The sequence below is a fragment of the Subsaxibacter sp. CAU 1640 genome, assembly GCF_023156585.1.
GTDB lineage: Bacteria > Bacteroidota > Bacteroidia > Flavobacteriales > Flavobacteriaceae > JBPOFM01.
Window position 1 is genome coordinate 262,753 of the sequence record NZ_JALNMI010000004.1, and the last position, 57,671, is coordinate 320,423.

The following is a 57,671-nucleotide window of genomic DNA, read 5'->3' on the forward strand; positions in this document are numbered from 1 at the left end:
GCGGGGCAACGGGTTCTGCTACGGTGACCTTCACAGCTACCGACGAGTGCGGGAACACGGCAACGTCAACCGCGACATTCACCATCGAGGACACGACCCCTCCTGTACTGGATGTTGAAGCCAGTGATCTTACCGTAGAGTGCGACGGCAACGGGAACACGGACGACCTGAACAGCTGGTTGGCTGCACAGGGCGGTGCCATGGCTTCCGATGCGTGTTCGAACGTGGTGTGGACCAATAACTTCACAGAACTTACGATTATATGTGGAAATACTGGAAGTGCTACAGTAACCTTTACTGCAACTGACGAATGTGGAAACGCAATATCAACGGTAGCAATGTTTACCATTGAGGATACAACTGCCCCGGTTATTGTTGGAAATTTTGAACCAGTAATTAATGTAAATTGTGATGATATACCAGGTATCCCTGAAATTGGATTTGAGGATGCATGTTCAACATCAATGACAGTTACTGGTCCCGATGAAACCATTATTGGTGATGTTAATCAAAACTATCAAATCATTAGAGAATGGGTAGTTGACGATGCATGCAATAGCTATACATATACACAAACCATTAATGTAACAGTTCAAACAGCAACTTTGACCTTTAATGCTGATACCATTTGTACCGAAGATCTACCAATCGATTTATTTGATATTATTGGAGACGTAGATACAACTGGAACATGGTCAGTAACTTCTGGAAATGCAATATTAAATGGTAGTATTTTTGATCCGGGATCTGTTTCCGAGCTAGGTGACTACGTATTTACTTATTCCGTAACAGCTAATGGTCAATGCCCAACTGATTATGAAGTCTCCATAACTGTAGATGATGATTGTGTAGTATTACCTTGCGGTGAAGAAGATGTAATCATTTCTACAACTCTTACTCCAAATGGTGATAGTTATAATGAATTCTTCACAGTAACAGGTATTGAAGATTGTGGGTTTACAATTGAACTACAGATATTCAATCGTTGGGGAGCCAAAATATATGAAAATTTTAATTACCAAAATGATTGGAATGGATTCGCATCAAAAGCTTCCATTGGAAGCTCTGATAAAGTGCCAACAGGGACCTATTATTACATTATAAACCTAAAAGATAGTGGATTAAAACCTTTTGCAGGACCAATCTACGTAGCAACCAAATAAATTTTAACCTATGAAGTTCATTAAGTTTAACATAATCGCTTTGATCCTGTTTTGCAGTTCGGTGGGCGTTGCACAGCAATTACCCCAATTCACACAGTATATGTACAACACGATTTCTATTAATCCAGCTTACGCAGGTAGTAGAGAAACCTTAAGTATAGTTGGTTTACACAGAAGTCAATGGGTTGGTCTCGAAGGAGCTCCAACAACCCAGACACTGTCTATTCATTCACCTCTTCGGAATGAAAAGGTAGGATTAGGACTTTCATTTATTAATGATGAATTAGGCTATGAGAATTTTTCATACTTGTATGGTGACTTCTCCTATAACATCAATACAAATGAAAATACCAAACTATATTTCGGTATTAAAGGAGGTTTTACCAGCTACAGTTTAGATCCGGAATATAGAGCAAGCCAATCCAACGACCCGGCAATTTATGGTATTGAAGACCGCTGGAGCCCAAATCTTGGAGCAGGAGTTTACTGGACGTCCGAAAGATGGTACCTAGGACTATCGGCACCCCGTATTCTTAAGACCAATCAAAACAAGGAAGAAGGTTTTGAAGCATTAGAGCGTGTCAGTTACTATTTTACAGGCGGATATGTTTTTGACTTGAGCGAGAGTGTGAAGTTTAAACCTGCAACGCTTTTGAAGGCTACAAATGGCGCACCACTTTCATTCGATTTAACAGCTAACTTTCTTTTCAATGAAAAGCTTTGGTTAGGTGCTGGCTATAGATTTGATGAACGTGCAGGTGAGTTTGCAGGTCTTGCAGATTTTCAGGTATCAAAGCAATTACGTATTGGTTATTCTTACGGATACCCTATATCTGACTTAAGACCATATACAAGCGGAACCCATGAAGTGCTTTTAATGTTTGAAATATTTAAAAGCAAACGTATAAAATCACCTAGATACTTCTAAAATTATCACTATGAAGACAAAAATTATACTTTTTATATTTGCATTGACCAGTACCTACATGATGGGGCAACGCAAACTAGCAGATAAATTTTTTGAAAATTACTCATATATCAAAGCAATAGAGCTTTATGAAGAAGCTGTTAAAAAAGGTGACAGCAGTGAACATGTACTGACTCGTTTGGGAGATTGCTATTATAACAATTCTAAGACCAAGGAGGCTGCCATGTGGTATGGAGCGGCATTGAAAAAGTACGATGATGTCAATCCTGAATACATTTACAAATATATTCAAACACAGCGAAGCCTGGACAATTATGTCGAAGCCAATAAATGGTTAGAAAAATTCAAGGAAATTCAAAGTGGAGACAGCAGAGGAAAAGAGTATAACAAGAACAATATCGACATTTATAAAGAACTTGAAGAGTCTGAAGGTGATGTCATAGTTGAAATTGAAAATTTACCAATTAATACAAAGTATTCCGATTTTGGAAGTTTTGTTTACAATGGTGAACTTTATTTTGCATCAGCCAGAAACACCGATGAAAAGAAAAAATATGGCTGGAATGATGAACCATTCTTGGATATATATCAAGTCAATGTAAAAATTACTGATGGAAAGAGAGAATTTGGCACTTCAGATTTTATCAAAGCTGAAAAAATCAATACCGAGTATCATGAAGCATCCGTAGCTATCACAACTGATGGTAAAACCATTTATTTTACACGTGACAATGTAGACAAGAGAAACAAATTAGGTTACGACAAAAAAGGGACCTCTCACTTAAAGCTATATAAAGCAGATTTGGTAGGAGAACAATGGGAAAATATCGTAGAATTACCATTTAACGATAATTACTACTCAACTGGTCATCCTGCTTTGAGTGCCGATAACAAAAAACTATATTTCGTATCTGACAGAGAGGGCGGAATTGGACAAACAGACATTTATGAAGTTGATATTCTTGGAGACAATAACTACAGTGAGCCACGAAATTTAGGAGAAAAAATAAATACGGAGGGACGCGAAATGTTTCCTTTCGTGAGCAAAGACAGTATTTTTTACTTTTCTTCAGATGGCTATTTAGGTTTAGGGTTACTTGATATTTATAAATCGAACATTATTACTGACGAAGAGGCGGAACCAGTGAATATGGGAGCGCCTTACAATAGTGGATATGATGATTTTGCATACTTCAATAATGGAGATAAAAAAACTGGTTACTTTTCTTCTGACAGAGAAGGTGGACAGGGGAATGACGATATTTACGGTTTCAAAGCTGAAAAGTGCAAACAAATTATCGAAGGTATTGCAAGAGACAAAAAAACCAATGAGATTTTGGCTGGTGTTGAAGTAAAACTCATAAACAAAACTGGAAAAATTGTAGAGACTATTACAACATCGTCAGACGGTGCTTTCAAATTTGAAGCAGATTGCAACAAATCCTATACAGTTTTGGGTAGCAGAGAAGATTATAAAGATGATAAAGTTGAAGTAAATACAGACAACGTCAATGAAAAAGTACATAATGCTGATCTTTATCTGCAACCGCTTATTGACAATGATCAGATTGTTATAAATCCTATTTTCTTTGACTTTGATAAATGGAATATCAGAACAGATGCTGAATACGAATTGGAAAATATCGTTGATGTGATGAGAGAGCACCCGCAGATGATCATCAAGATCGAATCGCATACAGATAGTCGAGGAAGTGACAGTTACAATTTAAAACTATCGGACAGACGTGCAAAATCAACCAGAGATTATTTGATTTCTCGTGGAATTTCTCCTGAAAGAATTGAAAGTGCTATAGGTTATGGTGAAACACAATTGTTGAATAAATGCTCAAATAAAGTAAAATGTACTGAAGAGGAGCATCAATTGAACAGACGTTCTTACTTCTATATTTTGAAAGATTAAATTCCCGCTTAAATAACAATTAGGAAAGCAGGCTCATTTCGAGTCTGTTTTTTTTTCTTTACACCTTCCTATCATCTAATTTTTGACGTACTTTATACTCGTTGTATTTCGATTAAATAAATCCACCAAAAGCCCCATAATAAAGTTCTCGTATCTATAAAACTAAGCAATATTGAAGCTTGTTTGACAAACAATAATTAGTTTTAAACACCTTAATGTTGAACAGTCTCAAGAACACAAATCAGACAATTATTTAAATCTTATCATTACTATCCTTGTTTCAAATTTAATTCTGATAACAAGGGTTTTAAGAAAAGATACTATAAAATATGATTCAAAAGTCCTGGCAATATTAAATAAAAAAGCCACAGCAAAAGCTGTGGCCCAATAACTAACACGAATAACTAATATTACTAACTATTATTTCTTAATAAATATGTTTGTGTAGAACCATCTCCCTTCATTATTCTGTTCCGCTGATATATCAAAATCAGTGAAATCCCCTTCTAGATTCGCTCTGTGACTATCACTGTTAAGCCACGCGTTGACCACAGATTGAGCCGAACTATATCCATAGGCTACGTTTTCAGAAACTTTGGCAGCTCCTGCATTTTGTATAAGGCTATTCTTTCTTTGAAAAAAATTGTCATGATTCACCTGGTTGATTTCAACCATATAATCTGTATGTGTAAATGCTACAGACTTAATGATGCTTAAATTATTTAACGGGTTTAGACCTATTTCAATTCTATGATTGTTGATTAATTCTAATATCTCAATTTCTATGGTTTTTGTTTCAGGAGTTGATGCCAAAATATTAGTATCTATAGTTTCATCAGGCATTTCTTCAGTTGAACATGAGAAGGATAGCACAGCAATTAATGCCATTGCTGACAGCAGCTTAATAGTTTTCATAAGAGGGTTATTTAGATTTGGTGAGTCTAAAATAGAATCTTATGAAAGTTTAATATGTTAAAGAAATGTTAAAATCGATAAAAAACATTCATTTTATCGAAAATTAATGTAAATCATCGATGAAATGCATATATATAATTCTAATTTATGTATTTCATCATTCGAATAACGCATTTCATCGATAAAACATCCTGCTTGATTACGGCGAAAGTCTCTTTATATCCCAATTGCAGTTTTCTAATAATTGATAGCGAATTCTGTCATGAAGACGATTGGCCCTGCCTTGCCAAAACTCCATTTCAATAGGTTTTACAATATAACCACCCCAATAAGTGGGTCTAGGAATATCTTTTCCCTCATATTTAGCCTCGAGCTGTCTTAACTCCATCTCTAACACATCTCTATTTTCAATTATGCTGCTCTGATGAGACGCCAATGCTCCGAGTTGACTACCACGCGGTCTTGATTCAAAATAGCCATCACTCATGTTTTCTGGCACTTTTTCGGCCTTGCCTTTTATGATGACCTGACGTTCTGCCTGATGCCAAAAAAAAGACAGGCACACATGTGGGTTTTCTTTAATAGCTTTTCCTTTTTCACTTTCATAATTTGTATAAAAAATAAAACCTTCAAAAGTGATTTTTTTAAGCAGCACTACCCTACCTTTTGGGTAGCCGTCCGAACCAATAGTGGAAATGGTCATGGCATTGGTTTCTCCTTCATTAAAATTTGAATCTACCTCATGAAACCACTTTTGGAACAATTCCATAGGGTTATCACTAATAGTGCTTTCGAGCAATTCTTTCTTTTCGTAAGACTTTCTATAATTACTTAAATCAGATTCCATAAAATGAGCGTTTAATTAATGAAGACTAATCAAATTTAAAGGTTTTGCCGTCGCCAGCCAATTTCACTTGCTCAAAAATGGTTTGTGCTTCTGCCTTGAATTCATTTAAGTGATTATATCTTGTGGAAAAATGACCTAGAATTAATGTACCGACATTTGCTTTTTTAGCAATCATTGCAGCTTCCTTTGCAGTAGAATGTTTGGTCTGCGGCGCCAATTTTGCATGTTTATCCAAAAAAGTAGATTCGTGATAAAGTACATTTACATCTTGTATGATTGGAATAACCGATTCATTATAAGCTGTATCGCTGCAATACGCATAACTTTTAACAGGTTTAGGGGGGCTAGTGACCTTTTTATGGTCAATCATTACACCTTCCCTATTCTTAACGTCAAATCCTTGTTTTAACTTTCTGTAATATGCAACGTCTACATTGGCCTCAACCACGGCATTCAAATCTAAATGTCTCTCACCTTCTTTCTCCTTAAATAAAAATCCATTGGTGTAAATTCGGTGATCCAAAGGGATTGTATACACTTCAACCTTATCATCTTCATAAATCAATTCAGAAGTTTTTGAGGTCAATTCATGAAAAATTAAAGGATAATTGGTCCATGAATCAGACAATTTCATTTGAAGTGTGATAATATCTTTCAGCCCTTTTGGACCATAAATATGCAATTCTGTTTCTCTTGTAAGTAGTCTAAATGTTGAAACCAATCCTACCAGCCCAAAAAAATGGTCACCATGTAGGTGAGAAATAAAGATGTGCTTAATACGATTGAACTTTATCTTGTTGCGCCTTAATTCCACCTGTGTACCTTCACCGCAATCAATCAAAAACAAATGATTGTTGATTTCCAGGACTTGTGATGTGGGATTGGTGTCAGTACGTGGTGTTGCGCTATAACAACCAAGAATGGTAAGTTTCATCTACCTTTTTTTAAAGAGATTAGAAGCCCAAATCACGTTCCATTTCTTCCATTTCAATGATATCATAAGCTTCTTTAAGTGTAGGGACCACGACCAATTCGTCAGGCATTTCATCCAAATTGACCTTATCTGTTACTATCACAAACGAACGCTTTGAATGCCGATGTTGATTAGAAATATCCAAAAATTCAATGATGTCCTGTAAACTGACAGTATTCATAACAGAAAGATTGACAATAACATTATCATTTTTGAATTTAGGATAGGTTGCTTGCATCTTTTTCACCAACTCAATGATGGTACTCTTTTCCTGTATGATGATGGTTATATTATCATCTTTATCAAATATCATAATCTTAATGTTTAATTTTTGAAGCTAATAAATAAATGACAGCCATCCTAATAGCTACACCATTTTGAACTTGATCCAAAATAATGGCTTGTTTGGAATCAGCTACGTCACTTGTAATTTCAACACCTCTATTAATTGGACCTGGATGCATTATCGTGATTTCCTTCTTCAAAGAATCGAGCAATGCTTTATTGACGCCATATTGCTGCGTATATTCTCTTGTGGATGGAAAATAATTGATATCCATACGTTCATTTTGAACGCGCAACATATTGGCAACATCACACCACTCAAGCGCTTTTCGCAAATTGGTTTCAACTTTTACACCAAGTTTGTCAATATATTTTGGCAAAAGCGTTTTAGGACCGCAAACCATCACATTTGCACCCTGAAGCTGTAAGGCAAAAATGTTTGACAATGCGACTCTACTATGTAAAATATCACCAACAATCACTACGTTTTTACCTTTCACAACTCCCAAACGTTCTCTAATGGAATAACTATCAAGCAATGCCTGTGTAGGATGCTCATGAGCTCCATCTCCAGCATTGATGATACTTGCATTAACGTGTTGAGATAAAAAGACACTTGCTCCTGGATTGGGATGGCGCATCACAACCATATCAACCTTCATTGATAAGATATTGTTGACAGTATCGATAAGCGTTTCACCTTTTTTTACAGAAGATTGTGAAGCGGAAAAATTAATAACATCGGCCGATAGTCTTTTTTCCGCAAGTTCAAAAGATAATTTTGTACGAGTAGAATTCTCAAAAAAGAGATTGGCAATCGTAATGTCACGAAGTGAAGGCACTTTTTTGATTGGCCTATTGATGACCTCCTTAAAATGGTCAGCCGTTTCAAAAATCAATTGGATATCTTGCGAGTTGAGATATTTTATTCCCAGTAAGTGATTGACACTTAATTCGCTCATAATTTAATTATTTATTAAGTAAACCGAATCTTCGCCTTCGTTTTCTTTCCAGTTAACTTTTACTTTTTCTTTATTAATGGCATCTACTTGGCGACCTCTATAGTCGGGTTGAATCGGTAAATGTCTGCTAAATCGTCTATCAATCAAGGTCAAAAGCTCGATTTCATTAGGTCTCCCAAACGATTGAATAGCTGTCAGAGCCGCCCGAATACTTCTACCTGTATATAACACATCATCAATAAACACAATGTTTTTATCTTCAACCAAAAAGTTGATCTCTGTAGTATTAGCTTCTAAAGTTTTATCTCCTCTTCGGAAATCATCCCGAAAAAAAGTGATGTCCAAATGTCCTAACTGAATATCTTTTATTTTGTATTCATCCTTCAGCATTTGAGCCAAGCGGTTGGCTAGAAATTTACCTCGCGGTTGAATGCCTATAAGAACTGTATCGGTAAAATCTTTATGATTTTCAATTAATTGACAAGCCAATCGATGAAGAATGATGTTTACCTCTTTTGCGTTAAGTAAAACTTTTTGGCTCATATGGTTTCCAAACGTGTTTGGTTTACAAAGTTAATGTAAAAAAACTGTGTTCACAATGTAAAAAATCCAAAATAGAAAAAGCCTTTCATTACTGAAAGGCTTTGATTTATCAATGTTAGAAAAAATTATTTTTTTCCGTCCATTTTATCTTTAAGAGCTTGTAACGCATCATTTGCATCCCCTAGAGTAGGTTTTGCTTCAGCTTGAGAAGCTTCTGCTTTAGCAACAGCTGCTTTTACGTTCTCAATCTCTTCTTCTTTAAAGATAGCTGTATGAGAGGCTACGACACGCTTGAATTCTTTGTTGAACTCAATAATTTTGAATTCAGCAGTTTCACCTTTCTTCAATTTTTTACCATCTTCTTTTTCCAAGTGACGTTGTGGTACAAAAGCAACAAGATCCTCGTTAAACTCTACTGTAGCACCTTTATCTACCATTTCGGAGATTTCTGCTGTGTGAACAGTTCCTAGAGCAAATTCAGATTCGTATTTGTCCCAAGGGTTTTCAGTTGTTTGTTTGTGACCTAAACTTAATTTACGTCCTTCAACATCCAACTCTAATACAACAACTTCTAATTTATCTCCAACATTGCAGAACTCACTTGGATGCTTGATTTTCTTCGTCCAAGACAAGTCAGAAATGTAGATCAATCCGTCGATGCCTTCTTCCAATTCTACGAACACACCAAAATTTGTAAAGTTTCTTACAATACCTGTGTGTTTAGAGCCTACTGGATATTTTTTAGTGATATCAGTCCATGGATCTGGAGTCAATTGTTTGATACCAAGAGACATTTTACGATCTTCTCTATCGAGCGTTAAGATAACTGCTTCGATCTCATCACCAACATTTACGAAATCTTGAGCAGAACGCAAGTGTGTTGACCAAGACATTTCACTTACGTGAACCAATCCTTCTACACCTTCTTCTACTTCGATAAACGCTCCGTAATCAGCAATCACAACAACTTTACCTTTAACTTTGTCACCAACTTTTACATCGTCAGCCAACGCTTCCCAAGGATGTTTGCTCAATTGTTTCAAACCTAATTGGATTCTTGATTTATCTTCATCAAAATCAAGAATTACAACGTTCAGTTTTTCATCCAATTCAACAATTTCATTTGGATGGTTGATACGTGACCAAGAAAGGTCAGTAATGTGAATCAATCCGTCAACACCACCAAGGTCGATAAATACACCGTAAGAAGTGATGTTTTTAACAACACCTTCCAATACTTGACCTTTTTCAAGTTGACCAATGATTTCTTTTTTCTGCTCTTCAATATCAGCTTCGATAAGCGCTTTATGAGAAACAACGATATTTTTGAATTCGTGGTTGATTTTAACAACTTTGAATTCCATAGTTTTATTAACGTACTGATCGTAATCCCTAATAGGCTTCACATCAATTTGAGAACCTGGTAAGAACGCTTCGATACCGAATACGTCAACGATCATACCACCTTTTGTTCTACATTTAACGAAACCATTAACGATTTCACCAGTATCGTGAGCATTGTTAACACGATCCCAAGCTTTGATTACTCTAGCTTTTCTGTGAGACAATACCAATTGACCTGTAGCGTCTTCACGCACGTCAATCAACACCTCAACTTTGTCACCAACTTTAAGGTTTGGATTGTAACGGAACTCGTTAAGAGAAATTACACCTTCTGATTTTGCGTTGATATCAATGATAGCATCGCGATCTGTCAAGTGAATTACTTCACCTTCTACCACTTCATCATCTAATGTATCAACAAAATTTTCTGATACTAATTTTTCAAATTCTTGAAGTTTTTTGTCATCAACTTGCTCAATTCCTTCTTCGTAATTGTGCCAATTGAACTCTTTTAAGAATTTTTCTGGATTTGCTTGAGCTTCCGATTTTTTAGGAGCTTCGGCTGTTGCAGTTGCAGTTTCAACTACTTGTTCTTGTGCTTCAGTAGCTTCTACTTCTGCAGGGTTTGTTTCTTTTTCAGACATATGCTGAATTATTAATTTGTATTCTGTATGCTCTAGAAAGAATTAAGCGAATAACACACAGAAGTGTTATTGTTTTGTTTTATTGATTCCTCTTGTCTTTCAAGGCTCGCCAAAAGGAGCGCAAAAATACAATATTTATCTTTGATTACCAAACAAATAAACCCTTCATTTATACACTAGTGAAAATTTACCGATTTGTTAAAAACTTGGGTAGGGAAAATTTATGCTTTTGGTGTTAAAATTGGTATCTTTAAGGAAGAATTAATTTTTAACTTAAAACTTCAAATAATTATGGTAAAATCTAAATATCAACCCGTTTTGGATCTAGGAGAAAAACTAAATGTTCAAAATGGTGACGTTCAAGAAGAGAATGGTGTTTTGAAAATAAAAGGCACAACTAAAACACAATATGAAAAAAATCTTCTTTGGGATAAAATAAAGGAAATTGGCGGCGACAATCCTAGTGATTTAAAGGCTGACATTAAAGTGGAAGATACATCAGTTTATCACAGACACACCGTTAAAAGTGGTGAAAGCTTAAGTAAAATTGCCAAACATTATTATGGTGATGCGTCTAAATATCAGAAGATTTTTGCTGCTAACACTGATAAACTTAAAGATCCAAACTTGATCTATCCGGATCAAGAGTTAGTAATTCCTAACGAATAAAAAATAATTTGATTTTTATGAAAGCGACCTAAACCGGTCGCTTTTTTATTTGGAATGTTCAACTATCGCTCTTTTTGCCAAACCATATAATGTGTTGAATTGTTCTTCAACCGTTAAATCAGAATTATCGAATTCTATAGCATCTTTGGCTTTTCGCAATGGTGAATCTTCTCGATTGGAATCGATACCATCACGTAGAACAACATTATGAAGTACATCATCATACTGAACATCTTCTCCTCTATCGAGCAACTCGTGGTAACGACGTTTAGCTCTTGTTTCTGCTGATGCATTCATAAAAATCTTAAGTTCGGCATCTGGGAAAACGATGGTTCCTATATCTCTCCCATCCATCACAACACCTTTGTCCTTTCCCATTTGTTGCTGTTGCTTCACAAGCATTTTTCTCACTTCTGAAGTTTCTGCAACAGGACTCACAAAATTCGAGACTTCCAAAGTTCGAATATCTTTCTCTACATTCTTTCCATTCAGATAAACTTCAGCAAAACCTAATTCATCATTGAATTTAAAAGAGATTTTGATGTTTTTTAAATCATCTATCAATTTTTGAATATGAAAATGATCATCATTTATGTAATCATTTTGCATAGAATAAAGCGTCACCGCTCGATACATAGCGCCAGAATCAACATACACATACCCCAAAGCTTTGGCCAGTTGTTTAGCAACTGTACTTTTGCCTGTTGAAGAGAATCCGTCGATGGCTATGGTAATTTTTTGCATTATCTCAAATCAATTTGAAGGCCAAAAAAGTTAGTGTTGGAAGCACTGTTGTATCTTGCGTGGGAATAACTAAAACGCATTTTATTCAGTTTAAACCCAACTCCAAATGACAATCCGGAAAAGTTGCGCTGGTCTACAATCCTCAACTCTTCGGCTCTTCTAAAATTATATCCCAAACGAAGGCTGAAACCTCTATCAGGAAACAATTCTGCTCCCAAAATGGTATGTCTCAAAACTTCATTAAAAAAGCCAACCTTTTCTTGTGTTTGATTTCCATCCAAATCAGTTGTGGCACGAGCAGGATTTGACACACCAATTGGCCATTTTTGTAAATTTTCAAATGTCACGTGCCAACGTATTGGGACATTCTGTAGGGTTTGAGACAATCCCAAATCGACCTCCATAGGTAATTTTTCGGGAGTACCTGCGTAAGTAGTGAACTGTGTTCCAAGATTTCTCACAACCAATGCTGCGTGGAACTCCAACTTTTCATTGATATACATTGCCGCCAAATCAACGGCACCTCCCAATGAATTATATTGCTCGAGTTGTGAGGTTATAAATTTGACATTGGCTCCCAAGTAGAAATCAGAATAAGGTATTTTATAGCCGTACCCAAAGGATAAAGCAGCCTCGTTTCCAGTAAAAGTTCCTGTTGAAACACCATTGACATCATAACCATCGAACGTACCGTAATTTATATAGGACATTCCAACGTGAAGTGTATTGACGTGTCTATCCCAAGTATAAGCATAGGCAGCTGTTCCGTAACTAATGCCTCCCAAATAGCTCGCGTAATTCAATGCCAATTGATTATCCATTTCTACATTGATAGCAGCTGGATTGAACAGACCGCCAACCACATCGTAGTCGAAATTGGTAAGGACTTTCCCTCCTAAAGCGGCTTGTCGAGGTGAAGAAACCAAATTAAGGAACTGATATGTAGATTCACCACCAAGTTGGGCAAACATAGGCAATGTGAACATTGCACAGATCAAAGCGGTAATCCTCTTTAGCATAGGCTTGCAAAAGTAATATTTCTTACTTAAACGGTTGCAAGTATAAATTATTTTTGGATCAAAAAAAAACCTCAACTTTCGTTGAGGCTTTCGACTATAATGTTTTGGGATTCTTCACTTTCTGATTGGTCAATGCTTTTTTCAAAACATCGCTCATATCTGTTACATAGTGAAATGTCAATCCCTTTAAATACTCTTGTTTGATTTCCTCAATATCTCTTTTATTGTCTTCACAAAGAAGAACATCAGTAATTCTTGCTCTTTTGGCTGCCAAAATTTTCTCTTTGATGCCGCCAACAGGCAATACTTTTCCTCTTAATGTGATTTCGCCCGTCATCGCCAAGTTCTTCTTCACTTTACGCTGCGTAAACAATGACACCAAGGACGTTAACATCGTAACACCAGCGCTTGGTCCGTCTTTAGGCGTTGCACCTTCAGGAACGTGAATATGAACATTGTACTTTTCAAAAACATCAGGATTGATTCCGAATTCATCTGCATTCGCCTTAATATATTCCATAGCAATGGTGGCAGATTCTTTCATCACATTTCCAAGATTTCCTGTAATGGTAAGGTTTCCTTTTCCTTTAGATAAAATGGATTCAATGAATAAAATGTCACCTCCTACTTTTGTCCAAGCCAAACCTGTTACCACACCAGCGACGTTATTATTTTCATACTTATCTCTCTCCATTTTAGGAGCGCCAAGCACTTCAACAATATCTTCGTTGGTAACCTTTACGTTATAGGTCTCTTCCATCGCCAAATTTTTGGCTGCAAAGCGTACCATTTTTGCCAATTGCTTTTCCAGACCTCTCACACCAGATTCACGTGTGTAACCTTCCACGATTTTTTCCATTTGAGGCTTTCCGATTTTTAAGTCATCATCACTCATTCCGTGTTCTTTCAACTGCTTTGGAAGTAAGTGACGTTTTCCTATTTCAACCTTTTCCTCAATGGTATAACCGGTTACATCGATGATTTCCATTCGGTCTCTCAACGCGGGCTGAATGGTACTCAAACTGTTGGCTGTTGCTATGAACATCACTTTTGAAAGATCAAAGCCCATCTCTAAAAAGTTATCGTAGAATTCACCGTTTTGTTCCGGATCTAAAACCTCCAACATTGCTGAAGAAGGATCGCCTTGATGACTGTTGGTCAACTTATCAATCTCGTCCAGTACAAATACAGGATTTGAAGTTCCTGCTTTCTTCAAACTTTGAAGAATTCGGCCAGGCATTGCACCAATATATGTTTTACGATGGCCTCGAATTTCTGCCTCATCTCTCAATCCTCCAAGTGACATTCTTACATATTCTCTACCCAGAGCTTCTGCAATGGATTTACCAAGTGATGTTTTACCAACACCTGGAGGTCCATAAAGACACAAAATGGGCGACTTCATATCATTACGAAGTTTCAAGACCGCTAGATATTCTATGATACGTCGCTTTACATCATCAAGTCCGTAATGGTCTCTATCCAAAATGCGCTTTGCACGTTTTAAATCGAATTTATCTTTGCTGAATTCATTCCAAGGTAATTCCAAAAACAAATCGAGATAGTTTCTCTGGATGGAATATTCAGCAACCTGCGGATTCATACGTTGCAACTTGGATAATTCCTTATTGAAATGCTCCTCAATTTTCTTGTTCCATTTCTTGTTTTTGGAACGTTCGCGCATTTCTGCAATTTCTTCATCGTATGAAACACCTCCAAGCTCTTCCTGAATGGTTTTCATTTGTTGATGAAGAAAATATTCGCGCTGCTGCTGGTTCATATCACTTTGAACCTTGCTTTGAATATCATTTTTGAGTTCCAATTTTTGAAACTCCAAATTCATATATTTCAAAGTAGCCAAGGCACGTTCTTTCAAATCGTTTATCTCCAACAATTTTTGTTTTTCTTCAACAGAAAGATTCATATTTGAAGACACAAAATTCACAAGGAACGAATTACTTTCAATGTTCTTTATTGCGAAAGTTGCCTCTGTTGGAATATTTGGGCTTTCCTTGATGATTTCAAGTGCTAAATCTTTGATTGATTCAATAATAGCCTTAAACTCATCATTATCATCAGCGGGTTTCGCTTCAGAAACATCTTTGACTGTTGCTGTGATGTACGGTTTTTCAGTAATCACCTGATTGATATCAAAACGTTTCTTACCTTGAATGATGATAGTTGTATTACCATCTGGCATTTTTAAAACTCGTAAAATACGAGCAACGGTTCCTGTTTTGTAAATGTCTTTTCCTTTTGGGTCCTCAATAGTTTCATCTTTTTGAGATACTACACCTATCACTTTTGAACCTTTATTGGCATCATTGATAAGTTTGATGGATTTATCTCTGCCTGCTGTAATAGGAATTACAACTCCTGGAAACAAAACCGTATTTCGCAAAGGCAAAATAGGCAAGGTTTCTGGCATCGTTTCATTATTGATTTCGGCTTCGTCCTCTGGTGTCATTAATGGAATCAATTCTGAATTCTCGTCAAAATCCTGAAATGACAAACTGTCAAGGCTTAAAAATTTAGATTTCGTCATATGTATTTTTAAGTCATTCTGTCATTAAAAGAACAGAATGCTTTTTAATTTAAAAAATTCGATATTTATATTCAACACTGATTATCAAACGCATAAGCTTACATAATCAATATATTCTTCTATATAATTTCAATAGTTATGCCATTAGTCGGATTCATACCGAAAACTTTTTTTCGGAAACTGTAACAAAGTTTGAGTAACTTCATCATTATACTAAAGCAATTGTTTTTTTGACACTAACCAATCAAAATATCGAGCAGCTACTGCAGCTTTGTAAGTCTAATGACCAACGTGCGCAAATGGAGGTCTACAATAGATACTATAAAGCAATGTTCAACACGTCGTACAGAATTGTAAAAGATTCTTATAAGGCAGAAGATATAATGCAGGAATCCTTTTTGTCAGCTTTTACAAAATTGGACACACTGAAAGAAGCTTCGATGTTTGGAGCTTGGTTGAAAAGGATCGTTGTGAACAACAGCATCTATCATTATAAGCAAAACAACAAGCACCAAGATGTGCCGCTAGATGATGTGATGTACAAGGTAGAAGATGAACAAGGAATTGCTGATGGTGATGAGTTATTGTCCGTAAAGGCATCTCAAATCATCAGTACAATGAAAACCTTGAAAGACAATTACCAAATGAGTTTGACGCTTCATTTGATTGAAGGTTATGATTATGATGAAATAAGTGAGATAATGGATATCAGCCACGCGAATTGTAGAACAATGATATCGAGAGCAAAAGATAGTTTGAGACAGAAACTGCTCTCGTTAGCTTAACATAAATGACTATGAAGAATGACAATTTAAATCAGCTTTTTGAGAATTTGAAAGATGAATTTGATGTAGAAGTTCCAAATATGGGACATCAGGAACGATTTTTATCAAAACTGAATGCGAAAGACTCTGAAAAAGTGGTTGAATCGACCTCAAAATCATTCAAATACTGGAAACCATTGTTGGCGGTTGCTGCATCGTTTGTTATATGTTTTAGTTTGATCACTTTTGTGTTTGATGAACAACAACCTGAAACCAAAGATTTGGCAAGTGTATCGCCAGAAATGTCGAAGACGCAGGACTTTTTTACATCAACCATTGAAAATGAACTTACAAAACTCAACAAAGAACGAACTCCGGAGACAAAAGTTCTTATTGAAGATGCTTTAAAACAGCTTAAAATACTTGAGAACGATTATGAATCCCTCAAAAAAGACCTTACCGAAAGTGGCGACGATAAACGTGTTATCTATGCTATGATCAGTAATTTTCAAAACAGAATTGATGTGTTGCAGAATGTTATGGAACGCATTGATGAAGTGAAACAACTCAAACAAATGACACTTTAAATCAATCAAAAAACAACCTTCTGAAGATTATCAGAACTAAAAAATAACAATTATGAAATCAAAAATACTTTATATAGCAATTGTTGCCTTCCTTGCGATGCCAAGCCTGGCTTTAGCAACCAATAACTCTGAACTGAATGGAGCACATACCAAAGAAAAGACCATCAAAAAAGAGTTCACCGTAAACAGTAATGCCACCTTGAAGGTTGACAACAGCTACGGCAATGTCAACGTGGTGACTTATAATGGAAATAAAACTATTATTGAAGTGACCATTAAAACCAACAGTAACAATGAAGAGAAAGCTAAAGAAAAACTTGATGAAATTACGGTTGAATTCAATGCTTCTTCAGATTATGTTTCTGCTAAAACTATTTTCAATAAGAATAATTCGAAATCTTGGTGGAACAATTGGGGCAACAAGAACAACGTGAATATGGAGGTGAACTATGTGATTAAATTGCCCATCACCAATAACGTCGATTTGAACAATGACTATGGAAGTATCAATCTTGATAAGCTGGAAGGTCGCGCAAACATCAACTGCGACTATGGAAAGATCACTACCAAAGAGTTAATGGCAGACAATAACACCATCGCTTTTGATTACACCAATAACAGTTACTTTGAATACATCAAAAGTGGAAAAATCAGTGCTGATTATAGCGATTACGTCGTTAATAAAACAAAGCAATTGAGCATCAATGCAGATTATACTAAATCTGTGATAAAAATTGCTGAAGATGTTGACTATACTTGTGATTATGGCTCTTTCACAGTTGAAAACGTAAATAATCTCAAAGGAAATGGCGACTATTTAACGTTAGTGTTAGGAGATGTGTATAAAAATGTGGAGATAAGAGCAGATTATGGCTCCATTAAGATAGGTAAAATGACTGCCAATGCTGGAAATATATACATACAATCTGACTATACAGGGATTACGATAGGCCACGACACTTCCTATAGCTTCAATTTTGATTTAAGCCTGGACTATGCGTCTTTGAGAGAGTCAGATGGGTTTCAATTCAGTAAGAAGAAAGTTGAATCTACGAGTAAATATTATCAAGGGCATTATGGTAGTTCTTCAACTTCAAACTACATCAAAATTGACTCTGACTACGGTAGCGTTTCATTCAAAAAACAATAATCATCAATCAATCTTAAATTAATCATTATGAAAAAATCAATCTTAATTATCGCAGTTTTATTGGTCACAAGTTTATCTTTTGGACAGAAAAAAGTGAAAGGGAATGGCAATGTTACCACAATCACAAGAAGTACATCCGACTATGATGGTGTGAAGTGTGCAGGGTCTTTCGATTATGTCTTGGTGGCTGGTGAAGAAGGCAACATCAAAATTGAAGGCGAGGAAAACCTCTTGGAATACATCGTTACTGAAGTGAAAGATGGTAGCCTTATCGTCAAAGTTGAAAACCATATGAATTTACAATCAAGCAGAAACAACACCATCAAGGTTACGATTCCTTTTAAGGATATTAGCAATGTCTCATTGGCTGGTTCTGGAGATTTGTGGAATGAAGATATTATCACTACCAATGATATGAAGGTGGCTTTGGCAGGCTCGGGAGATTTGACTTTGAAGATTGAAGCTTCTCATACCAAAGCGAGCATTGCAGGTTCGGGAGATTTGACTTTGAAAGGTAGCACCAACAGCCTTGACGCCAATGTGGCTGGTTCTGGAGATTTTCACGGATTTGATTTGCAGGCAAACAATACTGATGTTTCCGTTTCGGGATCTGGAGATGCTAAAGTGGTGTGCCGTGAGAATTTGAAAGCTCGTGTAGCTGGTTCTGGCGGGATTGAATATAAAGGAAACCCTAAAACGGAGGACACAAAAGTGGCTGGTTCTGGGAGTATTGAGAGTAGATAATTTGAATCATAGATATCAAAATAAAGCCATCCAAAAAGGATGGCTTTTTTATGCTTTCAATATTCAATTTAAAGAAATCTATTCTTTTGAATTTAAATCATTCTCTGTTTTTGGTTTTTGGTTATCAATATAATCACTCTTGACCTTCTTTGAAATCAATTTTAATTCTTTATAAGATAAATTATCTCTGGCGTAACCGAGGCCATTATCTTCATCTGCCATAGGTTTTAACAGGTAAAGCGGATGGTCGTTGCGTACGGTGGTGTTTTTATTGGGCGTCCACGCCAAGAGATCATTCGGTTCGCAAATGAGGAGTTCGCACAGCTTTTCAATGGCATCTAAACTGAAGTTGCGGTTGTGGCTGTTTAACAGACGATGCGCTGTATGGTTTGTAAAACCAGCTTTTGTGAGGTACGAGAACGGCTCACTGATGCCGCGCATCTTAAAAATGGGACGAAGATTGAGAGATAGCATACGATAGGTTTAAGTATTGATTATAAAGTATCTAAAGTATGATAGTGGTGCGAAAAAAGCAATACTGTAGATGAAAAAACGCTACTTGTTTATTAAAAAATGTGGAATTGCGATTAAAGAATGTGAAAATTCTATTTAAGATTGTGAAAGTGCGATTCAAGATTGTGAAAATTCTATTCAATACTGTGAAATTATTATTTAAGATTTCATTATAGAAGTCAAATAATGTGAAAATGAGTCTAAAGATTGTGAAAATCAGATTAAAAAATGTGGAATTCGGATTAAAGAATGTGAAAGTGAGGTGAAAGATTTTGAACGTTTTTAAGTAATCTTTAAAATTTAAGAAGCAAGAAGTGCTTTTGTTACATTATTTTACAAATGACAAAGGTCATAATAGACACATCTAGAATGCACTTTAAACTTTAATATACAATTTCGAGGCTTCCTTGAGTCAAATTTAAAACACCGTCATTTTCGGTGTGGATTGCACTTTCAAAAATAGCTTTGATGTGACGATCATCTACATCGTGCTGTAGAACGGTCAAACTTCCGTTACCTATATAAAATACATTTGGCTCTGTATTATCGTTATATCTCAAGTATAAATGTGGAGCTGTCTGCAATGTGTTTTCGCTATAATGATATGCCCCAGAAGATAAGTTTGAAGGAATGGAAATAAGAAGATTGTGGTTATTGAATGTGCTTTCAACTTTAATTACCTCATAGGATGAAGCCGTATTTGATACCTCTACTAAAATTGCATCAAACAGCAACTCTGTACCATCGAGTAAGGCGTATAACTGGTTTTCAAATTCCACAGGGTTTACAGGATCATCATCTGAAGGGTTTGAACCACCGTCATCTGGCAATACTTCTGCGGATGGAAAAGGTCCTTCATAAGGTTCATTTTCGCAAGAAAACCATACAGCACTAGTCAGAAGAAAAAATAAGAGGACTATCTTTTTCACTTCGCATCTTTTTCTAAAGATACGAAATTCTCTTTATACAATTCGGTTGTCTTTTGGGACTCTGAAGAGCAATACAATTCCTACCAAAAAGAAGATAAAGAGAAACAAAATAGCATTTCGCATACTGCCTGTAACTTGGTCTATGGTAGCGAAAATGACCATACCAATGACGATACCTATCTTTTCGGCGACATCAAAGAAACTGAAATAAGACGTGGTGTCTTTAGTTTCTGGAAGAAATTTTGAGTAGGTGGAACGTGCGAGTGATTGTATACCACCCATTACAAACCCAACGCAAGCTGCTGCAATATAAAAATCTGTAGGCGTAATCATAAAGTAGGCATAGATGCAAAGACTCATCCAGACGAAATTGACGAAAATGAGTGTTTTGATGTTGCCAAATTTTGCCGACGCTCGCGATGTGAGCACTGCTCCGACGACAGCAACTATCTGGATGATGAGAATACTGATTATGAGACCCATCGTTTTTTCATCGCTGTCTGCCCAAGCAATTTCTTCTTCACCAAAATATACTGCGACGAGCATAATGGTCTGTACAGCCATACTGAAGACGAAGAACGCTGCTAGATAGCGTTTCAATCTTAAATTCTGTTTGAGCTGTTTCCAAACTGATTTTAATTCTTTAAAACCATTAAAAATGACATCTTTTGTGACTTTGTGACCTTTTGAAGTCCCTTTTGGTAACCAATAAAATGTGTATTGGCTGAAGAGAATCCACCAGAGACCTACTGTGATGAATGAGTAGCGCATCATTTCCATTTTTGCTGCACCATCATCTTGACTCATAACCATCCCAAGATTAACAATCAATAGAATAACACTACCTATGTAGCCCATTGAAAAACCCTTTGCACTTATTTTATCCTGTTGTTCTTCAAATGCAATATCAGGCAAATACGAATTGTAAAACACCAAGCTGCCCCAATAGCCAATCAATCCCATAAAATAGAATAGTAAGCTCAAATAAATGCTATCCAAACTGAAAAAATAAAGTCCGATGCAACCCAAACCGCCTGTATAGCAGAAGAATTTCATAAAATTCTTCTTGTTACCCACATAATCTGCAATACCCGAAAGAATAGGTGATGTGAACGACACCACCAAAAATGTAAACGCTGTGACAAAGGTGATGAGTGCAGTACTTTTGAACTCAAAACCGAATGCGGGAACAATCTTTTCTACTTTATCAGCAAACAAAGCCGAATAAAATATCGGAAAAATAGAAGATGCAATGGTAAGGGTGTAAACGGAGTTTGCCCAATCGTAAAATGCCCAAGCGTTGAGCAGTTTTTTACTTCCTTTTTCAAGTTGTTGCATAGTAGTTGATTAGCTCGCAAAGACGCCAAGGCGCCATCTATTAAATAAAAAAACCGCACCTTGAATAAAGTGCGGTTCTAAAGTAACTAAATATTTTAAACTATGAGTTATTTAACCTTTAAATGATGTGACGCCAAATTTTTTGGCTTCGGCTTTAGCTCTTGCAGCATTTGCCTCAATATTTCTAATACGTGATTCGTTGCTAGGGTGCGTACTTAAGAATTCAGGTGGCGCTCCTCCTCCACTTTGAGCACTCATACGACGCCAAAGATTTGCTGCCTCCATAGGTTCGTACCCAGCGATAGCCATTAAATACAATCCGATTTCGTCTGCTTCAGTTTCGTGGCTTCGGCTAAATGGAAGAATACCCAAAACATTACTACCAACACCATACGATTGATTGAAGATGTTAAGTGTTTTTTGATCTTCAATAAGTATATTACCTGCCAAAGCTCCACCTTGTTGTAGCATAGCAGCACTCATACGTTGCTGACCATGATTGACAAGTGCATGAGAAATTTCGTGGCCCATTATGGCGGCCAAACCAGCTTCACCATCAGCAATAGGCAAGATCCCTGTGTAAACTACGATTTTTCCACCCGGCATACACCATGCGTTTACAGTATTGTCCTGTACAAGATTATATTCCCATCTAAAATCTTTAAGATAGCCTTGATAGCCATTCGCATCTAGCCAACGCTCCGCAGCTACGGCTATTTTTTGACCTACGGTTCTAACCATGTTGGCATCTTTAGTGCCGGTTATCACTTTATTTTCAGATAAGAATTGATCATACTGCGCAAATGCAGTAGGGAAAATCTGTGAATTTGGTACTAATGCCAAAGTTTTCTTTCCGGTAAACGGATTTGTTGCACAGGATAAAAATAGGATTGTAGCTCCGAATGCAACTATTTTATTTTTGAGCTTCATTGCTTGTTGTTTAAATTGTTAGACATATAAAATTACAAAAACTGTTCCGTTATTATTGGACCCATTTGCAATTTTAGATGTCACATATGCAAATTATTTACCTATCAAATGAATTTCAGAGAAGTTTTTATCGATGATCATGGTATTGTCGCCATTCAATTTGATGTCGCTCAAAGGCACCTCAACATTATCGAGTTGAACTTTAGCCACTTTAAATGGCACATTGTGGAATCTTAATTTAAAGGTTTCAAAGTTTGCCACATACTTTCCTTCTTTATGCTGCTGAATGATCAATTCGTTAGGCTTACCTGTCAATTTGAATGTACGCAGGCTGTAGCGACCTTTGGTATAATCATAACCATCATGCGCATCATCGAACAATATGGAGTCTTCTTTCCCTTCTTTATAGTAAACTTCAAGCGTAATCTCATCGATTTCTTTTTCACCAACAAATTGCTGCACTGGATATTTTGGGATGATGGCACCTTCCTTAACGAAGATAGGCATGCTATCAATATCCGCATCTACCCACGCTTCCCTTCCACCGTTGACAACTTGATCTGTCCAATAATTTACCCATTTTCCTCTTGGGAAGAACATACGTCTGCCACGAGCATTAGGTTCTAAAACAGGGCAAACCAATATTTGGTCTCCGAAGATGAATTCATCAGAACGGTAATGTGTATGAACGTCTTCTTGGTCATAAAGCACCAAAGATTTGAGCATCGGTATGCCTTCATCTACATATTTCCAGAATGATGTATATAAATAAGGAAGCAATTGATAGCGAAGCTCTATGAACTTACGCACGATGTTTGTGACATCTTCATCAAACGCCCATGGTTCTTGATTGCCATGATCACCAGACGAATGCACGCGACAGAATGGATGGAATACCCCCAACTGAATCCAACGTGTAAACAACTCACCATGCGGTTGCTCTGCAAATCCACCAATGTCGCTACCGGCGAAAGAGAAGCCAGACATCGCCATACGTTGCGCCTGAACATTCGCAATCCAAAGATGTTCCCATGTGGCAACGTTATCGCCTGTCCAAGTTGAACAATAACGTTGCGTACCAGAATATGCTGCCCTTGTAATGACGAAAGGTCTTTTAGGATACGCAAACTTTTTGACACCTTGATAGGTAGCTCTTGCCATTTGCATACCATAGACGTTATGTGCTTTACGGTGACTACAGCGATTGCCTTCGTATTCGTGGCGTACATCGTCTGGGAAGGTTTTATTTGGAACCTCCATAACGGCAGGCTCGTTCATATCATTCCAAACACCTTTCACACCTATGTCTTCGACCAATTCGCGGAACAAATCTGACCACCAATCACGAACTTTTTTATTTGTAAAATCTGGGAAATAACATTCGCCAGGCCATACTTTACCTTTCATATAAGGACCATCAGCACGCTTGCAGAAATAATCGTTCTCCAACGCCTCCTTAAAAACCGAATAGTCCATGTCTATTTTGATCCCCGGATCGATGATAACGACTGTTTTAAAACCATCATCAGCCAATTCTTTGACCATTCGTTTAGGGTCAGGAAAATGCTCCTTACTCCAAGTGAAGCATCGAAAACCTTCCATATAATCGATATCCAAATAAATGGCATCGCAAGGAATTTTTAAGTCGCGGAATTTTTTAGTGATTTCCTTCACGTTGCTTTCTGGATAGTAGCTCCATTTACATTGATGGAATCCTAATGCCCACAACGGTGGCAATTGATGAGGTTTACCAGTCAAATCCGTATAGTTTGCTACGACATCTTCCATCTTTGGACCGTAGATAAAGTAATAATTCATCTCACCACCTTGAGCCCAAAAACTTGTAACGTTACGACGTTCATGCGAGAAATCAAAATACGAACGGAAGGTATTGTCAAAGAATACACCATAAGCCTTGCCTTGGTAAAGCCCTGTGTAGAATGGAATTGCCTTATAAATTGGATCTGTTCCTCTACCATACGCATAGGAGTCTGTGACCCAGTTTTCAAAACGTTTGCCTTTAAGGTTGAGTTCCACAGGCTTATCACCTAAACCAAAATAACATTCGCCATCATGTGATTGTTTACTCATCTTTACGATGTTCCCACCATACTCATAGCTTTCTTCCCAGTGAAAACCTAATTCATCTTGATTGATCAGTTTTCCATCAATAGCATCAAAAAGTGAAATTTTCAAGTCAGATTTTTGGATGATGCAAATGAGTTTTGAAGTAATGACCTTATACGATTTGTTATCTTCATCTATTTGCAGGTGATTGTAGCCTGTACTTGCATATTTGGTGATAGCATAGGAGAAATCCTTATCGAAGGTTCCTGTTGTGGTATATCTAAAACGCAATACACTATCCCGAACAATGGTCATTTCTAGAACTACATTGTTTTCAGTAGAAAAGTAAAGTGTGTCGACGTCTTTTTTGTATGCTTTTATTTTGGAAGGAAACTGATTCCCTTTTTGTTCTAATTCGGTATTGACAATCATAGTTAGTCTATTGGTATCACACAAAAAAACACATTAGTTTTCATATTTAAAACATAAGTTTTAATGACTTGTTAACTATAACGATTTCGAGGAAACATTAATCTCTGAAGGAATTACTTTTTAGAAGTTTTTTTTGCAGATGTCTTTTTGCCTTTGGTTGAAGTACTGGCCTTCTTTTTTGGAGCAGGTCTTTTAGAAATTTTGGTGTACTTAAAAGCTACCATTCCTAATGGAGGAATGACAATTTCAGCTGAAAAATCACGAAAATGCTGCGGTTCTGTTTCTGTTGAAAAAGGTTTATTGCTGAAATCACCAGTGCCATTATATTTTACTGAATCGCTGTTGAAAATCTCTTTCAGTTCTCCTTTTTCGGGCAAACCTATACGATAGTTTTTATGAGGAATCGGGGTCATATTACAAACCACAATCACATCGTCAATAGCATTATCAGCATGCCTTATGTACACGTACACCGAGTTTTTGTTGTCGCTATGATCTATCCATTCGAAACCTGTCCAGTCAAATTGTTTTAGATGCAAGGCAGGTTCATTTCTGTAAAGCTCATTCAAATCCCTCACTAAAGACTGGATGCCCTTGTGAAAATTGTATTGCAGTAAATCCCAATCCAGACCTTTGGTGAAATTCCATTCACTTGTTTGAGCAAATTCACCGCCTTGAAACAATAACTTCGTACCAGGATGCGTAAACATATAACTGTACAGCACCCTTAAGTTGGCAAAACGCTGCCATTCATCTCCAGGCATTTTGTGTATCATGGATGCTTTACCATGAACAACTTCATCATGCGAAAACGGAAGTACGAAATTTTCCGTAAAGGCATAAGTCATTGCAAAGGTTAGGTCGTTTTGATGAAATCTTCTGTAGATAGGTTCTTTCGAAAAGTATTTCAAGGTATCGTGCATCCAACCCATCATCCATTTCATTCCAAAACCTAAACCACCTATAAAGGTAGGTTTCGAGACCATTGGAAAAGCAGTAGATTCTTCCGCAATGGTCTGCACATCTGGGAAATTACCATACACCGCTTCGTTCAAATCACGCATAAAGGAAATAGCCTCCAAATTTTCTCTACCACCAAAAATATTAGGTTCCCATTCGCCATCATTTCTGGAATAATCCAAAAATAACATCGATGCCACCGCATCTACGCGTAGTCCGTCTGCGTGATATTGGTCGAGCCAAAATAAGGCATTGCTAATCAAGAAGGATTTGACTTCATTTCTTCCGTAGTTGAAAATCAAACTTTTCCAATCGTTATGATAGCCCTTTCTTCTATCGGGATGTTCATATAAACAGGAACCATCAAAATAGCCAAGTCCATGTGCATCTTCAGGAAAATGAGACGGCACCCAGTCAAGTATTACACCAATATCATTTTTGTGGAATGCATCGACCAAATATTTAAATTCCTCTGGATAACCAAAGCGAGATGTAGGCGCAAAATAACCTGTAATTTGATAACCCCAACTAGGGTCATAAGGATATTCCATTACGGGCATCAATTCGACATGCGTGAACTTCATATCCTTGACGTAAGCCACCAATTCATCAGCCATTTCCACGTAAGACAAATATCTATCTTCGGTAGCGTGGCGCTTCCAAGAGCCCAAATGCACTTCATAGACAGAAATGGGTGCGTCCAAGGCATTATTAGCCTTGCGCGTTTTCATCCATTCCTTGTCTTTCCATTTATAATCATCCTCCCAAACAATGGATGCCGTTTGTGGCGGATGTTCATTTCTCCTAGCATAAGGATCTGCTTTTTCAGTCACCACACCTTTGATAGAACTATGAATTTTATATTTATAAACGGAACCTTTGTCTACATTCGGGATAAATCCTTCCCAAATGCCACTTTTGTCCCAGCGTACTTGAAGCTGATGAGCACCATCACTCCAAAAATTGAAATCACCAATTACCGAAACTTTATTGGCACTTGGCGCCCAAACTGCAAAATAGGTGCCTTCCACACCATCAACCGTTGTGATATGGGAACCAAATTTTTCATAAAGTCTAAAATGCTTTCCTGCAAAGAAAAGATTGATATCGAAATCGGTAAAGAGACTGTGGGTAATAACTTCTGCCATGTGAGACGTGCGAGTGTGTTTAGTTTATGTTACCAATTTACCATTTTTTGAATGATTTGAACTAAAAACCAGAAATAATAATTGCTCGTAAACATTTTTAAAGAAATAAGTAATTTTAGTAAGATGATTTAAATTGTCACGACAAAAAGTACATAACCGAAATAACAAATATGAAAAACATAGCACTTCTCTTAATTGTCAGTCTTTTATTTAGCTGTAATTCTTCAGCACAAAAGAAAGAAACAAAAACCTCTGAAAAGTCAAAGTTCAAAGTCACTAAAACCGATGCTGAATGGAAAGAACAATTAACACCTGATCAATATTATGTATTGCGCAAGGAAGGGACAGAACCCCCATTTTCAAGTCCGTTGAACAAAAACTATGAACCAGGCGTTTATGTATGTGCTGCATGTAAAACACCTTTATTCAAAAGTGAACATAAATTTGATTCGGGAACTGGCTGGCCAAGTTTTGATAGAGAAATCAAAGGCAACGTCGCCTATGGAAAAGACAATAAAATTGGTTATCCTAGAGATGAAGAACATTGTGCAACGTGTGGCGGTCATTTAGGTCATGTCTTTAACGATGGTCCAAAAGAAACTACAGGCTTACGTCATTGCATCAATGGTGATGCTTTGGAATTTATTCCTGAAAAAGGTTAATAGTTTTTACATAATATTCAGAATAGTGATATAATTTCATTCTATGGATATCCATAGCAAATTTGATTTTGTATCACTATTTTTATACGTCTTTATTTCACATTTTTAGATTATGGAAAACGCATATATTTCAGGTGTTCTTAAGCAATTCAACTATTATAAGTCTCTGGGTGACAAAACTTTTGAGCAATTGAGTTTTGAGGATATGAATTACCAACCCAATCACGATTCCAACAGTATTTCAATCATTGTAAAACATATGGTCGGGAATATGTTAAGTCGCTGGACCAATTTCCTGACAGAAGATGGCGAAAAGCCGTGGCGCAACCGCGATGAAGAATTTGAATCCACCTATACCACCAAAGAAGAATTGTTGCAAGAGTGGGAAAAAGGATGGAAATGTCTCTTTGATGCCATTGCACCTCTTTCTGATGACGATTTGAATACCATTGTTTACATAAGAAATGAAGGCCATACCGTTGCAGAAGCTATTTTTAGGCAACTTGGACATTATCCTTACCACGTAGGTCAAATCACTTACATAGGAAAATTACTTAAAGGTGATGCGTGGCAGTCTTTATCCATTCCAAAGGGTGCTTCTAAAAGTTACAATCAGGATAAATTCAACAAGCCAAAAGAACGGAAACATTTTACGGATGAGGTGTAGGCTATGATCAATTTTTTCAATCTTTATGAGTTAATATGAAAACTAAACTGTCTTTATACATCTTATGTTTGTTATTACTTTTTAACTGCAAAACCCTCCAAAAAAGCATCATCTATCAGTCTGAAAATTTAAAGATTGAACAACTGACCAATCAAACCTACAGGCATATCACCTATCTTAAAACAGAAGATTTTGGTAAGGTAAGTTGCAACGGTATGATTGTTATAGATGATGGCGAGGCCTTGGTTTGCGATACACCCACTGATGACACGAGTTCCGAGGAATTGATCGATTGGATTGAAAATAACCGCAAAGCTAAAATTGTGGGCGTGGTAGTAACCCACTTTCATAATGATTGCTTGGGTGGACTTAAAGCTTTTCACAGCAAAAACATCCCTTCATATGCCTCATTTAAAACGATAGAATTGGCAAAGGCTAATAATTTTGAAGTGCCTTTGACAGGTTTCAATGACCAAGTTAAATTGACTGTTGGCTCCAAAGAAGTTATCAATGACTATATAGGTGAAGGTCATACCAAAGATAACATCGTATGCTATGTTCCTGATGAACAGGTATTGTTTGGTGGCTGTTTGATTAAATCAATGAATGCCAGCAAAGGCCATTTGGGCGATGCCAATACTGCTGAATGGTCTTCAACGGTAGGTAGACTGAAAGCAAAATACAGTCAATTGAAAATTGTCATTCCTGGACATGGCGAAACGGGAACTACAGAATTATTGGATTATACCATTGAACTTTTTAAAAGCGCCTATTAATTCAATGGATACATAAAAAATTCAACAAGTTTGAATTTTAATTGTTCACCTTCAAAGGCATACGTTAAAAAGATCTGTCCCCAATGCTTTCCATCAGTAAAATTGGCAATCAACCATTTATGATTTAATAGTCTCACATTATTGATGAGAATTTTGTTGTTGGTCATAGACGCATATGGTACAATGGGATGATCGTCACCTTCGTATTCATTGAGTTTATACAATTCATCTTTAATGAAAGGAATAAGCTGTGAAACATCATATCCCTTATCAATAAAGTAGTCTAGCGCATCGTCATCATAATCTAAATTGAACAACTTTAACTCGGAATTTTCATCTATCATCGCCGCAATGGAGTCTTTATAATTGGCTACGCGTGCCTTTTCTTTTTTGATATCGGTTTCATAGCTCTCCAAAATGTGCTTTGAATTGACAAACTGAAAAATAATCAGCAACACCGAAAAAATAAACAGATACATAAAAATTCTACTCTTCATAGTCTAAATATTAATTTCTAAATTATCATAAGCCAAAAACACATTTTTGGGCAATTGTTGTTCTACTTCGTCATGAAACCCCAACCAATGGCTGATGTGCGTTAAATAGGCACGCTCTGGTTTTACTTCATCTATCAAATCCAAGGCTTCAGAAAGTGTGAAATGCGATATATGTTCTTTCTCTCTTAAGGCATTTACAACGAGTACCTTCACCCCTTTTAACTTCTCAACTTCATTGGGTTCAATGGTTTTAAAATCTGTGAGATATGCAAAATCTCCAAATCTAAAGCCAAATACTTGCAGTTGGTAATGAAAACCATTGATAGGGATGACCTCTAGGTTGCCCAAAGTAAATGGCTTGTTTTCAATTTCAAAACACTGCACACCGGGTGCGCCAGCATACTTGTTTTGAGTTTCAAACACATAATCAAAACGTTTATGCAATGCAGTGATCACTCGTTTGTGTGCATATATAGGAATGTCACCTTGCTTGAAATAAAAGGGTCTGATATCATCCAAACCTGCTGTATGATCGGCATGTTCATGCGTGAAGACTATACCGTCCAATCTATCGATTTGCGTACGAAGCATTTGCTGTCTAAAGTCAGGACCGCAGTCGATGACATATGCATAATTGCTCCATTCAATCAGTACGGAAACGCGCAATCTTTTGTCTTTTGGATTGCTGCTCAAGCAAACAGGATGATCACTTCCAATAACTGGAATTCCCTGCGATGTGCCTGTTCCTAAAAATGTAATCTTCAAGTCTGTTAAGTTTGTAACAAAAATAGGTTTATTTTTTTGTATCACTAGGCAAATTAATACCTTTGTAATGCATTATACTCAAGCTACGCTATGGAAATTACCCTTAAAGGAGATAGAGAATTTGAAGAAATTCCGTCGTTAAAGAACAAAGCACTTCGCATCAACCTTAATGAGAATATTTACGGAACTTTTGCTGAAATTGGAGCTGGACAAGAAACCGTACGTCAATTCTTTAGAGCTGGTGGCGGTTCTGGTACCATAGCGAAGGCGATGTCTGCCTATGATAAAGACTTTAGTGATGCCATATACGGTATGGAAGATGACGGCAGATATGTGACTGAAGCACGTTTGAGAAAAATGTTAGCTCACGAAATCAACCTGATTGAAGAGCGAATTACTAGAGATAAGCATCCTAACAAGATGTTTTTTGCCTTTGCCAATACCGTAACTACCATCGATTTTGCGAAGCAATACAAAGGACATGGATGGGTTGGAATTAAATTTCAAATAGAGCCTGACCAACCTTACAACGATATTGTTTTGCACTTGCGTTTCAAAGAGAATGATGCACGCTTGCAACAGGAAACGCTGGGTATTCTTGGTACTAATTTGATTTATGGTGCTTATTATAAGCATCATGAGCCCAAAAAACTATTGCGCTACCTCTATGACCATTTAGACAAAGATCAGCTCGAGATAGACACCATCAACTTTTCTGGTCCGGCTTTTAAAAATGTTGATAACCGATTGATGAGTTTGCAATTGGTTAAAAACTCAATGACCGACGCTGTCATGTTTGCGCCAGATGGTAATAACGTATTACCTGCACGTGTCTTATACAAAAAGAACATTTTGGCGTTGCGTGGAAGTTTTAGACCTGTTACCAAGGTAAATATTGATATGTTTCAAAAATCCTATGATATGTTTATCAAGGAGAATAAGGTAGATGCCGATAATACACAAGTGGTTTTTGAGATAACATTGTCAAACTTGAGAGCTGAAGGTGAAATTGATGAGCAAGACTTTATGGATAGAGCAAAACTGTTATGTTCTTTAGGACACACGGTTTTAATCTCCAACTTCCAAGAATATTATAAACTGGTTGAATACTTCTCTCAATATTCTAAAAACAGAATGGGCTTGGCCATGGGTGTCAATAACTTGGTAGATATATTTGATGAGAAATACTATCGTCATTTAAGTGGAGGTATCTTGGAAGCCTTCGGTAAATTGTTCTTTAAGGACTTGCGAGTGTACCTTTATCCTATGGAAGATGAAGACGGCACCATCATCAATAGTGAAAACCTTAAGGTACATCCACGTATGAAAGAATTGTATAAATTCTTTAAATATAATGGTAAGGTGGTTGATATAACGGAGTATGATAAATCGATTCTTTCGATATTCTCAAGAATTGTATTGAAAGCTATTTCAGAAGGAAAACCTGGTTGGGAAAGTATGCTTCCTGAAGGTGTTGCAAAAATTATCAAGGAAAAAAGCCTGTTTGGCTATGAAGCCGAAGAAGTGGTTCACAAGAACTCTTAATCCTCTTTAAACTACATACATAAAAATCATCAAGTAGTGGGAAATCGCTCCTGCCAACACAAATAAGTGCCATATGACATGGTTATAGGGTATGCGTTCTATGGCATAAAAAAGGATGCCAATAGTGTAGAAAGCACCGCCTGCAAAGAGCAATGCCACGCCATTAGGACCAATGATGCTTGATAAACTCGAGAAATCAAATACGATTAACCATCCCATCACGAGATATAGAAGTGTGGAGAATATTTCAAACTTACCTGTAAAGAATAACTTTAAAATCAATCCAAAACCTGCTATTGCCCAAACAATCCAGAATAATTGCCATCCCAAACTTTCATTTAAGGTTATTAATGTAACAGGCGAATAAGTACCAGCAATTAGAACATAGATACTGATATGATCTATGATACGGAAATAATGCTTCCTCTTCTCCCCTTTTACAGAGTGATATAATGTAGACGCAGAAAACAAAAGAATGATTGAGAAGCCATAAAGTACAACGCTGAATAAATTCCACTGGCTATGATTTGTATAGAGGATCAGCAGTATCAATCCTACGATTCCCATTAACGCGCCAAAACCGTGTGTCCAAGCGTTTAACTGTTCCTCTAAAACGGATTGTTGTCTTTTCATCTAATTCTTATCTACTTTTGCTGCCCATTTATCTTTAATAGCGTAGTAATCAATCGGAAAAGCCGGATTTTGACGTTCTAAACGTCCTTCTTGAAAGGCGCGCAACAAGATATCTTCAATCATAAAATCTTCAGCGACATTTTCAGGATCAAACTCCTTTTTGAGTGATATATCAAAGAGTTTAGCCGTGCTATTCATCCAGAATGCCTTCCATCCACTTTTCAAATCTTTGATAAGTTCAAAAGTGGTTTCACCTGTTTGTCGATGCATCAATTTAACCAATATTTGACCTTCTGTACGTGTCAATTTCTTCAATTCATCAGTAAATTCTTCTTCGATATAACGCTGAATGATACGTGTGTATTGACGTTTTTCACTTTTCTTTTCAAGTGTTTCCAAACGTCTATTCAACTCTACTAATCGATCCGCGGCCAATTTTGCATAAGGATACACCTTTAATGTTTTTCGTTTCAAAATCAAATAGCGTATACGTTCTTCCTTCGTTGCAAAACGTTGTTTACCCATCAGATAAACCTCTCTCAACTGAATGACATCCACCGCCACAGAATCGCCATCAATGATGTAATACTCCACCGCAGTTGAATCTTGAACCACTGGCTCGATCTGTCCAAACACCAATACAGGAAAAATAAAAAGTATGTAGATAATCTTTTGCATGCCTATAAATCAGCTAAAATCGTTCCAAAAACGTTTTGTAAAATTAAGAATTTACATAGTCATTAACCTTAAAATACTATTAATATTATTAATTTAGGCGGAAAATATTTATAGATGGCACAAAAGAGCATTTTAAACAAAAAATCACTTCAATTTTTAGAATCCTATTTAAATAACGCATCACCTACAGGCTATGAGTGGACAGGCCAAAAAATCTGGATGGACTATTTAAAACCTTATGTTGATGAATTTATAACCGATACTTATGGCACTGCTGTAGGTGTCATCAATCCGAAGGCAAAGTACAAAGTGGTCATAGAAGGCCATGCTGATGAAATTTCGTGGTATGTTAACTATATCACTGATAATGGACTCATTCATGTTATCAGAAACGGTGGAAGCGACCATATGATTGCACCTAGTAAAGTTGTCAATATTCATACAAAAAATGGCATTGTTAAAGGTGTCTTTGGTTGGCCAGCCATACATACGCGCAGTAAAGAGAAAGAAGAATCACCGAAAATTGAAAACATCACAATTGATGTGGGCGCAAAAGATAAAGAAGAAGTTGAGAAAATGGGTGTGCACGTAGGTTGTGTCATCACTTATCCTGATGAATTCCATATTTTAAATGGTGATAAGTTTGTATGTCGCGCATTAGATAATAGAATGGGTGGATTTATGATTGCTGAAGTGGCGCGTTTGCTTCACGAGAACAAGAAAAAATTGCCTTTTGGACTCTATGTGACCAATTCAGTACAGGAAGAAATAGGTTTGAGAGGTGCAGAAATGATTACACAACGTATCAAGCCTAATGTTGCCATCGTAACCGATGTAACACACGACACCACAACACCAATGATTGACAAGAAAAAAGAAGGTCATCTAGAACTTGGTAAAGGCCCTGTAGTTGCTTATGCACCAGCAGTGCAGCAAAAACTTCGTGATCTGATTACAGACACAGCGGAAAAGAAGAAAATTCCTTTTCAGCGTTCTGCTTGTTCGCGAGCTACGGGAACTGACACAGATGCCTTTGCTTACAGCAACGGTGGCGTGGCGAGTGCGCTGATTTCTTTGCCGCTTCGCTATATGCATACCACTGTAGAAATGGTGCACCAAGAAGACGTTGAAAACGTTATTCGGTTGATCTATGAATCCATATTGAATATCAAAGACGGTGAAACTTTTTCTTATTTCAATTAAATGGACAACGAATTGATTGATATCCTAACGGAAGATGGCGAGCCAACTGGTAATAGTTGCTCAAAGCATGACATCCACACGAAAGGGTATTATCATAACACTGCTCACATTTGGTTTTATACCAAAAAACAACAAATTTTATTGGCACAACGTGCAGCAACCAAAACCCTACATCCCTTACTTTGGGATGTTTCGGTTGCTGGACATATAGATGCTGGTGAAACTGTGGAAGATGGTGCTATTAGGGAAATAAGGGAAGAAATCGGGTTAACCATTACCAAAGATGACCTAAAAAAGATTGGTATTTTTGAATGTTTTCAAAACTATGACAATGGAATTATTGATAATGAATTTCATCATACATTTATAGTCGAACTGAAAGTTGATATTCAACAATTGGTGCCTCAAGAAGGCGAAGTAGAAACATTGAAACTTGTAACTTTTGAAGAGTTTGAAGATATTTTGAAACACATCGGCAAAGCAAATCATTTGGTAGCCAGTAATAAGGTATATTATGAAAAGGTGCTAGAGGCAATCAGAAAAGAAACTATATTCAACTCTTATTGATTTTACAATGACACTACTCATTTCAGCATTGGCGCCAGTTATCTTCGTTTTTTTGTTTATCTATTATATGGATAAGTATGAGAAGGAACCAATCAGATTGCTCTTGGCTAACTTTTTTCTTGGTGCCATTGTCAGTATCATCATTACTACCCTATTGTATGTCATTATTGATATACCCTTACCTTTGCGAGATCACACGAGTATCTTTGAGCAATTCATTAAAGCTTTTTTTGTAGTAGGCCTAACAGAAGAATTCAGCAAATATATAGTTTTGCGTTACTATGCACAGCCTCATAAAGAGTTCAATGAACCTTTTGATGGTATAGTGTATGCTGTAATGATATCTATGGGGTTTGCCGCAACAGAAAACATTATGTATGTCTACCAAGGCGGTCTAGAAACGGCTTTAGTTAGGGCGTTTACTGCAGTTCCGGCACATGCGACTTTTGCGATTTTAATGGGTTATTATGTAGGGAAAGCAAAATTTTCAAATAACAGATTTGTCCTAAATCTATGCGGACTGTTTCTGGCAGCATTTTTCCATGGTGCTTATGACTTCTTTTTATTCATTGATTTCATTCCGGGCATTTGGGTTGGCGCGTTTATTTCTCTTTTTATAGGCATAATTTTGGCAAGAAAGGCCATTATTCGTCACCAAATAGATTCACACTTTAATGTTCCTGTTGAGTCTGGTGATGACAATATTCAGATTTAGATTTGGAGCTTTTTGACTAATTTAGTAAGCATGAAAAACACCATTGCTGAACGAATTGCTGATTTTTTAAAGAACTTCCCTCCTTTCGACAGAATTGACAAAGCTGATGTCCTTTGCATTTCTAAAGAAGTAAGCGTTTATTATTTTGAAAAAGGGAAAACGGTTTATGCCGCTGGTGATCAATTACAGGATAAATTTTATATCATTCACAAAGGCGCAGTGATTCTTCAAAAGGAAGTTTTGTCTAAATCGGAAACGGTCGACCATTTTGACGAAGGTGATGTTTTTGGGCTTCGTCCGTTATTTGCAAAGGAAAATTACAACACAAGTGCCATCACCGAAGAGGAAAGTATCTTGTACGGCATTCCGCTTTCAGTCTTTAAGCCATTGATTGCTCAAAATAAGGAGATCGTGAGTTTTCTTATAGAAAGCTTCGCCTCAAACACTGAAAATCCGTTTTCAAAAGAGCTTGATAATAACGTTTTTCAATCTGATGTAAATTTTGGTAACAAAGAACTTTACGAACTACAGCCTGTAATTTATACGAAAAAAGTAAAGACAGCTTCTCCTGAAACTTCAATAAAAGCCATCGCAATGCTGATGCGCAAGCATCACATTGGTTGTGTAGTCATCGAAAGTAATATGATTCCATTAGGAATTATAACCAACAAAGATTTAAGGAACAAGGTCATCACAGGTGAGCACGGAATAGACGAAAAGGCGAGCGAAATTATGTCTTCTCCTGTTCTTTGCTACCCTAGCAATGTATCGATGAGTCAGGCGCAAATAGCGATGCTGAAACATAATGTAGGGCATTTGTGCATCACCGAAGATGGTACACCCAATTCAAAAATCATTGGAATACTGTCACAGCACGATATTACTATGATGCGAGGCAGCAATCCTTCGGTATTGATGAAAGCCATTAAACGTTCTAATTCCACCAAAGAATTAAAACGAATTCATAAAAGAATTATGGTGCTTCTGGATGGTTTGATGCAGCAGAACATACCTCTTACACAAACCAGCAAAATCATCTTTGAATTATATGATGCCAGCATCAAGAGAATTATTGAACGTTGCATCGAAAAGATGGGTAAAGAACCACCAGTAAAATTTGCTTGGATGTCTCTGGGTAGTCAAGGTCGTAAAGAACAATTATTGCACACCGATCAAGATAATGCTATCATTTTTGAGAACGTACCATCAAACGAACTTGAGAAAACACGCCTTTATTTTCTGCAATTGGCTAAAAAAGTAACTAAACGGCTCAACATTATTGGGTTTGATTTTTGCGCTGCAGATATGATGGCAAAAAATCCAAAATGGTGCTTAACATTAGATGAATGGAAGGAGCAATTTAGCAACTGGACCACAAACACAGGTGATGATGAGATTCTGTTGAGCTCAATATTTTTTGATTTTGACATTTCGTTTGGAGATGCAACGTTGACAAACGAACTTGCTGATCACGTGTTGAAACTTACCAAAGATAATGACTTGTTTTTGGCAAAATTGGGAGCTAGTGCCTTAAGAAGCGCTTCACCTCTTGGTTTTTTTAGACAATTTTTGGTGGAGCCGGATGGTGAACACAAAGATTTTTTCGATCTAAAGAAACGTGCACTTATGCCAATTGTTGATGCCGGAAGATTGCTTGCATTGAGGAATCAAATCAAAAACATCAACAATACTGCGGAGCGCTTTGAGAAAATGGCGGAATTATTCCCAGATGATAAAGAATTTTACTTGTCCTGCTCCTACACCACCAAGGCGCTTTTAAAATTCAGAACAAAACAAGGTCTGCTTCATAATGATAGTGGACGATTCATAGAACTTGCAGCATTGAGCAAAGAGGAAAAACTCAAGCTGAAGCGCTGTTTCAAAACAATTGCAAGAGTTCAAGACTATATCAAGTTAAAATTTAACCTGAATAATTTCCTGTAATGATTTGGCGTTCAAAAAAGAAAGATTACCCAAGTTATTGGAACGATTATCAAAATCATTTTGACAAACGGAAAGGAACAAATGTTACGTCATCACGATTTATAATTCTTGATACTGAAACCACTGGTTTTGATTTTGGTATCGATAGGTTGTTATGCATTGGTGCTGTTGCGGTTGTAGATAAAGAAATTGCTGTTAAGGAAGCGTTTGAAGTGTATATCAAACAAGAACATTTCAATCCTCAAACCGTTGAAATTCACGGCTTAATTCATAACACAAAGATCAAAACAGTCTCCGAAGAAGAGGCAATCATTCAATTTTTAAATTATATTCAGGACTCGGTTCTTGTAGCGCATCACGCAGTTTTCGATATCAAAATGATCAATATGGCATTGATGCGATTGGGATTGCCTAAACTGAAGAACAAGGTCATCGATACGATGGATCTATATGCCGACACTAGGATTAAGTCAAACTTTATTGCGAAAAACAAATCTTATTCCCTCGATGAAATTGCAGAAAATTATAGCATTGACCTTTCGGATAGACACACGGCTGCTGGTGATGCTTTCATCACGGCTCTTATATTTATGAAAACCATATCATTACTGCAAAAATCAAAAAATTTCAAGTTACAGTCCTACTTTTTAAAATCAAATAGATTTTAATACCTGTTACTAAATTTGTAACTTTTCAAACTATAATAATTTCAGATTAATGAATTCAAAACCTTTAAACAGTTCTTACAGCGTCACAATGGACAATGGCCAAGAACTTGAAATAAATCAGCAAGAGATTTATGATTTCGATGCTATCAAAACTTCCGATTCTAAATTTCACATTCTGCACAATGATCAGTCATTTGAAGCAGAAATACTTCAGAGCAATTTCGCTTCAAAAGCGTATAAAGTAAAAGTTAACAATAACACTTACAACATTCAAATTAACAACAGTTTACATAGTTTGATAAAAGAGTTAGGATTTGAAGTAGGTGCCAACAAAAAAGTTAACGATATCAAAGCACCAATGCCTGGATTGATTCTCGATATTCAGGTAAACATTGGACAAGAAGTGAAAGAAAATGATTCACTTTTGATACTGGAAGCAATGAAAATGGAGAATGTGATTGTATCACCAAGGGATGGTGTTATCAAAAGTATTTCTGTAGAAAAAGGAAATGCCGTCGACAAAAATCAATTGTTAGTAGAATTTGAATGATATGAGAAAAATACTAGTTGCCAATAGAGGTGAAATAGCCGTAAGAGTAATGAAAACGGCTAAAAAAATGGGTATTAAGACAGTTGCTATCTATTCAACTGCTGATAGAATGTCGCCTCACGTTCAAATGGCTGATGAAGCAGTTTTGATAGGTGAAGCACCATCAAACAAATCTTATTTGCTGGGAGAAAAAATCATCGAAGTGGCTAAACGCCTCAACGTTGATGCCATTCATCCTGGCTATGGTTTTTTGAGCGAGAATGCAGAGTTTGGTGAATTAACGGAAAAGAATGGTATAACATTCATCGGTCCAAAATCAAAAGCCATTAAAATTATGGGTAGTAAATTGGCAGCCAAAGAAGCAGTCAAAGCCTATGACATTCTGATGGTACCAGGAACGGATGAAGCCATAACCGATATAGAGGAAGCAAAAAAAATTGCTCAAGATATTGGCTTCCCAATCCTCATCAAAGCATCTGCTGGTGGTGGTGGAAAAGGAATGCGCATCGTTGAAAAGGAATCTGATTTTGAATCTCAAATGAATCGTGCCATTAGCGAAGCAAAATCCGCATTCGGTGATGGCTCTGTTTTCATTGAAAAATATGTCACCTCTCCTCGCCATATCGAAATTCAGGTAATGGCAGATTCACACGGCAATGTGGTGCACTTATTTGAGAGAGAATGCAGCATTCAACGACGTCATCAAAAAGTGGTGGAAGAAGCACCTTCGAGTGTATTGACACCAGAGCTTCGAGCAAAGATGGGTGAGGCTGCCATCAAGGTGGCAAAATCCTGCGACTATCTAGGAGCTGGAACGGTCGAATTTTTATTGGATGACCAACACAATTTCTATTTTCTAGAGATGAACACACGTTTGCAAGTGGAGCATCCAGTCACTGAAATGATTACTGGAATGGATTTGGTGGAACTTCAAATTCGTGTAGCAAGAGGAGAAAAACTTCCGATTGATCAAGACGATTTAAAGATTAATGGTCACGCAATGGAATTGCGAGTGTATGCCGAAGATCCGTTGAATGATTTCTTGCCGAGTGTCGGTACTTTAGACGTTTACCAATTGCCTATAGGTGATCATATTCGTGTGGATAACGGTTTTGAAGAAGGTATGGAAGTGCCAATATATTATGACCCGATGCTATCAAAATTGATCACTTATGGCAAAACACGTGAAGAAGCCATCGAGTTGATGCTGAAAGCAATTGAAAATTATAAAATTGAAGGAATTCAAACAACATTGCCTTTTGGAACATTCGTTTTTGAGCACGATGCATTCCGTTCCGGAAACTTTGATACGCATTTTGTGAAAAAATACTATTCACCCGAATCTTTAAAAACAGATCAAGACAATGAAGCTAAAATTGCCGCACTTATTGCTCTGAAGCAATATATCGAAGATCAAAAAATCGTAAGATTACCTAACTAAACATATATGGAATCCAAAATAAAAGACCTCAACGAAAAACTGGCCCAAGCATATTTGGGTGGTGGTGTTGAAAGAATCAATAAACAACATAAAAACAAAAAATTAACAGCAAGAGAGCGTATCGTTTTTTTACTGGATGAAGGTTCGTTCGAAGAAATTGGAGCCTTGGTAACACATCGTACCAAAGAATTCGGAATGGAAGATCAGCAGTACTATGGTGATGGCGTGGTAACAGGCTATGGAACGATTGAAGGACGATTGGTTTATGTTTTCGCTCAAGATTTTACCGTGTTTGGTGGGTCTTTGTCAGAAACGCACGCAGAGAAAATATGCAAAGTGATGGATTTGGCCTTAAAAGTTGGAGCTCCAATTATCGGCTTGAATGATTCAGGAGGAGCACGTATTCAAGAAGGTGTGCGCTCATTGGGTGGTTACGCTGACATATTTTACAGAAACGTTCAAGCATCTGGCGTCATTCCACAAATTTCAGCCATTATGGGACCTTGTGCTGGTGGCGCGGTGTATTCACCTGCTATGACAGATTTCACAATAATGGTTGAAGACACCAGTTATATGTTTGTAACGGGGCCTAATGTTGTTAAAACCGTCACAAATGAAACCGTGACGTCGGAAGAATTGGGAGGTGCCAGCACGCACGCCACAAAATCTGGCGTGGCACACGTCACTTCCGCCAATGACATCGAGTGTCTCGAAGATTTAAAACGTTTATTGAGTTATCTACCACAAAACAATCAAGAAAAACCGAGGAATCATCCTTTTGAATTAAAAGATGAAGTGAGAGATGTACTTTCGGATATCATTCCAGACAGTGCCAATAAGCCTTATGATATGCACGAAGTTATCAAAGGAATTATAGATACCGATAGCTTTTACGAAATCCATAAAGAGTATGCAGAGAATATCATCGTAGGTTTTGCACGTCTTGGAGGAAGAAGTATTGGTATTGTGGCCAATCAACCTATGTTTTTGGCTGGTGTACTAGATGTCAACAGTTCAAAAAAAGGTGCTCGATTTGTGAGGTTTTGTGACGCCTTTAATATACCGTTGCTTGTTTTAGAAGACGTTCCAGGTTTTTTGCCAGGTACTGACCAAGAGTGGCGAGGAATCATTGTCCACGGAGCCAAATTGCTATATGCATTCAGTGAAGCAACTGTGCCAAGAGTTACAGTGATAACCAGAAAAGCCTATGGTGGCGCTTATGATGTGATGAACTCCAAACACATTGGTGCAGATATGAATTTTGCTTGGCCAAGTGCCGAAATTGCAGTTATGGGAGCCAAAGGCGCTGCAGAAATCATATTCAAAAAAGAAATCAATGCTGCAGAAGACAAAGTGGCAAAATGGAAAGAAAAGGAAGCTGAATATGCCGAATTGTTTGCAAATCCATATAGTGCTGCCGAAAGGGGTTTCATTGACGAAGTCATTCTGCCAAAAGAAACAAGACGTAAATTATTGAAGGCATTCTCAATGCTTGAAGATAAAGAAGTAAATAGACCTAATCGCAAACACGGAAATATTCCATTGTAACTTACCATTTGTCAAAAAAATGCCTTGTATTTTGCTAGTATACTAACTTTTAGATGTATAACATTTATAAATTAATTAAATTTAACTTCTAAACACTTAAATTAATTCATTATGAAAACACTAATCACTGCATTCGCAATTTTAATCTGTTGCGGATCTGCCTTTTCTCAAACTCCAGAGGAAATGAAAGCTTGGGAAGCTAGCATGAAACCAGGAGAACAACACAAATGGCTCGCATCAATGGATGGCTATTGGAATGCGAAAGTCAAAATGTGGATGGATCCATCACAGCCTGCGACTGAATCCGATGCCACCACAAAAAATGAAATGATCATGAATGGTTTATATCAGCGCTCCTCGCACACAGGAGATATGATGGGAATGCCTTTTCATGGTGAAAGTATCACAGGTTATGATAACGTTAATAAAAAATTTGTAGCTACTTGGATCGACAATATGGGCAGTGGTATTATGTATATGGAAGGTACGTATAATGATGCTGCCAAAACACTTACTTTAACCGGAAATATGACGGACCCAATGACCGGTAAAGATATGAAAGTGAAAGAAAAGTTGACAGTAAAATCCCCTGATACACACATATTTGAAATGTACATGGTGCAAGGTGACCAAGAGATGAAAACAATGGAAATTGTTTACACCAGAGCCAAAGATTAAGTTATTTAACCAACCAGAATGAAGAAGACTTTCAGCATAATATTGAAAGTCTTTTTTTATTGATATGGATAGGTTAATGTCAACTGAACTCCTTCATTTGGTTTGGAAAATAGTTCAAATGATGCATTGATGAGCTCTGCCCTACTTTGCATATTGATGAGTCCAGCGCCTTTATCTGTACTTTCCATATCAAAACCATTTCCGTCATCTGAAGCTTTGATGATCAGCTTTGATGGTTGATAGTCAAGAACAATTTGAAGGCTTTTTGCTTCTGAATATTTAACCGAATTTGAAAAAAACTCTTGGAGTATCCTGAAGATGACAATCTCGTGTTTTTTGTTTGGAAGTTCTTTTTTCTCGCCTTTGATATGTAACTCCGCAGATGCAAACTTCATCCGTTTCAACCGATTCAATTCATTGGTAATGGATTGTTCAAAGCCGATATTAAGAATCACGTCATTGTTCAATGACCGAGATAGCGAACGCACTTCCTTTAAACTTTCTTTGATAACATCTGAAGTATTTTTAACGATGTCCTTCATATCATCGCCAGCTTTTGTAGCTAGCATATTCATTTGCATATTGGCATAAGCTAAAAGTTGTCCGACATTGTCGTGCAATTCCCACCCGATATATTTGAGTGTCTGTTCTTGTATTTCAGTTTGAGTTCTCGAAATTTCTTCATCAAATTCTTGCTGCTGTTTTATTTTATCGAGCAACAATTTATTTTTTCTTTTTTGAAAGACGACGAAAAAGACAATGACAAGTGCTGTAACAATTACCAACACTCCTATCATGTATACTAATAGGTATCGCTCTGCTGCTGTGCTAACAGCCCTTTCTTGTATTTGTAGTATACTAAACAAATGCTTCGTTATCAGGTTTACAAAATATGAATGCAAATATAAACGTCAAATACATAAGCACGTTGGAAAAGAGTATGATATCTCTTCTTAAGAAGATAAAGTTCCAATCTGCAGTATTAAAATACATTTGATAAAAAGTAATTGGGACTCGAATCAAAAGCCAGACAAAGAAAACAGCCGCAACGTAAAACTCAAAGGTTCGATAGAAGCGTATAATTCTGTCGCTTAAAAGCACTTCTACAAAATACAGAACACAACAAAGAATATTTTGCAATCCTCCAAATACCCATATTAACTTTAAATCATCATCATAATAAACCTTATAATTTATTAAGGAGTATAAGATTGAGAACATCAAAAAAATAACTATTGAATATTTAATTATCTTTTTGAAGATTGGATTATAAATAATTCTATAAAAATAGAAGCTCAAAAAAATACTACTTCCCAATAACCAAAAGATGATATACCACAGAAAATTCCTTTCCAGAATGGTGTCTTTAACGAATTTTCCTATGAATGTGATTCGATCGTCTACATAAGCAAATTTGGGATAATAACCCAATAACTCAATAATCATCACATACACCAAGAAATAGATAAAATAGCGTGTATTAGCCTGCTTGTATTTTTTAAAATGGAGCAAACCCACAATTGTAGCTAGAATGATGACACCTTCATTTAAGATATAAAAGTAATTCTTGGCAAAGTAGGCTTCCAAACTGTTTTGTGTTATTGAGGATAGTTTGCTGATGGTGGATCGCCTGGAATACCTGCGTTCAAACCTTTACCGCCAGGAATGTCTGAACTTCCTCCAGTTTGTGTCATTTTGAAATTAAACATATTACTTTCAGCTGTGACCTCATTACCGGTAGGTATAAAGAACATTGTTGTATATCCAACTTCATTGGCAGTATCTGGGTAAGCACCTAAATAGATTCTAACACCATTCATTTTATAGCCAAGTCCTGTGGCTTGTTTTTCTGCAATAGTTAAGTAATCTCGTACATCCTGAAGCGAATACCAAGACGAGCGGTTGTCTGGGCGTTTTACAATAGAATCGCTTATCAAGAGGTGTCTAGAGTTAAAAGCCTCATCCAATGCGCTAGCTTCCGCTGGTGTTATAATGCCCTTTGGTGTGCCGATGATCTCTTCAGTATCATCATTGCAGCATAAAAAATATACGATACCGGCACCTACAAGTGCTCCTACTAAAAAGGTTACAATGTTTTTCATCTGGTTAGTTTTTACGGTTGATGCTTTAAATTTATTAAAAAAGTTTGAAATGCCTTACATCTTTCACTTTTATTAACCTAACCACCCTTCTCTATCGAGACTTCTATATTGTATAGCTTCACTTATATGTTGCCCCTTTACAGCTTCTTCACCATCTAGATCTGCAATGGTGCGTGCTACTTTAAGAATGCGGTCATACGCCCTTGCAGAAAGGTTTAAACGTTCCATAGCGGTTTTGAGCAATTCTTTTGAAGGCTCATCCAAGACACAGTATTTACGAATCTGTTTGGTGCTCATTTGAGCATTGTAATGTACGGCATCGTATTCTTGAAAACGACTCGTTTGTCGCTCTCTCGCTTGCATCACACGCTTTCTGATATCAACAGAGTGCTCACCTTTTCTGTCATCTGATAATTTGTCAAAGGGTACTGGTGTCACTTCAATATGAATGTCTATTCTATCCAACAGTGGTCCTGAAATCTTGCCAAGGTAGCGTTGCATCTCTGCTGGAGACGATGTCATCGGCGCATTTGGGTCATTGAAGTAACCACTTGGGCTTGGATTCATACTGGCGACCAACATAAAACTACTTGGATAAGTAATTGTGAACTTCGCTCTTGAAATGGTGACTTCTCTATCTTCCAATGGTTGGCGCATCACTTCCAATACTTCACGTTTGAACTCTGGTAATTCATCCAAAAATAAAACACCATTATGTGAAAGAGAAATTTCACCTGGCTGCGGATAACTACCGCCACCAACAAGCGCTACATTCGAGATGGTATGATGAGGACTTCGGAATGGACGCTGTGTCATCAATCCAGTATCTGCTTTTACGCGTCCAGCAACCGAATGTATTTTTGTGGTCTCAAGGGCTTCTCGCATCGTCATTGGTGGCAAGATGCTGGGCAATCTTTTGGCGAGCATTGTTTTTCCTGCTCCCGGTGGCCCAATGAGAATGATGTTGTGGCCACCTGCTGCTGCGATTTCCATACAGCGTTTAATGCCCTCCTGCCCTCTTACATCCGCGAAGTCGAACTCTGGATAGTCGAGGTTTTTGTAAAATTCTTCTTCAATGTTAATGATGGTTTGTGGCAAGGGTTCGCCTTTATCAAAATGAAGGATGACCTGCTCAATGTTCTCTACACCGAAGACATTCAGACCATCAACTATAGCGGCTTCTTTGGCATTCTGTATGGGAAGAATGAAATTTTTGACACCTTCATCTCGTGCTTTTATGGCAATTGGCAAAGCGCCTTTGATGGGCTGCAAACTACCATCGAGCGAGAGTTCTCCCATGATAATGTAGTCTTCCAATTGCTCTGCCTTGATTTGATCAGTAGCGGCGAGAATGCCAATTGCAAGTGTGAGGTCGTAGGCAGAACCTTCTTTACGAAGATCTGCGGGCGACATATTGATGATTATTTTTTTGCCAGGGATTTTATAACCATTGTTTTGAAGTGCTGCGGCAATGCGGTAATTGCTTTCTTTGATAGCATTATCCGGGAGGCCTACGAGGTGGTATCCTACTCCGTTATTGACATTGACTTCTATGGTGATGGTGGTTGCTTCTACGCCAAACACGGCACTACCGAAGACTTTTTTTAGCATATAGTTTAGTTTGGACTAAATGTATGGAGAACGGATTTAATTTCAAAGCAATAGTTTGAGGTGGCTTTAGTTTCTTATATGGTTATAGATTTTTAAACGCCAACCGTTTTAAAAGTCAGAAGTTGAATAACAAAAATTGAATTATTTTATTTCGAAAAAATTATAGGGTGTATGTATTCTATGAAAAGAATCAATAATTCTCTGATAGATTACTATTATTTACAAGCAATCACTTCGGTATACACAATGTTGTAACCACAAATGCTGTCCGTTTTTTTGATCACTGGCTCATAAGTATTGAGGCAATTGAATGTGATGTGAATGGTCTTATTATCTATTGCGACATTCTGAAGACCTTCTTTAATCTTGAAGATCCGTGTTCGTTTAAAAGAATCCTGTTTACATATAACAGCCACTAAATCATATTCGTCGGGTTTTCGATCGTTATTATAATCATAGGCGTGTAGTTCAATATCTTCATTAAAGTATTGATATTCCACCAATTTATCTTTTGAGCAGGAAAGAAAAACAAAAATAATGATGAATATCTTAATGCATCTCAAACTCTTTTTAAAAAACTTTACCATTTAAATTCTTTCAACGGTTTAAGTTTTATCTTTTTCAATTCAACTGTTTCGTCTTTAAAGACGTGTTTTGACTTTTGAATACGCGTCTTGGAAAATTTAATAGGTTTGTTGATATCTATCTTTGGATGTGAATCATAGAATTTAGTATCGTTGACGAGCGTAGTTTCAAAGTGTTTATCGTAGGCGGCGATGTTGTCTAAAACGCGTTGGGTGGCGCTTGCTGGTGCATTGGGTTGTACATCTACTTGTGCGATAGCCATAAAGGGTAGCATGGTGATTAGGACAATTGGTTGTGTTTTCATGATTACAAGGTTTTATAAGTTATTTAACTACTTACTTGATATATAACATAATAGCACTTTACTAATATACGAAATTAAAACCAATGATACCTATGTTGATTTTTAATGTTTTTAATGGCTAATTTTAGAGCTCATTTTAGGGGTGTTTTTGAGGTTTTACTGGGGTTGCAGAGCGTTTTTCTAGACTACCGTTTACTACTGTTAGACTACAGTTTACTACTCCTAGGTGACAGTTTACTACTCCTAGATGACAGTTTACTACTCCTAGACGACAGTTTACTACTCCTAGGTGACAATTTACTACTCCTAGACGACAGTTTACTACTCCTAGATGACAGTTTACTACTCCTAGATGACAGTTTACTACTCCTAGATGACAGTTTACTACTGTTAGGCTTCAGTTTACAACTTCTTGGCAGGAAAAAACCATTCGTTGACAGAAATAAACATTTTGTAGATTTTAGATAACTGATTCCTGACTAAAAATCTCTTTTATTAGATTCTTAAGCAGATATAATTCAAAATAGAGTTTAAATACTTTCAACTATTTATTGGTAAACCTAGGCATTTTAAAGTACTCATTGGTGCTGTTATCGAGGATTTGAGATACTTTATTGAAATTATCTGGGGTTGGTTTTAGGTTGGTGAAGTTGGCAATAACCGTACTTCTTTTGTACATGATGATGGTGCTTTCGACTTCTGGGTTAAAGTTATTGAGATTGATTTCTGAAGTGGTGTCGTTTAGAGAAGGTACGAAGGTGAGTGCTATATTTTTTAGTTGCAATTCTTTACCAAGAGCTTCTAATTGTTGGGTGCGTTTTGCTTCATTATAATTCTCTTTATCACCATAAATAAAATAGACTTTTAGATACTTTTCTCTGGCAATGCTTTCGCCTTCAAGAAAGGTTAGCCACTTTTTGACGTCGTCCCAATTTGGGTTGTTGCCCACCGTATAGAGAATGCCGTGATACCAACCATATTTGCAAATGGGACAGGTTCTGGTGCCTTTGTCAGGGCCATATGCGTGATATGGCGTAAACGAATGGAGGTCCTCTCCTACTTGTTTTCCTGACGTGGTTATGGTTTTACTTTTAATGGGATAATTTGGAATATTCAACCCTAAAATAATGTTGCGCTCGCCAATCAGCAGACCATCTTTTTCAACAAAACGGATGACACCACTGCCTCCACGATTTTCCATACGTTGTCGCTTTATTGAAGTCAATAATACATCATTATCAAACACAAAATCATCTAGATAATAGGGTTCTTTCATACTGTCTTCTTTTACATTGATATGCACGTGTGCGGGCTCATCCCTACTGGGATATGAACCTGGTTGAACGGTATATATTGCATACTTGCCAGCGTTATCTGTTTTGACCCAACCTCTTATGTACCCTTGGGTTTGACCTAATTTGTTTTTGGGCATATTGCGTGGCTCATCTTCGTTTACTTCATAAACTCCGTTGGTATTGGTTTGATAGTAATATAAAATGACGTTTGAAGCTGGTGTAACACCATCTCGTTTGAAAACCTTGCCTGTGAGCAGGATTTTTTGTCCATCTTTCTTGAAAAGCGGACTCGTATCTGTTGCGGTGAGGACCTCTGGCATTTTATAATAGAACGGCGGATTTTTGTCAAAGTCCTCACTCCAGGTAATATTCGTTGGATTTGTGGTTTGACCTTTACAATTATGCAGCATCAAACCGAGAAAAAGAAAAAGCATACAATAAAAAATACGTTTCATAGTGTTGAAATTTTGATTTTAAAAGTAGGAATTCAAAAGGTCAACCAAGGCTTAAAACATAAGGCTTTACGCTATGTGGAGTGGTTGAATGGCCTACTGGAGGAGCTGTTGCCAGTTGGCCCTGTAGTGTCTGCTCAAGCGAACTACTTCTCCATTTTGCAAGGTGGCATCATAATCGCCATTGCTTCTAGATTGTAGTTGTGTGATGGCATTGGCATTGATGATGGATGAACGATGAACACGCAAGAATTGGTTTGGGTTGAGGTGCTCCTCAAAGTCTTTGAGGGTTTTGGCATCCAACAGTTTTTGATGTTCTGTGATGATGGCGGAATAGGGCTTATCGGTGACAACCATTTGAATGGTTGGCACAGGAATATTGACAAGTTTTGAACCAGATTTAACTTGGATGGTATCGTTATAAACTATGGGCGCTGATACCGTTTTTTGCACAAATAGATGAAATGTACATACAGCTGCATACCATAAAGCAATGATGTAAAATTGGTTTGACAAAACGGTGCCCAACATATGCGAAAATTGGTGTGCTGGAGAAAATAGAATGTTGCTAATCCCAACAAAAAATAATGTAAACACCAGACAATGCAGCAGACTGTTTGCCAATGACAGCACTGGAATCAACCCCACTTTGAGCCAACGCGTTAGGGATTTTAGGCGTTGTGCAAGTTTTTTCAGCAGAAGCGTCAATGGAATTACAAAAACCCAAAAACTGTTGTATAAAGCAGATTCTGAAAGGTAGAAACCAGTTTCTTTGAGCCTGCTTTGTATGAAGTCTTGCCCTATTGCTACTAGAAATACTACCAACACAACGGCAATGTAAAGTGTTAGTTTGCCGATTTTATCGCCTTTGAGGTATGGTGATATGGATAGTGCGTGTAGCATTGAGATGTTTAGCTACTAATTTACAGAATAATTGGGAGTTTTATTAGGAGGTGTTTTTTGAGTTGGGATTGATGTAGGAAAACATAACGATAATTGTTCATTTTTTGCTGGTCCAAAAAACGAACCAAAAAAGACCTTCCCAATCGAGAGGTATTTTTGCTCATTCGAGCAAAACCGGCATAACAAGGCTAAATTCGCTTCAAGGCTTCACGAATTTTTAACGCCTTGATGCCTATACTGCCGATTGGTGTTTGCCGCCTGTGACGGCATATTACGTTTGTTCAAGTTGTCCAATTTATTTTGATAACATTTTGCCATAAGGTCCATCCATAGAAAGTCCTTTTGAATAACTGATTTTGTCCTCCAAATCCATTAGCAGATATTTTTCACCTTTGATAAATATCTCAACTTTAGTTTCAAACCATTTGATGCTAATATCTGATTCTTTTAAATTTTTGCTATAACTGTATTCATTAGCGTATTTGGCAATTAATGGCGGAGGAAGTCCTGAATCTTTAATCTTATTAAGGTCTAAATTAGTTTTTGTAGGATCACCAACTGAACATAAAAAACCCGAGAATTCAATTTCAGATTTGTTTTTATCTAAAATGTAACACCAAACTGAATAGTCGTCTTCTTCAATAATTAAAATCTGTCCGTTAATGGGGCTACTTGATTGGATAAATATTTTGTCATCTTTATTAATGCTTGAAGGTTTCATTGACGCGAAGAGGCATATAAAAAGCAGGATGTTCATCTAGAATTTTTAGATTATGATTAGCGTTTTATAAATGTAATGAAAATCTGTTGAAATAATTGTTGGTGACAAACACCAACAAGGGAGCAATTAGTTATCAATTATTTACCATACTTATCTTGGGTAAAGGCAATGCTTTCGAGCATCAAGGTTTTTAGAGCATGTTTGTTGATATCGGATAGTTTTTTGACATAAATGCAGGCCTTACCCATTTTGAATTTCCCGAGATCTTTTAGAAGATATTCGTGTTGCTTCGCTCCTGTGTAAACATATAGGGAAATGGCTGCCTTACGCGGCGAGAATCCTACCAAAGGCCAATCGCCTTCTTGCCTACTGCGTTCGGATTTATAGTGATACTGACCAAAACCTATGATGGATGGTCCCCACATTTTTGGCTCATAGCCTGTGACTTCTTGCATAAACTCCAATAGCTCAAAGCTATCTTTGCGCTTTTGCTCATTATTTGCAAACGTATTTATGAATTCTGTGACGTCGCCGTCGTGCTGTTTTGTTTTAATGGCCATGAGATTTATATTTTTAAATAATAGTTCGGAGTCTTCTAACTATTTTATGACTTAATGTTAATGCTTTTGTCGAATAGATTGACCCCACCTTTTACACCAAAATCTAGGGTTGTAACAGGATAGGCTATGGAGATGTTTTCTTGTTCGAATCGTTTTTTGATGCTTGTGATGGCACCGTCCATACCTCTGCAGAAGTCGTCGTTTGATTCAAATTTTATCCAGAAACGGAGTATAAAATCGTAAGTTGAGCTTCCTATATCTGTATAGTAAAAATCAACCCCTTCTTCGGGTAACAATTGAGCTATTTTCTTTACCTCATCTAGGGCTACCGTTTTTACATGTTCCAAATCATCTCCATAGGATACGCCCGTCTTTAGGATAATGCGCCTTTTGCCCCAAGTAGAATAGTTTGTAAATGTACTACTGTATACAATTTGATTGGGCACGAATACTTCCTGTCCTGGCACGGTTTTGATGCTTGTTGTAATCCAGCCGACATCTTGTACCAACCCATATTGGTCATCAATGCTAACCCAATCGCCTATTTTATAAGGTCGTTGCACTTTGAGCAATAGACCAGCAAAAATATTTGATGCTATATCTTTAAAGGCAAAGCCTGCTATGATACCAATGATTCCGGCTCCAGCCAACAGGTGTGTGAGCATTTCCTCTAAACCGAGTATTTTTAGGGATAGGAATACGCCAGAGAGAATGAAAAAAAAGTAGATGAGCGACGCTAGGATATTGGCTATTTCTGGATGTACCTTGATGGATTTTGAATACATACTGATACTTGCGTTTTTAACAAGCTTTGCAAGCAAAATAAATATGACCAACACTACAACCGCGACAAGTATTTTGGGCATATAGGTGGTAACGGAGCCTTCCCAATTTTGCAATAGTTTTTCTAAATTTTCTACCATGAGTTATTGCTATTTTTTTTCAGACATTTTAAAAATCCATTCCACCACGAAACAGAATACAATAATTCCAACTGAAACGAGGATGCCCGTAAGGTCTGTGCTCCATTGTTGTTTGATGAGAATTACTAGGGCAATTCCGCAAAGGATACAGCCTATCAATGGGATGAATCTGTTTGAACTGGTTTGAGATGCGAGCTTAAAGCCTACATAATTGACAATGCCAAAAATGAGTATGAAGCCGATGCTACCCGCCATTGAGATGCTTTCGAGCTGTAATAAATTGACTAATATAAGTGTGGCGATGGCGGTGATGAGCAGACCGATGGGTTGGTTCCAAAACTTGGCTAGAAAGTGGTGTGGGAGTTCATCGTCTTCAGCTATTTCATAATTGACTCTACTGCCACCATACAGTGAGGCGTTGATGGCAGAAAATGTAGAGATGAGCGCTGCAATGGTAATGATGGTAAAGCCTACCTGACCAAGCATGGGTTTTGCTGCTTCGGCCAAGACGTAATCTTCAGCTTTGGCGATTTGGTCAAAAGGCAAGGAACCTACGGTGACCAAAGCAATAATGATATATAATAGAATGACGAACATCACCGAACTGTAATAGGCTCTAGGAATGTTCTTTTCGGGATTGATGATATCTGGAGCAGCGTTCGCAATGAGTTCAAAACCTTCATAGGCCACAAAAATTACCATACCGCCTGCGAAGAGCATCACAGGATTTTCCCAATTAGTGATTGCCAATTGCTCCAAATTTGGATTGCCCATAAGACCATAAGCGCCAATACCAATGAAACCCAATAGAATAATAAGTTTGATGATGACAGCATAAGATTCGATTTTTCCAACGACTGCTATGCTGTAATAGTTGATGGCAGTTGCTACAATGATGATGCCGCTGGCATAAATGTGGAAATCGATGGTTTTGTTTGCTGTGATGTCCCATAAGTTTGGTGCATACGAGCCAAATGCCGAGGCATAAAGTGAAAGCATAACGATATAGCTAATCCATAATAGGTTATTGATGGCGCCACTGAAGACCGTTTTTCCAAAACCTTGATTGATGAACTTAACCGTACCACCACGATCGGGAAACGCCTTTGAAAGATGTACGTAGCTGTAAGAAGTGATCAGCGCCAGAATGCCTGCAAAGAGAAACGCCACTGGTGTACCTCCTTTTGCCAAGGAGACTGCCAAACCCAACACTGCGAAAATACCACCTCCTACCATACCGCCTATTCCTATGGAAATGGCATCTTTAAGGTTGATTTTATTGGATGATGGCATGCTAGTAAGATTGTGGTTGGAGTACTAATTTAGGGAATTTTCTTCTTTCATTTTAAAAAACACTATCAATCCAAAAATTATATACTCAATATATACTACAATAGAATTACATGTTCGATACAGTGGATTTTCTTTTAAATAATCATAGTAATCGCTCATATTTTCCATACTCTTTTCCATTATATATTGGGTACCGTAAAAGGTATATATAAATTGAAATACATTAATCAAGAAGTATGTTGCAATTGAAATTACCAATGCTTTCTTAATGGATTTCTTCAATGTTTCAAGGTTTTGAGAAGACCAAGTGAGAAATAGCAATGATACTATTATGAAAATTAAAAATGTAAGACTTTCGGTTATCCAGAAATTGAGTTTGGGTTCTATGTTCATTAAAAAATTAGCATCACGTATCATCACCTGCAATAAATATGCAAACGACAGAATACTTAAGGCACTAAAGGCTCCTAGCCCCAAGAAGCCAATCAATTGTTTATTATTCATAATCAATTAGTTTAAGATTAACCTATTAGTATGATTAAAAAGAAATTAGTTACTTTTCTTTATAAAATACAGTTCCATCTTGGTTAGCGTAATAAAGAAAGTTGCCCGCTTGATCATAAAGACTGATGATATGTGTATTTGGATTGGTGTATTCGGCAAAAGACACAAAAGGCATGTACTGAAAGGTGCCACTAATTGCATATTCCTTTCCTCCAAAATTGTACATTTTGATGGTATAAACGTCATCATTCAGTAAAATATAGCCATTGGCATGGATACCCTTAAAATCGGCTTGATAGATGGCGTCGTACTTTGACTCAATGATAAATTGTTCTTTTTTAGTGAGATAGAGACCACGTTTAGTACCATCGAAAACCAATTTGGAATATGTAGGGTCTAATTGTTTAGTTTTTATAAATAGTGTGGATGGTTTGTAGCTGTCCCGGTCTTTCCGAAATTCGATGACATCCATGGTAATTTCAGATGCTGTAACTTTAGGTGCAGGAATCATTTCTCGATCAAAGTCTGGTACGGCAACCACATCATTATAAATATCATAGTCGTTTCTCTGTGGTTCAACCTTGAAAGTACCTTCAAAGGTTTTGACAAATTTTTGGTCTTTGAGACCAATTTTTAGTTCATGCCCTTGGTTATTTGCATTGACATATTTAATGGTGGTTTCTTTAAGATGGTAAACCATGTATAAATCTACGAATTCAATGTCTTTGGCTTTGTTTATAAAAGTTGTAGTGAACGTACTCGTTTTTTTATCAAATAAAACAACAGAATACGTTTCGTCCTTATGAATAAGATATATAAGCTCTTGCGATAGTTTGTTATCCTTGTCAAAATCGCCAAGGACACTGGCATATTTATAAGTTTCATCAGATACCTTTTTACCATTAAAGTCATAAACATCCATCGCTTCAGGTGCAAAAGAATAATATCCAGAACCTTTGCCCTGTGCCCTTGCCACAGCAATAATAACATCATTGGTGGGATAGTAACCAAAGTAGTTTTGGTCTTTCAAGAGTACTTTATCATTGACAATCAATGCGGTTTTATAAGCATTATAAGAAGTATAGTTAAAACCAATAAAAAAATTTGGAATGTCTCCGAGTACGATGTGGTCGAACGTCGGCTGTACCAACATTTTTCCTTCCTGTGTAGCGATGCCAAAATGGTCCGCAACTTTATATGGTACCAGGATTTGAGTAGCGGTTGTCTTATTTTGCGCAAAAGAAGAAACGGTAATTAATATGGATAGAAAAATGATTTTAAACGAGCTCATATAAAAATATTAAAAATGAGAAAGTAAATATAGATGATTTTAAGGATGATGGTCAATGATATACACACAATTATATACAACCCGTAAAGGAATAATCTATTTTATTTTTTTTCAAAATTTGAAAGATTTCTTTGAATAAATGAACAATAAAAATGAGATAGTTAGCAGTAGTTTTCAAAAATAAACAAGAAATATTTACACTTTTATAAAACCGCTCTTTGGTTTTTTGCGTAAGCATCTGTAACAAGGTTTAATTAACAACCGAAAATGTTTAACGTAAAACTACAGATATGAAAGACAAAGTTTTAGAAAAGCAACCGCAACCAGAAGAAAACAAAAGACGCCAATTTCTCAAATTGAGTGGTATGGCACTTGTGGGTACTGGATTGCTATACGCTTGTAGCAGTGACGATGATGGCTCTATGCCACCACCTACTCCAGGAGTTTTTGATTTGGGCGCTGGCAACGTAGGTATTTTGAATTATGCTTACGCTTTAGAGCAATTAGAAGCTGCATTTTATACGCAGGTATTAGCAGGTTCTTACTGGATGAATGCTCCAGCCAATGAGAAACAAATTTTAGAAGATTTATATAACCATGAGGTTATTCACAGAGAATTTTTCAAAACAGCTCTGAACTCTGTAGTATCATCAGATATGGTGCTTCCTACAGTAGAGTTTGATTTTTCAAGTGTGAATTTTTCAGATAGAGCTTCCGTATTGGGCGTAGCCAAAATATTGGAAGACACTGGTGTTTCTGCCTATAATGGTGCAGGAAAATTGATAAATGTAAGTGATGCTTCTGGTGTAACTTACTTGACCCTTGCCGGAAAAATAGTTTCGGTCGAAGCACGACACGCTGCAGCCATTAGGGATTTATTGAATCCTGGTTCAGCTGATTTCGCGGGAGATGATATTTTAATAGGTTTAGGTACTGCACCTGCCTTTGATAAAGCAACTCCTCCAGCCGATGTATTGCAGGCTGTAGCCGCTACAGGTTTTGTGGTAACTCCGTTTACTGCCAATAACCTTCCTACATCGTAAATCTAATTTCTAATTTCTAAAACCATTATTATGAATTTTTTAAAATTTCTAGATACACTCTCTGACAAAGACCTTTTAAACGAAAAAAGTTCGCGTAGAGATTCCTTTGACATGTTCAAGACATTAGGTAAAGGCGCAGCTCTTGCCTCCATTCCGTTTGGTTTGGCAGCTATTAGTACAAAAACGAAAGCCGCAACAAAAAGCATGGCATATGCCGCTGAAATGGCTGATGAGATGGATGTACTCAACTTCGCTTTAACCCTAGAATATCTTGAAAGAAGCTTTTATCAGCAAGGATTAGATGCCGCAGGATTGATTCCGTCATCTGACCAAGCTGTATTTGCAAAAATATCACAACATGAGGATGCACACGTCGATTTCTTAGTAACTGCATTAGGCAGTAATGCTGTGGCAGAACCTACTTTTGATTTTACAGGTGCACCTGGTGGACTTAACCTAGACCCTTTTGGGGATTATCCAACATTTATGGCACTTGCACAAGGATTTGAGGATACTGGTGTGCGTGCCTACAAAGGTCAAGCAGGAGCACTTGCCAATGACAATGCCCTATTGGAATATGCACTGCAAATCCATTCTGTTGAGGCTCGACATGCTTCACAAGTACGACGAATGAGAGGTGAAAAAGGATGGATTACACAAAGCAATAATACATTGCCTACTGAATTTGCTGCAATTTATGGTGGTTCTACCCCAGAATCGAACACAACTCAAGGTGGCGTAAATTTAAGTGGAATGTTTGGACAGTTTGGTGGTGACGCTGCTGTAACAGAGGCCTTTGATGAACCATTGACAATGAATGAAGTGCTTACGATAGCCAGTATTTTTATTGTTAGTTAGCCTAATGGTTCCCCTCTAACAACAGAAATCCGTCGAGAAATTGACGGATTTTTTTTGTTTATGAATTTAGCAAATGCATACATATTAACCAATAATCGATGAATGCTTAAAATTCCATATATTCGTTACGCTAATCCTTCCTTATGAATACATCTAGACGCATTGGTTTTGTATTAGGTCCGTTATTGTTTGTCCTGATTTTATTGTTTTTTAAACCAGAAGGGCTTTCTCCTGAAGCTCGTGCCGTGCTTGCATCTACCGCTTGGATTGCCGTTTGGTGGATTACGGAAGCCATTCCTATTGCTGTGACAGCGTTGTTACCGATAGTTTTGTTTCCATTGACTGGAGGCTTGGGATTGAATGATACTACGAGTGCCTTTGGGCATAAATATGTCTTTCTTTATATGGGTGGATTTATCATTGCCATCGCTATTGAGAAGTGGAATTTGCATAGAAGAATTGCCCTGAACATTATACACGTCATCGGTTCTGATATCAAGAAAATCATCCTCGGGTTTATGGTAGCCACTGCCTTTTTGAGTATGTGGATCAGTAATACGGCAACTTCTGTGATGATGTTACCTATTGGTATCGCCATCATAACCCAATTAAAGGACAACCCAGC

The 57,671-nt window shown here is 37.1% G+C and carries 58 protein-coding genes (1 of these 58 running past the window's edge); 24 read left to right on the forward strand and 34 right to left on the reverse strand.

Translation table 11 applies throughout. The features are described from left to right. From M0G43_RS11120 to M0G43_RS11130, 3 genes are all read left to right on the forward strand, one after another. Window positions 1-1,163, forward strand: a 1,163-nt coding sequence (locus tag M0G43_RS11120; RefSeq protein WP_248026560.1) for a gliding motility-associated C-terminal domain-containing protein, incomplete at its 5' end; no start/stop codon positions are given. A 10-nt stretch (window positions 1,164-1,173) separates the two neighbouring features. Further along, window positions 1,174-2,091, forward strand: coding sequence for a type IX secretion system membrane protein PorP/SprF (locus M0G43_RS11125; RefSeq protein WP_248026563.1), 918 nt, complete (start codon window positions 1,174-1,176; stop codon window positions 2,089-2,091). 10 nt (window positions 2,092-2,101) lie between these two features. Beyond that, window positions 2,102-4,012 carry an OmpA family protein gene (locus tag M0G43_RS11130; protein WP_248026570.1) on the forward strand — a complete coding sequence of 637 codons (1,911 nt, stop codon included), beginning with the start codon at window positions 2,102-2,104 and terminating at the stop codon, window positions 4,010-4,012. Between the two features lie 420 nt (window positions 4,013-4,432). Here the strand turns inward: M0G43_RS11130 and M0G43_RS11135 are convergent, their stop codons facing one another. From M0G43_RS11135 to rpsA, 7 genes are all read right to left on the reverse strand, one after another. Beyond that, window positions 4,433-4,927 carry a CAP domain-containing protein gene (locus M0G43_RS11135; protein ID WP_248026571.1) on the reverse strand — a complete coding sequence of 165 codons (495 nt, stop codon included), beginning with the start codon at window positions 4,925-4,927 and terminating at the stop codon, window positions 4,433-4,435. A 199-nt stretch (window positions 4,928-5,126) separates the two neighbouring features. Continuing rightward, complete coding sequence (gene pdxH / locus M0G43_RS11140) at window positions 5,127-5,774, reverse strand: pyridoxamine 5'-phosphate oxidase (RefSeq protein ID WP_248026572.1); 648 nt, start codon at window positions 5,772-5,774, stop codon at window positions 5,127-5,129. 25 nt (window positions 5,775-5,799) lie between these two features. Beyond that, the gene (locus M0G43_RS11145) at window positions 5,800-6,708 is read right to left on the reverse strand and encodes a ribonuclease Z (protein ID WP_248026573.1); all 909 of its coding nucleotides are present in this window, start codon (window positions 6,706-6,708) and stop codon (window positions 5,800-5,802) included. Between the two features lie 19 nt (window positions 6,709-6,727). Further along, window positions 6,728-7,060, reverse strand: a complete 333-nt coding sequence (locus M0G43_RS11150; RefSeq protein WP_248026575.1) for a ribonuclease Z — start codon at window positions 7,058-7,060, stop codon at window positions 6,728-6,730. Between the two features lie 4 nt (window positions 7,061-7,064). After that, window positions 7,065-7,994 (reverse strand): aspartate carbamoyltransferase catalytic subunit, encoded by a 930-nt coding sequence (locus M0G43_RS11155; RefSeq protein ID WP_248026577.1) that lies wholly within the window; start codon window positions 7,992-7,994, stop codon window positions 7,065-7,067. A 3-nt stretch (window positions 7,995-7,997) separates the two neighbouring features. Continuing rightward, window positions 7,998-8,537, reverse strand: coding sequence for a bifunctional pyr operon transcriptional regulator/uracil phosphoribosyltransferase PyrR (pyrR, locus tag M0G43_RS11160; protein WP_248026580.1), 540 nt, complete (start codon window positions 8,535-8,537; stop codon window positions 7,998-8,000). A gap of 125 nt (window positions 8,538-8,662) precedes the next feature. Beyond that, on the reverse strand, window positions 8,663-10,525 hold the full coding sequence (rpsA, locus tag M0G43_RS11165) for a 30S ribosomal protein S1 (protein WP_248026582.1): 1,863 nt from the start codon (window positions 10,523-10,525) through the stop codon (window positions 8,663-8,665). Between the two features lie 291 nt (window positions 10,526-10,816). Here rpsA and M0G43_RS11170 point away from each other — a divergent pair, with 291 nt between their 5' ends. Further along, on the forward strand, window positions 10,817-11,194 hold the full coding sequence (locus M0G43_RS11170) for a LysM peptidoglycan-binding domain-containing protein (RefSeq protein ID WP_248026854.1): 378 nt from the start codon (window positions 10,817-10,819) through the stop codon (window positions 11,192-11,194). A 45-nt stretch (window positions 11,195-11,239) separates the two neighbouring features. On the opposite strand, the gene cmk is transcribed toward M0G43_RS11170, so the two are convergent. The 3 genes from cmk to lon all read right to left on the reverse strand — a co-directional run bounded on the left by cmk (window position 11,240) and on the right by lon (window position 15,502). Further along, window positions 11,240-11,938, reverse strand: a complete 699-nt coding sequence (gene cmk, locus M0G43_RS11175; RefSeq protein WP_248026584.1) for a (d)CMP kinase — start codon at window positions 11,936-11,938, stop codon at window positions 11,240-11,242. Continuing rightward, window positions 11,938-12,957 (reverse strand): type IX secretion system protein PorQ, encoded by a 1,020-nt coding sequence (gene porQ, locus M0G43_RS11180; protein ID WP_248026585.1) that lies wholly within the window; start codon window positions 12,955-12,957, stop codon window positions 11,938-11,940. The genes cmk and porQ overlap by 1 nt, the downstream gene beginning before the upstream one ends. Window positions 12,958-13,051: 94 nt before the next feature. Continuing rightward, window positions 13,052-15,502, reverse strand: a complete 2,451-nt coding sequence (gene lon / locus M0G43_RS11185) for an endopeptidase La (protein ID WP_248026586.1) — start codon at window positions 15,500-15,502, stop codon at window positions 13,052-13,054. Between the two features lie 230 nt (window positions 15,503-15,732). Between lon and M0G43_RS11190 the strand changes: the two genes are divergently transcribed. Genes M0G43_RS11190 through M0G43_RS11205 form a run of 4 tightly spaced genes read left to right on the forward strand, consistent with a single transcriptional unit; the run spans window position 15,733 to window position 18,747 of the window. Beyond that, complete coding sequence (locus M0G43_RS11190) at window positions 15,733-16,287, forward strand: RNA polymerase sigma factor (protein WP_248026587.1); 555 nt, start codon at window positions 15,733-15,735, stop codon at window positions 16,285-16,287. Between the two features lie 11 nt (window positions 16,288-16,298). Further along, window positions 16,299-16,853, forward strand: a complete 555-nt coding sequence (locus M0G43_RS11195) for a hypothetical protein (protein WP_248026588.1) — start codon at window positions 16,299-16,301, stop codon at window positions 16,851-16,853. Between the two features lie 52 nt (window positions 16,854-16,905). Next, window positions 16,906-18,003, forward strand: coding sequence for a hypothetical protein (locus tag M0G43_RS11200; protein WP_248026589.1), 1,098 nt, complete (start codon window positions 16,906-16,908; stop codon window positions 18,001-18,003). A 27-nt stretch (window positions 18,004-18,030) separates the two neighbouring features. Continuing rightward, window positions 18,031-18,747 carry a head GIN domain-containing protein gene (locus tag M0G43_RS11205; RefSeq protein ID WP_248026590.1) on the forward strand — a complete coding sequence of 239 codons (717 nt, stop codon included), beginning with the start codon at window positions 18,031-18,033 and terminating at the stop codon, window positions 18,745-18,747. 78 nt (window positions 18,748-18,825) lie between these two features. Here the strand turns inward: M0G43_RS11205 and M0G43_RS11210 are convergent, their stop codons facing one another. The 6 genes from M0G43_RS11210 to glgB all read right to left on the reverse strand — a co-directional run bounded on the left by M0G43_RS11210 (window position 18,826) and on the right by glgB (window position 27,064). After that, a complete protein-coding gene (locus tag M0G43_RS11210; protein WP_248026591.1) occupies window positions 18,826-19,221 on the reverse strand; it encodes a helix-turn-helix domain-containing protein in 396 nt (131 codons plus the stop codon). Between the two features lie 422 nt (window positions 19,222-19,643). Continuing rightward, on the reverse strand, window positions 19,644-20,189 hold the full coding sequence (locus M0G43_RS11215; protein ID WP_248026592.1) for a hypothetical protein: 546 nt from the start codon (window positions 20,187-20,189) through the stop codon (window positions 19,644-19,646). A 33-nt stretch (window positions 20,190-20,222) separates the two neighbouring features. Continuing rightward, the gene (locus tag M0G43_RS11220) at window positions 20,223-21,527 is read right to left on the reverse strand and encodes an MFS transporter (RefSeq protein ID WP_248026593.1); all 1,305 of its coding nucleotides are present in this window, start codon (window positions 21,525-21,527) and stop codon (window positions 20,223-20,225) included. A gap of 111 nt (window positions 21,528-21,638) precedes the next feature. After that, window positions 21,639-22,457 carry a M48 family metallopeptidase gene (locus M0G43_RS11225; protein ID WP_248026594.1) on the reverse strand — a complete coding sequence of 273 codons (819 nt, stop codon included), beginning with the start codon at window positions 22,455-22,457 and terminating at the stop codon, window positions 21,639-21,641. A 93-nt stretch (window positions 22,458-22,550) separates the two neighbouring features. Beyond that, window positions 22,551-24,956, reverse strand: a complete 2,406-nt coding sequence (locus M0G43_RS11230) for a glycoside hydrolase family 31 protein (RefSeq protein WP_248026595.1) — start codon at window positions 24,954-24,956, stop codon at window positions 22,551-22,553. Between the two features lie 113 nt (window positions 24,957-25,069). Then, the gene (gene glgB / locus M0G43_RS11235; protein WP_248026596.1) at window positions 25,070-27,064 is read right to left on the reverse strand and encodes a 1,4-alpha-glucan branching protein GlgB; all 1,995 of its coding nucleotides are present in this window, start codon (window positions 27,062-27,064) and stop codon (window positions 25,070-25,072) included. 170 nt (window positions 27,065-27,234) lie between these two features. Here glgB and msrB point away from each other — a divergent pair, with 170 nt between their 5' ends. The 3 genes from msrB to bla all read left to right on the forward strand — a co-directional run bounded on the left by msrB (window position 27,235) and on the right by bla (window position 29,169). Beyond that, window positions 27,235-27,726 carry a peptide-methionine (R)-S-oxide reductase MsrB gene (msrB, locus tag M0G43_RS11240; RefSeq protein WP_248026597.1) on the forward strand — a complete coding sequence of 164 codons (492 nt, stop codon included), beginning with the start codon at window positions 27,235-27,237 and terminating at the stop codon, window positions 27,724-27,726. A gap of 112 nt (window positions 27,727-27,838) precedes the next feature. After that, complete coding sequence (locus M0G43_RS11245; RefSeq protein ID WP_248026598.1) at window positions 27,839-28,393, forward strand: DUF1572 family protein; 555 nt, start codon at window positions 27,839-27,841, stop codon at window positions 28,391-28,393. A gap of 35 nt (window positions 28,394-28,428) precedes the next feature. Then, on the forward strand, window positions 28,429-29,169 hold the full coding sequence (gene bla, locus M0G43_RS11250) for a subclass B1 metallo-beta-lactamase (RefSeq protein WP_248026599.1): 741 nt from the start codon (window positions 28,429-28,431) through the stop codon (window positions 29,167-29,169). Here the strand turns inward: bla and M0G43_RS11255 are convergent. Both M0G43_RS11255 and M0G43_RS11260 read right to left on the reverse strand, forming a co-directional pair. Next, on the reverse strand, window positions 29,166-29,666 hold the full coding sequence (locus M0G43_RS11255) for a hydrolase (protein WP_248026601.1): 501 nt from the start codon (window positions 29,664-29,666) through the stop codon (window positions 29,166-29,168). The two genes, bla and M0G43_RS11255, sit on opposite strands and share 4 nt — an antisense overlap. A gap of 3 nt (window positions 29,667-29,669) precedes the next feature. Then, window positions 29,670-30,431, reverse strand: a complete 762-nt coding sequence (locus tag M0G43_RS11260) for an MBL fold metallo-hydrolase (protein ID WP_248026602.1) — start codon at window positions 30,429-30,431, stop codon at window positions 29,670-29,672. A gap of 90 nt (window positions 30,432-30,521) precedes the next feature. Here M0G43_RS11260 and M0G43_RS11265 point away from each other — a divergent pair, with 90 nt between their 5' ends. After that, window positions 30,522-31,976, forward strand: coding sequence for a TonB-dependent receptor (locus tag M0G43_RS11265; RefSeq protein WP_248026603.1), 1,455 nt, complete (start codon window positions 30,522-30,524; stop codon window positions 31,974-31,976). Window positions 31,977-31,982: 6 nt separating this feature from the next. Here M0G43_RS11265 and trhA read toward each other — a convergent pair whose 3' ends face one another. Together trhA and M0G43_RS11275 are read right to left on the reverse strand one after the other, a co-directional pair. Beyond that, window positions 31,983-32,609, reverse strand: coding sequence for a PAQR family membrane homeostasis protein TrhA (trhA, locus tag M0G43_RS11270; protein WP_248026604.1), 627 nt, complete (start codon window positions 32,607-32,609; stop codon window positions 31,983-31,985). Beyond that, window positions 32,610-33,287 carry a DUF4294 domain-containing protein gene (locus tag M0G43_RS11275; RefSeq protein WP_248026605.1) on the reverse strand — a complete coding sequence of 226 codons (678 nt, stop codon included), beginning with the start codon at window positions 33,285-33,287 and terminating at the stop codon, window positions 32,610-32,612. It lies immediately after the preceding gene. A 114-nt stretch (window positions 33,288-33,401) separates the two neighbouring features. Here M0G43_RS11275 and M0G43_RS11280 point away from each other — a divergent pair, with 114 nt between their 5' ends. From M0G43_RS11280 to M0G43_RS11320, 9 genes are all read left to right on the forward strand, one after another. Beyond that, a complete protein-coding gene (locus M0G43_RS11280) occupies window positions 33,402-34,490 on the forward strand; it encodes a M42 family metallopeptidase (protein ID WP_248026606.1) in 1,089 nt (362 codons plus the stop codon). After that, entirely contained in the window at window positions 34,491-35,057 is a 567-nt protein-coding gene (locus M0G43_RS11285; RefSeq protein ID WP_248026607.1) for an NUDIX hydrolase, read from the forward strand. 7 nt (window positions 35,058-35,064) lie between these two features. Beyond that, window positions 35,065-35,772: a PrsW family intramembrane metalloprotease gene (locus M0G43_RS11290; protein WP_248026609.1), complete on the forward strand. Its 708-nt coding sequence runs from the start codon at window positions 35,065-35,067 to the stop codon at window positions 35,770-35,772. A 30-nt stretch (window positions 35,773-35,802) separates the two neighbouring features. Next, window positions 35,803-37,716, forward strand: coding sequence for a DUF294 nucleotidyltransferase-like domain-containing protein (locus tag M0G43_RS11295; RefSeq protein WP_248026611.1), 1,914 nt, complete (start codon window positions 35,803-35,805; stop codon window positions 37,714-37,716). Further along, entirely contained in the window at window positions 37,716-38,384 is a 669-nt protein-coding gene (locus tag M0G43_RS11300; protein WP_248026613.1) for a PolC-type DNA polymerase III, read from the forward strand. The genes M0G43_RS11295 and M0G43_RS11300 overlap by 1 nt, the downstream gene beginning before the upstream one ends. A 49-nt stretch (window positions 38,385-38,433) precedes the next feature. Further along, window positions 38,434-38,934, forward strand: coding sequence for an acetyl-CoA carboxylase biotin carboxyl carrier protein subunit (locus M0G43_RS11305; RefSeq protein ID WP_248026614.1), 501 nt, complete (start codon window positions 38,434-38,436; stop codon window positions 38,932-38,934). Between the two features lies 1 nt (window position 38,935). After that, on the forward strand, window positions 38,936-40,375 hold the full coding sequence (gene accC / locus M0G43_RS11310) for an acetyl-CoA carboxylase biotin carboxylase subunit (protein ID WP_248026615.1): 1,440 nt from the start codon (window positions 38,936-38,938) through the stop codon (window positions 40,373-40,375). A 6-nt stretch (window positions 40,376-40,381) separates the two neighbouring features. Further along, the gene (locus M0G43_RS11315; protein ID WP_248026616.1) at window positions 40,382-41,923 is read left to right on the forward strand and encodes an acyl-CoA carboxylase subunit beta; all 1,542 of its coding nucleotides are present in this window, start codon (window positions 40,382-40,384) and stop codon (window positions 41,921-41,923) included. Window positions 41,924-42,034: 111 nt separating this feature from the next. Continuing rightward, window positions 42,035-42,601 (forward strand): DUF1579 domain-containing protein, encoded by a 567-nt coding sequence (locus M0G43_RS11320; protein WP_248026617.1) that lies wholly within the window; start codon window positions 42,035-42,037, stop codon window positions 42,599-42,601. A 56-nt stretch (window positions 42,602-42,657) separates the two neighbouring features. Here M0G43_RS11320 and M0G43_RS11325 read toward each other — a convergent pair whose 3' ends face one another. The 14 genes from M0G43_RS11325 to M0G43_RS11390 form a co-directional block, all read right to left on the reverse strand. After that, window positions 42,658-43,320: a sensor histidine kinase gene (locus tag M0G43_RS11325; protein WP_248026618.1), complete on the reverse strand. Its 663-nt coding sequence runs from the start codon at window positions 43,318-43,320 to the stop codon at window positions 42,658-42,660. A gap of 139 nt (window positions 43,321-43,459) precedes the next feature. Then, complete coding sequence (locus tag M0G43_RS11330; RefSeq protein ID WP_248026619.1) at window positions 43,460-44,188, reverse strand: hypothetical protein; 729 nt, start codon at window positions 44,186-44,188, stop codon at window positions 43,460-43,462. A gap of 11 nt (window positions 44,189-44,199) precedes the next feature. Next, entirely contained in the window at window positions 44,200-44,703 is a 504-nt protein-coding gene (locus tag M0G43_RS11335) for a hypothetical protein (RefSeq protein ID WP_248026620.1), read from the reverse strand. A 72-nt stretch (window positions 44,704-44,775) separates the two neighbouring features. After that, a complete protein-coding gene (locus M0G43_RS11340) occupies window positions 44,776-46,314 on the reverse strand; it encodes a YifB family Mg chelatase-like AAA ATPase (protein WP_248026621.1) in 1,539 nt (512 codons plus the stop codon). A gap of 215 nt (window positions 46,315-46,529) precedes the next feature. Continuing rightward, complete coding sequence (locus M0G43_RS11345) at window positions 46,530-46,901, reverse strand: hypothetical protein (RefSeq protein ID WP_248026622.1); 372 nt, start codon at window positions 46,899-46,901, stop codon at window positions 46,530-46,532. After that, on the reverse strand, window positions 46,895-47,203 hold the full coding sequence (locus M0G43_RS11350; RefSeq protein ID WP_248026623.1) for a hypothetical protein: 309 nt from the start codon (window positions 47,201-47,203) through the stop codon (window positions 46,895-46,897). Before M0G43_RS11350 ends, M0G43_RS11345 begins: the two co-directional genes overlap by 7 nt. Before the next feature lie 544 nt (window positions 47,204-47,747). Then, on the reverse strand, window positions 47,748-48,953 hold the full coding sequence (locus M0G43_RS11355) for an intradiol ring-cleavage dioxygenase (protein WP_248026624.1): 1,206 nt from the start codon (window positions 48,951-48,953) through the stop codon (window positions 47,748-47,750). A gap of 93 nt (window positions 48,954-49,046) precedes the next feature. Then, complete coding sequence (locus tag M0G43_RS11360; protein ID WP_248026625.1) at window positions 49,047-49,853, reverse strand: LytR/AlgR family response regulator transcription factor; 807 nt, start codon at window positions 49,851-49,853, stop codon at window positions 49,047-49,049. Window positions 49,854-50,148: 295 nt separating this feature from the next. After that, on the reverse strand, window positions 50,149-50,574 hold the full coding sequence (locus M0G43_RS11365) for a hypothetical protein (protein ID WP_248026626.1): 426 nt from the start codon (window positions 50,572-50,574) through the stop codon (window positions 50,149-50,151). A gap of 137 nt (window positions 50,575-50,711) precedes the next feature. Continuing rightward, window positions 50,712-51,134, reverse strand: a complete 423-nt coding sequence (locus tag M0G43_RS11370) for a DUF1801 domain-containing protein (protein ID WP_248026627.1) — start codon at window positions 51,132-51,134, stop codon at window positions 50,712-50,714. A gap of 44 nt (window positions 51,135-51,178) precedes the next feature. Then, complete coding sequence (locus M0G43_RS11375) at window positions 51,179-52,057, reverse strand: mechanosensitive ion channel family protein (RefSeq protein ID WP_248026628.1); 879 nt, start codon at window positions 52,055-52,057, stop codon at window positions 51,179-51,181. 9 nt (window positions 52,058-52,066) lie between these two features. Continuing rightward, window positions 52,067-53,350, reverse strand: coding sequence for an APC family permease (locus M0G43_RS11380; RefSeq protein WP_248026629.1), 1,284 nt, complete (start codon window positions 53,348-53,350; stop codon window positions 52,067-52,069). 24 nt (window positions 53,351-53,374) lie between these two features. Next, the gene (locus tag M0G43_RS11385) at window positions 53,375-53,854 is read right to left on the reverse strand and encodes a hypothetical protein (RefSeq protein WP_248026630.1); all 480 of its coding nucleotides are present in this window, start codon (window positions 53,852-53,854) and stop codon (window positions 53,375-53,377) included. A 49-nt stretch (window positions 53,855-53,903) separates the two neighbouring features. Next, a complete protein-coding gene (locus M0G43_RS11390; RefSeq protein WP_248026631.1) occupies window positions 53,904-55,145 on the reverse strand; it encodes a hypothetical protein in 1,242 nt (413 codons plus the stop codon). A 290-nt stretch (window positions 55,146-55,435) separates the two neighbouring features. Here M0G43_RS11390 and M0G43_RS11395 point away from each other — a divergent pair, with 290 nt between their 5' ends. The 3 genes from M0G43_RS11395 to M0G43_RS11405 form a co-directional block, all read left to right on the forward strand. Beyond that, entirely contained in the window at window positions 55,436-56,188 is a 753-nt protein-coding gene (locus M0G43_RS11395; protein WP_248026632.1) for a ferritin-like domain-containing protein, read from the forward strand. 30 nt (window positions 56,189-56,218) lie between these two features. Next, window positions 56,219-57,046: a ferritin-like domain-containing protein gene (locus M0G43_RS11400; protein ID WP_248026633.1), complete on the forward strand. Its 828-nt coding sequence runs from the start codon at window positions 56,219-56,221 to the stop codon at window positions 57,044-57,046. Window positions 57,047-57,189: 143 nt separating this feature from the next. Then, on the forward strand, window positions 57,190-57,671 hold the start of the coding sequence (locus M0G43_RS11405) for an SLC13 family permease (RefSeq protein ID WP_248026634.1). 988 nt of this gene lie beyond the right edge of the window; only the first 482 of its 1,470 coding nucleotides appear in the window; the start codon lies at window positions 57,190-57,192; its stop codon lies off the right edge, out of view.

Bases quoted from the DNA above. Each gene is read 5' to 3' on its own strand.
- M0G43_RS11345 (WP_248026622.1), bottom strand. From the start codon at position 46,901: ATGGTAAAGTTTTTTAAAAAGAGTTTGAGATGCATTAAGATATTCATC.
- M0G43_RS11390 (WP_248026631.1), bottom strand. From the start codon at position 55,145: ATGAGCTCGTTTAAAATCATTTTTCTATCCATATTAATTACCGTTTCT.
- trhA (WP_248026604.1), bottom strand. From the start codon at position 32,609: ATGAAAAGACAACAATCCGTTTTAGAGGAACAGTTAAACGCTTGGACA.
- M0G43_RS11205 (WP_248026590.1), top strand. From the start codon at position 18,031: ATGAAAAAATCAATCTTAATTATCGCAGTTTTATTGGTCACAAGTTTA.
- M0G43_RS11210 (WP_248026591.1), bottom strand. From the start codon at position 19,221: ATGCTATCTCTCAATCTTCGTCCCATTTTTAAGATGCGCGGCATCAGT.
- pyrR (WP_248026580.1), bottom strand. From the start codon at position 8,537: ATGAGCCAAAAAGTTTTACTTAACGCAAAAGAGGTAAACATCATTCTT.
- M0G43_RS11335 (WP_248026620.1), bottom strand. From the start codon at position 44,703: ATGAAAAACATTGTAACCTTTTTAGTAGGAGCACTTGTAGGTGCCGGT.
- M0G43_RS11125 (WP_248026563.1), top strand. From the start codon at position 1,174: ATGAAGTTCATTAAGTTTAACATAATCGCTTTGATCCTGTTTTGCAGT.
- M0G43_RS11375 (WP_248026628.1), bottom strand. From the start codon at position 52,057: ATGGTAGAAAATTTAGAAAAACTATTGCAAAATTGGGAAGGCTCCGTT.
- M0G43_RS11295 (WP_248026611.1), top strand. From the start codon at position 35,803: ATGAAAAACACCATTGCTGAACGAATTGCTGATTTTTTAAAGAACTTC.
- M0G43_RS11230 (WP_248026595.1), bottom strand. From the start codon at position 24,956: ATGATTGTCAATACCGAATTAGAACAAAAAGGGAATCAGTTTCCTTCC.
- M0G43_RS11355 (WP_248026624.1), bottom strand. From the start codon at position 48,953: ATGAAACGTATTTTTTATTGTATGCTTTTTCTTTTTCTCGGTTTGATG.
- M0G43_RS11150 (WP_248026575.1), bottom strand. From the start codon at position 7,060: ATGATATTTGATAAAGATGATAATATAACCATCATCATACAGGAAAAG.
- M0G43_RS11305 (WP_248026614.1), top strand. From the start codon at position 38,434: ATGAATTCAAAACCTTTAAACAGTTCTTACAGCGTCACAATGGACAAT.
- M0G43_RS11220 (WP_248026593.1), bottom strand. From the start codon at position 21,527: ATGCAACAACTTGAAAAAGGAAGTAAAAAACTGCTCAACGCTTGGGCA.
- M0G43_RS11360 (WP_248026625.1), bottom strand. From the start codon at position 49,853: ATGCTACACGCACTATCCATATCACCATACCTCAAAGGCGATAAAATC.
- M0G43_RS11315 (WP_248026616.1), top strand. From the start codon at position 40,382: ATGGAATCCAAAATAAAAGACCTCAACGAAAAACTGGCCCAAGCATAT.
- glgB (WP_248026596.1), bottom strand. From the start codon at position 27,064: ATGGCAGAAGTTATTACCCACAGTCTCTTTACCGATTTCGATATCAAT.
- M0G43_RS11320 (WP_248026617.1), top strand. From the start codon at position 42,035: ATGAAAACACTAATCACTGCATTCGCAATTTTAATCTGTTGCGGATCT.
- lon (WP_248026586.1), bottom strand. From the start codon at position 15,502: ATGACGAAATCTAAATTTTTAAGCCTTGACAGTTTGTCATTTCAGGAT.
- rpsA (WP_248026582.1), bottom strand. From the start codon at position 10,525: ATGTCTGAAAAAGAAACAAACCCTGCAGAAGTAGAAGCTACTGAAGCA.
- M0G43_RS11370 (WP_248026627.1), bottom strand. From the start codon at position 51,134: ATGGCCATTAAAACAAAACAGCACGACGGCGACGTCACAGAATTCATA.
- porQ (WP_248026585.1), bottom strand. From the start codon at position 12,957: ATGCTAAAGAGGATTACCGCTTTGATCTGTGCAATGTTCACATTGCCT.
- M0G43_RS11195 (WP_248026588.1), top strand. From the start codon at position 16,299: ATGAAGAATGACAATTTAAATCAGCTTTTTGAGAATTTGAAAGATGAA.
- M0G43_RS11170 (WP_248026854.1), top strand. From the start codon at position 10,817: ATGGTAAAATCTAAATATCAACCCGTTTTGGATCTAGGAGAAAAACTA.
- M0G43_RS11380 (WP_248026629.1), bottom strand. From the start codon at position 53,350: ATGCCATCATCCAATAAAATCAACCTTAAAGATGCCATTTCCATAGGA.
- M0G43_RS11280 (WP_248026606.1), top strand. From the start codon at position 33,402: ATGGCACAAAAGAGCATTTTAAACAAAAAATCACTTCAATTTTTAGAA.
- M0G43_RS11365 (WP_248026626.1), bottom strand. From the start codon at position 50,574: ATGAAACCTTCAAGCATTAATAAAGATGACAAAATATTTATCCAATCA.
- M0G43_RS11285 (WP_248026607.1), top strand. From the start codon at position 34,491: ATGGACAACGAATTGATTGATATCCTAACGGAAGATGGCGAGCCAACT.
- M0G43_RS11200 (WP_248026589.1), top strand. From the start codon at position 16,906: ATGAAATCAAAAATACTTTATATAGCAATTGTTGCCTTCCTTGCGATG.
- pdxH (WP_248026572.1), bottom strand. From the start codon at position 5,774: ATGGAATCTGATTTAAGTAATTATAGAAAGTCTTACGAAAAGAAAGAA.
- accC (WP_248026615.1), top strand. From the start codon at position 38,936: ATGAGAAAAATACTAGTTGCCAATAGAGGTGAAATAGCCGTAAGAGTA.
- M0G43_RS11245 (WP_248026598.1), top strand. From the start codon at position 27,839: ATGGAAAACGCATATATTTCAGGTGTTCTTAAGCAATTCAACTATTAT.
- M0G43_RS11340 (WP_248026621.1), bottom strand. From the start codon at position 46,314: ATGCTAAAAAAAGTCTTCGGTAGTGCCGTGTTTGGCGTAGAAGCAACC.
- M0G43_RS11385 (WP_248026630.1), bottom strand. From the start codon at position 53,854: ATGAATAATAAACAATTGATTGGCTTCTTGGGGCTAGGAGCCTTTAGT.
- M0G43_RS11255 (WP_248026601.1), bottom strand. From the start codon at position 29,666: ATGAAGAGTAGAATTTTTATGTATCTGTTTATTTTTTCGGTGTTGCTG.
- M0G43_RS11290 (WP_248026609.1), top strand. From the start codon at position 35,065: ATGACACTACTCATTTCAGCATTGGCGCCAGTTATCTTCGTTTTTTTG.
- M0G43_RS11395 (WP_248026632.1), top strand. From the start codon at position 55,436: ATGAAAGACAAAGTTTTAGAAAAGCAACCGCAACCAGAAGAAAACAAA.
- M0G43_RS11265 (WP_248026603.1), top strand. From the start codon at position 30,522: ATGGAAATTACCCTTAAAGGAGATAGAGAATTTGAAGAAATTCCGTCG.
- M0G43_RS11130 (WP_248026570.1), top strand. From the start codon at position 2,102: ATGAAGACAAAAATTATACTTTTTATATTTGCATTGACCAGTACCTAC.
- M0G43_RS11225 (WP_248026594.1), bottom strand. From the start codon at position 22,457: ATGAAGCTCAAAAATAAAATAGTTGCATTCGGAGCTACAATCCTATTT.
- M0G43_RS11145 (WP_248026573.1), bottom strand. From the start codon at position 6,708: ATGAAACTTACCATTCTTGGTTGTTATAGCGCAACACCACGTACTGAC.
- M0G43_RS11275 (WP_248026605.1), bottom strand. From the start codon at position 33,287: ATGCAAAAGATTATCTACATACTTTTTATTTTTCCTGTATTGGTGTTT.
- bla (WP_248026599.1), top strand. From the start codon at position 28,429: ATGAAAACTAAACTGTCTTTATACATCTTATGTTTGTTATTACTTTTT.
- M0G43_RS11400 (WP_248026633.1), top strand. From the start codon at position 56,219: ATGAATTTTTTAAAATTTCTAGATACACTCTCTGACAAAGACCTTTTA.
- msrB (WP_248026597.1), top strand. From the start codon at position 27,235: ATGAAAAACATAGCACTTCTCTTAATTGTCAGTCTTTTATTTAGCTGT.
- M0G43_RS11350 (WP_248026623.1), bottom strand. From the start codon at position 47,203: ATGAAAACACAACCAATTGTCCTAATCACCATGCTACCCTTTATGGCT.
- M0G43_RS11155 (WP_248026577.1), bottom strand. From the start codon at position 7,994: ATGAGCGAATTAAGTGTCAATCACTTACTGGGAATAAAATATCTCAAC.
- M0G43_RS11300 (WP_248026613.1), top strand. From the start codon at position 37,716: ATGATTTGGCGTTCAAAAAAGAAAGATTACCCAAGTTATTGGAACGAT.
- M0G43_RS11135 (WP_248026571.1), bottom strand. From the start codon at position 4,927: ATGAAAACTATTAAGCTGCTGTCAGCAATGGCATTAATTGCTGTGCTA.
- cmk (WP_248026584.1), bottom strand. From the start codon at position 11,938: ATGCAAAAAATTACCATAGCCATCGACGGATTCTCTTCAACAGGCAAA.